The 57,671-nt window shown below is 36.5% G+C and carries 47 protein-coding genes and 3 riboswitches (2 of these 50 cut by a window edge); of the genes, 21 read left to right on the forward strand and 26 right to left on the reverse strand.

Annotated elements, in window-relative coordinates; translation table 11 throughout:
* Positions 1–631, reverse strand: partial view of a hypothetical protein gene (locus UMR38_06900; GenBank protein MEC9485588.1) — the beginning only. It extends 1,913 nt beyond the left edge of the window; only the first 631 of its 2,544 coding nucleotides appear in the window; it begins with the start codon at positions 629–631; the stop codon falls past the left edge of the window.
* A 155-nt stretch (positions 632–786) separates the two neighbouring features.
* Between UMR38_06900 and UMR38_06905 the strand changes: the two genes are divergently transcribed.
* The 21 genes from UMR38_06905 to tpiA all read left to right on the forward strand — a co-directional run bounded on the left by UMR38_06905 (position 787) and on the right by tpiA (position 25,288).
* Complete coding sequence (locus tag UMR38_06905) at positions 787–1,575, forward strand: MBL fold metallo-hydrolase (GenBank protein ID MEC9485589.1); 789 nt, start codon at positions 787–789, stop codon at positions 1,573–1,575.
* 13 nt (positions 1,576–1,588) lie between these two features.
* A complete protein-coding gene (locus UMR38_06910; protein MEC9485590.1) occupies positions 1,589–2,470 on the forward strand; it encodes a phosphotransferase in 882 nt (293 codons plus the stop codon).
* Positions 2,471–2,629: 159 nt separating this feature from the next.
* Positions 2,630–6,172, forward strand: coding sequence for a pyruvate:ferredoxin (flavodoxin) oxidoreductase (nifJ, locus tag UMR38_06915; GenBank protein MEC9485591.1), 3,543 nt, complete (start codon positions 2,630–2,632; stop codon positions 6,170–6,172).
* A gap of 60 nt (positions 6,173–6,232) precedes the next feature.
* Positions 6,233–7,168 carry a hypothetical protein gene (locus UMR38_06920; GenBank protein MEC9485592.1) on the forward strand — a complete coding sequence of 312 codons (936 nt, stop codon included), beginning with the start codon at positions 6,233–6,235 and terminating at the stop codon, positions 7,166–7,168.
* A gap of 75 nt (positions 7,169–7,243) precedes the next feature.
* On the forward strand, positions 7,244–7,717 hold the full coding sequence (locus UMR38_06925; GenBank protein MEC9485593.1) for an MgtC/SapB family protein: 474 nt from the start codon (positions 7,244–7,246) through the stop codon (positions 7,715–7,717).
* 19 nt (positions 7,718–7,736) lie between these two features.
* Positions 7,737–8,354 carry a GDSL-type esterase/lipase family protein gene (locus tag UMR38_06930; GenBank protein MEC9485594.1) on the forward strand — a complete coding sequence of 206 codons (618 nt, stop codon included), beginning with the start codon at positions 7,737–7,739 and terminating at the stop codon, positions 8,352–8,354.
* Positions 8,355–8,472: 118 nt separating this feature from the next.
* Entirely contained in the window at positions 8,473–9,306 is an 834-nt protein-coding gene (gene sufC / locus UMR38_06935) for a Fe-S cluster assembly ATPase SufC (GenBank protein ID MEC9485595.1), read from the forward strand.
* A complete protein-coding gene (locus tag UMR38_06940; protein ID MEC9485596.1) occupies positions 9,306–10,400 on the forward strand; it encodes a SufD family Fe-S cluster assembly protein in 1,095 nt (364 codons plus the stop codon). The genes sufC and UMR38_06940 overlap by 1 nt, the downstream gene beginning before the upstream one ends.
* Positions 10,401–10,409: 9 nt before the next feature.
* Entirely contained in the window at positions 10,410–11,621 is a 1,212-nt protein-coding gene (locus UMR38_06945) for a cysteine desulfurase (GenBank protein ID MEC9485597.1), read from the forward strand.
* Between the two features lie 10 nt (positions 11,622–11,631).
* Positions 11,632–12,063: an SUF system NifU family Fe-S cluster assembly protein gene (locus tag UMR38_06950; GenBank protein ID MEC9485598.1), complete on the forward strand. Its 432-nt coding sequence runs from the start codon at positions 11,632–11,634 to the stop codon at positions 12,061–12,063.
* 6 nt (positions 12,064–12,069) lie between these two features.
* Positions 12,070–13,482 (forward strand): Fe-S cluster assembly protein SufB, encoded by a 1,413-nt coding sequence (sufB, locus tag UMR38_06955; protein MEC9485599.1) that lies wholly within the window; start codon positions 12,070–12,072, stop codon positions 13,480–13,482.
* A gap of 79 nt (positions 13,483–13,561) precedes the next feature.
* On the forward strand, positions 13,562–15,415 hold the full coding sequence (locus tag UMR38_06960) for a glycoside hydrolase family 3 protein (GenBank protein ID MEC9485600.1): 1,854 nt from the start codon (positions 13,562–13,564) through the stop codon (positions 15,413–15,415).
* Entirely contained in the window at positions 15,416–17,611 is a 2,196-nt protein-coding gene (locus UMR38_06965; protein MEC9485601.1) for a glycoside hydrolase family 3 C-terminal domain-containing protein, read from the forward strand.
* Entirely contained in the window at positions 17,604–18,599 is a 996-nt protein-coding gene (locus UMR38_06970) for an aldo/keto reductase (protein ID MEC9485602.1), read from the forward strand. The genes UMR38_06965 and UMR38_06970 overlap by 8 nt, the downstream gene beginning before the upstream one ends.
* 126 nt (positions 18,600–18,725) lie before the next feature.
* Positions 18,726–20,678: a transketolase gene (gene tkt / locus UMR38_06975; protein ID MEC9485603.1), complete on the forward strand. Its 1,953-nt coding sequence runs from the start codon at positions 18,726–18,728 to the stop codon at positions 20,676–20,678.
* Positions 20,679–20,758: 80 nt separating this feature from the next.
* Positions 20,759–21,322: a helix-turn-helix domain-containing protein gene (locus tag UMR38_06980; GenBank protein MEC9485604.1), complete on the forward strand. Its 564-nt coding sequence runs from the start codon at positions 20,759–20,761 to the stop codon at positions 21,320–21,322.
* A gap of 105 nt (positions 21,323–21,427) precedes the next feature.
* Complete coding sequence (gene ugpC, locus UMR38_06985) at positions 21,428–22,528, forward strand: sn-glycerol-3-phosphate ABC transporter ATP-binding protein UgpC (GenBank protein ID MEC9485605.1); 1,101 nt, start codon at positions 21,428–21,430, stop codon at positions 22,526–22,528.
* 60 nt (positions 22,529–22,588) lie between these two features.
* Complete coding sequence (locus UMR38_06990; protein MEC9485606.1) at positions 22,589–22,987, forward strand: competence protein ComK; 399 nt, start codon at positions 22,589–22,591, stop codon at positions 22,985–22,987.
* Positions 22,988–23,078: 91 nt separating this feature from the next.
* Entirely contained in the window at positions 23,079–24,269 is a 1,191-nt protein-coding gene (locus UMR38_06995) for a phosphoglycerate kinase (protein ID MEC9485607.1), read from the forward strand.
* A gap of 10 nt (positions 24,270–24,279) precedes the next feature.
* Positions 24,280–24,519 (forward strand): HPr family phosphocarrier protein, encoded by a 240-nt coding sequence (locus UMR38_07000; protein MEC9485608.1) that lies wholly within the window; start codon positions 24,280–24,282, stop codon positions 24,517–24,519.
* 10 nt (positions 24,520–24,529) lie between these two features.
* Positions 24,530–25,288, forward strand: coding sequence for a triose-phosphate isomerase (tpiA, locus tag UMR38_07005; GenBank protein MEC9485609.1), 759 nt, complete (start codon positions 24,530–24,532; stop codon positions 25,286–25,288).
* A 40-nt stretch (positions 25,289–25,328) separates the two neighbouring features.
* Here the strand turns inward: tpiA and UMR38_07010 are convergent, their stop codons facing one another.
* The 25 genes from UMR38_07010 to galE all read right to left on the reverse strand — a co-directional run.
* Positions 25,329–26,240 carry a GGDEF domain-containing protein gene (locus UMR38_07010; GenBank protein ID MEC9485610.1) on the reverse strand — a complete coding sequence of 304 codons (912 nt, stop codon included), beginning with the start codon at positions 26,238–26,240 and terminating at the stop codon, positions 25,329–25,331.
* Positions 26,241–26,398: 158 nt separating this feature from the next.
* On the reverse strand, positions 26,399–27,931 hold the full coding sequence (guaA, locus tag UMR38_07015) for a glutamine-hydrolyzing GMP synthase (protein MEC9485611.1): 1,533 nt from the start codon (positions 27,929–27,931) through the stop codon (positions 26,399–26,401).
* Positions 27,924–29,186: a phosphoribosylamine--glycine ligase gene (gene purD, locus UMR38_07020; GenBank protein MEC9485612.1), complete on the reverse strand. Its 1,263-nt coding sequence runs from the start codon at positions 29,184–29,186 to the stop codon at positions 27,924–27,926. Before purD ends, guaA begins: the two co-directional genes overlap by 8 nt.
* A gap of 3 nt (positions 29,187–29,189) precedes the next feature.
* On the reverse strand, positions 29,190–30,722 hold the full coding sequence (gene purH / locus UMR38_07025; GenBank protein MEC9485613.1) for a bifunctional phosphoribosylaminoimidazolecarboxamide formyltransferase/IMP cyclohydrolase: 1,533 nt from the start codon (positions 30,720–30,722) through the stop codon (positions 29,190–29,192).
* The gene (gene purN / locus UMR38_07030; GenBank protein ID MEC9485614.1) at positions 30,719–31,291 is read right to left on the reverse strand and encodes a phosphoribosylglycinamide formyltransferase; all 573 of its coding nucleotides are present in this window, start codon (positions 31,289–31,291) and stop codon (positions 30,719–30,721) included. The genes purH and purN overlap by 4 nt, the downstream gene beginning before the upstream one ends.
* On the reverse strand, positions 31,288–32,280 hold the full coding sequence (purM, locus tag UMR38_07035) for a phosphoribosylformylglycinamidine cyclo-ligase (protein MEC9485615.1): 993 nt from the start codon (positions 32,278–32,280) through the stop codon (positions 31,288–31,290). The genes purN and purM overlap by 4 nt, the downstream gene beginning before the upstream one ends.
* A gap of 8 nt (positions 32,281–32,288) precedes the next feature.
* Positions 32,289–33,704: an amidophosphoribosyltransferase gene (gene purF, locus UMR38_07040; protein ID MEC9485616.1), complete on the reverse strand. Its 1,416-nt coding sequence runs from the start codon at positions 33,702–33,704 to the stop codon at positions 32,289–32,291.
* A gap of 4 nt (positions 33,705–33,708) precedes the next feature.
* Positions 33,709–34,410, reverse strand: a complete 702-nt coding sequence (gene purC / locus UMR38_07045; protein MEC9485617.1) for a phosphoribosylaminoimidazolesuccinocarboxamide synthase — start codon at positions 34,408–34,410, stop codon at positions 33,709–33,711.
* Positions 34,403–38,116, reverse strand: coding sequence for a phosphoribosylformylglycinamidine synthase (locus UMR38_07050; GenBank protein MEC9485618.1), 3,714 nt, complete (start codon positions 38,114–38,116; stop codon positions 34,403–34,405). The genes purC and UMR38_07050 overlap by 8 nt, the downstream gene beginning before the upstream one ends.
* Positions 38,113–39,177 carry a 5-(carboxyamino)imidazole ribonucleotide synthase gene (locus UMR38_07055; GenBank protein ID MEC9485619.1) on the reverse strand — a complete coding sequence of 355 codons (1,065 nt, stop codon included), beginning with the start codon at positions 39,175–39,177 and terminating at the stop codon, positions 38,113–38,115. Before UMR38_07055 ends, UMR38_07050 begins: the two co-directional genes overlap by 4 nt.
* Complete coding sequence (purE, locus tag UMR38_07060; GenBank protein MEC9485620.1) at positions 39,177–39,656, reverse strand: 5-(carboxyamino)imidazole ribonucleotide mutase; 480 nt, start codon at positions 39,654–39,656, stop codon at positions 39,177–39,179. The genes UMR38_07055 and purE overlap by 1 nt, the downstream gene beginning before the upstream one ends.
* Positions 39,657–39,715: 59 nt before the next feature.
* A riboswitch (purine riboswitch) is annotated at positions 39,716–39,813 on the reverse strand.
* Positions 39,800–41,269 carry an IMP dehydrogenase gene (guaB, locus tag UMR38_07065; protein MEC9485621.1) on the reverse strand — a complete coding sequence of 490 codons (1,470 nt, stop codon included), beginning with the start codon at positions 41,267–41,269 and terminating at the stop codon, positions 39,800–39,802. Its footprint overlaps the riboswitch before it by 14 nt.
* 65 nt (positions 41,270–41,334) lie before the next feature.
* Positions 41,335–41,433: riboswitch (purine riboswitch) on the reverse strand.
* 90 nt (positions 41,434–41,523) lie between these two features.
* The gene (locus UMR38_07070; protein MEC9485622.1) at positions 41,524–42,585 is read right to left on the reverse strand and encodes a diguanylate cyclase; all 1,062 of its coding nucleotides are present in this window, start codon (positions 42,583–42,585) and stop codon (positions 41,524–41,526) included.
* Between the two features lie 287 nt (positions 42,586–42,872).
* Positions 42,873–43,310, reverse strand: coding sequence for a DNA starvation/stationary phase protection protein (locus UMR38_07075; GenBank protein MEC9485623.1), 438 nt, complete (start codon positions 43,308–43,310; stop codon positions 42,873–42,875).
* Between the two features lie 193 nt (positions 43,311–43,503).
* Complete coding sequence (locus UMR38_07080) at positions 43,504–44,160, reverse strand: HAD family hydrolase (protein ID MEC9485624.1); 657 nt, start codon at positions 44,158–44,160, stop codon at positions 43,504–43,506.
* The gene (gene ribE, locus UMR38_07085; GenBank protein MEC9485625.1) at positions 44,153–44,626 is read right to left on the reverse strand and encodes a 6,7-dimethyl-8-ribityllumazine synthase; all 474 of its coding nucleotides are present in this window, start codon (positions 44,624–44,626) and stop codon (positions 44,153–44,155) included. The genes UMR38_07080 and ribE overlap by 8 nt, the downstream gene beginning before the upstream one ends.
* Positions 44,623–45,846, reverse strand: a complete 1,224-nt coding sequence (locus UMR38_07090; GenBank protein MEC9485626.1) for a bifunctional 3,4-dihydroxy-2-butanone-4-phosphate synthase/GTP cyclohydrolase II — start codon at positions 45,844–45,846, stop codon at positions 44,623–44,625. Before UMR38_07090 ends, ribE begins: the two co-directional genes overlap by 4 nt.
* Entirely contained in the window at positions 45,836–46,474 is a 639-nt protein-coding gene (locus tag UMR38_07095; GenBank protein MEC9485627.1) for a riboflavin synthase, read from the reverse strand. Before UMR38_07095 ends, UMR38_07090 begins: the two co-directional genes overlap by 11 nt.
* Before the next feature lie 12 nt (positions 46,475–46,486).
* Positions 46,487–47,572: a bifunctional diaminohydroxyphosphoribosylaminopyrimidine deaminase/5-amino-6-(5-phosphoribosylamino)uracil reductase RibD gene (gene ribD / locus UMR38_07100; GenBank protein MEC9485628.1), complete on the reverse strand. Its 1,086-nt coding sequence runs from the start codon at positions 47,570–47,572 to the stop codon at positions 46,487–46,489.
* 78 nt (positions 47,573–47,650) lie between these two features.
* Positions 47,651–47,762: riboswitch (FMN riboswitch) on the reverse strand.
* 633 nt (positions 47,763–48,395) lie between these two features.
* Entirely contained in the window at positions 48,396–50,729 is a 2,334-nt protein-coding gene (locus tag UMR38_07105) for a glycoside hydrolase family 2 TIM barrel-domain containing protein (protein ID MEC9485629.1), read from the reverse strand.
* Positions 50,707–52,128 (reverse strand): glycoside-pentoside-hexuronide (GPH):cation symporter, encoded by a 1,422-nt coding sequence (locus UMR38_07110; GenBank protein ID MEC9485630.1) that lies wholly within the window; start codon positions 52,126–52,128, stop codon positions 50,707–50,709. The genes UMR38_07105 and UMR38_07110 overlap by 23 nt, the downstream gene beginning before the upstream one ends.
* Positions 52,121–54,427: an alpha-galactosidase gene (locus UMR38_07115; GenBank protein ID MEC9485631.1), complete on the reverse strand. Its 2,307-nt coding sequence runs from the start codon at positions 54,425–54,427 to the stop codon at positions 52,121–52,123. Before UMR38_07115 ends, UMR38_07110 begins: the two co-directional genes overlap by 8 nt.
* Positions 54,420–55,448, reverse strand: coding sequence for a hypothetical protein (locus UMR38_07120; protein ID MEC9485632.1), 1,029 nt, complete (start codon positions 55,446–55,448; stop codon positions 54,420–54,422). The genes UMR38_07115 and UMR38_07120 overlap by 8 nt, the downstream gene beginning before the upstream one ends.
* Complete coding sequence (locus tag UMR38_07125; protein ID MEC9485633.1) at positions 55,441–56,928, reverse strand: UDP-glucose--hexose-1-phosphate uridylyltransferase; 1,488 nt, start codon at positions 56,926–56,928, stop codon at positions 55,441–55,443. Before UMR38_07125 ends, UMR38_07120 begins: the two co-directional genes overlap by 8 nt.
* Positions 56,921–57,671, reverse strand: the 3' portion of a protein-coding gene (gene galE / locus UMR38_07130) for a UDP-glucose 4-epimerase GalE (GenBank protein ID MEC9485634.1). The gene runs 242 nt beyond the window's last position; only the last 751 of its 993 coding nucleotides appear in the window; the start codon falls outside the window, past its right edge — the gene reads right to left on this strand; the stop codon is at positions 56,921–56,923. Before galE ends, UMR38_07125 begins: the two co-directional genes overlap by 8 nt.

Here is a 57,671-nt window from a genome sequence, read left to right on the forward strand (position 1 = left end):
CCTCAGTTGAACTTGTAAAACGAATATCTAATACACAAACGTCTCCACGGTTGTTTGATTCATAGTATTCTTGTAATACGTCATCATTGATATATAAATTAGATGTTGGCGTGGTTTCAGCATCTTCAGCAGGCGCTTCATTATTTAAAATAAACTGTCTAGCGACTTTACGTCTTGCTGCATTTAATTGAACATACGCTTTTAAATCGTCAGGATCATCCGGATTGAACCCTTGTAAAATAAGGTTTTGTTCAAATGCTGTTTGAAGTTCTTCTTCACGGTCCGGATCATTTTGGATTTCGGTAATGGCATCAGGATCAGTGGTATTATATTTAGCATATAACAATTCTTGATCAATTTCTGCTTGTGTTAATCCAGCGATTGTATCTTCTAATATAAGTTCATCAATGTATTGATAGAGGTAGTTTAACCCATCTGCAATCTTCATTAAGTCCCACACTTCTTGATTTGTAAATGAGAATTGATCTAATTCTAGATATACCTCATCACCCGTTGTGATATTTGGTACTGTCTCATTTTCTTTGATTGTACTACATCCAAATGCAAGTCCTAAGGTTACAAGGAAAAACCCTAAAATGATGGATGCTTTAATCATAATTCCTTTATTCATAAATGTATCACTCCTTAAATAATTACGCAATATATATAATACCATTAATAGGCGACAAAAACAATGATAAATTTAGAAAGATATTTGACATCGCCCATGGTTGTCTATATTATAAGGATAGATTTAGACAGCGAGAAACGATATGGAGTGATCAGATGAAATTAACTGTTTTAGCAAGTGGATCAAAAGGGAATGCGACCTACTTAGAAACCGCATCAGCTAAATTATTAATCGATGTAGGGATTAGTCATCGCCAAATCAAAAAACGGATGGCTGATCAAGGACTTATCATTGATGAACTTGATGCTATTTTAATTACCCACGAACACACTGATCACATTAAGGGACTTACCGTGACATTAAAGCGTCATCCAATTCCAGTATATGTGACTGAGAAAACCTATCAACACATGTATTTTAAAACAAAAGATAACATAGATGCACGTTTGATGCAGTTTATTACAACCTATGAGACATTTATCATCAAAGGGGTATCGATTACACCATTTCGCGTCAGTCATGATGCAGAAGATACCGTTGGATACGTATTTGAAGAAGCGGGTAAAAAACTTGTTTATGCGACTGATATTGGCTACTTACCAAAAGCCGATTTACCGTTATTAAAAAATGCAGATGCATATATCTTTGAATCCAACTACGATGTGACACTCCTTTTTACCAGCAATCGCCCGTTCTATCTTAAACAACGCATTGACTCCGTAAAAGGGCACATGTCTAATACCGATAGTGCATATAATATGACACAACTTATTGGCAGTAACACGAGACATATTATTTTAGCCCACCCATCACGTGAATGTAATACCAAAGAACTTGCTTTAAAAACCTATACAGAAGTCTTTACCGACTATGGCATAGATATGACACGCTATAATGTCGTCGTCGCACATCAAGATATTCCTACAGATATAATCGAATTATAGATGGAGTTTTTATATGACTGACCAGAAAAAAGCTAAAGAATTATGTGCGATGGTATTCAATCAACCTACGCGCAATATCAAGGTCATGAAACGTCTCCCGCAAGGACGTAGTAATGCTCTTTTTGTCATGAAAGTAAATGACAAACTTGTCACCGCCCGTATTCCTGGTAAAGCAAGTGAACGTTTTATTGATTATCGACTAGAAGAAAGCGCATTAAAACAAGCAGAAGCATCTTCATTGACACCCAAAACACTGTATTATGACACCCTAACGGGATTAAAGGTATCCACCTATATACCAGGCGAAACACTCAATAGTAGCAACATAGATTCTCACATTCATAAGGTTGCGGACGCACTTCATAAATTGCACCATCATACACCTAAATCAACTAAATCATATGACCCTTTTCTATATATTAAGACATTACTAATGGAGCTTAAACTATCTAGCGAAACTAACACATGGGTCAGTGAATATATGACAAAACTAAAAAAAGCCTATACAGTGCCATCCAAGTTAACGCTCATTCATGGTGATTTAAATCCAAGTAACTTGCTTTTCGATGAGCATGATAAAGTATGGTTACTAGATTTTGAATATGCCAAAGTGTACGATCCCTTATATGATATGGCATCATTCGCAAGTGTATCAATGGCTTCAGCTAAGTCATTATTACACCATTATCTAGACAAAGAACCATCGACTAAAGAGTTCGCTAAATTAACCTATTATAGAGCATTACAAACATTTACATGGTATGTTATCGCTAGGGTGAAACACGACAAAAACGTCGGGCTTAACTATACAATAGATTTTAAAAAAATAGCCGAATTCTTTAAAGATGAAACAATGGATTTATGGCAGGAATATATAAAATTTATAAAAGGTTAACCATAACCTTTTTTGTTTATAATCGTTCTAAATGTAAGTGTTTTCTTTGGCAAAAAAAAGCCATTTGTGCTGTTGTAAAAAAAGACAAAATAAGATATAATTTAAACTGTATGACTTATCGTTTAATTTCATGAAAATTTATATATTGGAGGTTATTTCATGGCTAAAGAAAAAGTTTTCCAATCGATGGACGGAAATCAAGCTGCTGCTCATGTTGCATATGCATTTACTGAAGTAGCAGGAATTTATCCAATCACACCGTCATCACCAATGGCGGAACACATCGATTTATGGGCATCACAAGGGCATAAGAACTTGTTTGATATGCCTGTAAAAGTAATTGAGATGCAATCAGAAGGTGGAGCTGCTGGTACCGTACATGGTAGTTTACAATCTGGTGCACTCACAACCACATTTACTGCATCACAGGGGTTATTGTTAAAATTACCTAATATGTATAAGATCGCTGGAGAGTTATTACCTGGTGTTATCCATGTCGCAGCGAGAAGTTTAGCTGTACAAGCATTATCAATCTTTGGGGATCATCAAGATGTTATGGCAACACGTCAAAGTGGTTTTGCAATGTTAGCGAGTGGTTCGGTTCAAGAAGTAATGGACTTAGCTGGTGTAGCGCATTTAGCTGCTATTGAATCTAGTATTCCATTCTTGCACTTCTTTGATGGATTTAGAACATCACACGAAGTCAATAAAATCGAAGTAATGGATTATGAAGACTTACGCCCATTACTCAATCGCGATGCTGTAAAAGCATTTAGAAAACGTGCCTTAAATTCTTCGAACCCAGTAACACGTGGTTCGGCACAAAATGATGACGTGTACATGCAAGCACGTGAAATCCAAGACAAATACTACGAAAAAGTACCTGATATTGCAGCGAAGTATTTAGAAGAAGTGAGCAAAATTACTGGACGCAATTATGCACCATTCGTTTATTACGGTGCTGACGATGCAACTGATGTTATTGTTGCTATGGGTAGTGTCACAGAAGCAATTGAAGAAACAGTGGACTATTTAAATAAAAAAGGTCGTAAAGTCGGACTTTTAACAGTACATTTATATCGTCCATTTAGTGAAAAATACTTCTTTGATGCCTTACCTGAAACCGTTGAACGTGTTTCTGTATTAGACAGAACTAAAGAAAGCGGTAGTGTTGGAGAGCCATTATACTTAGATGTTAAATCTATTTTCTATGGTAAAGAAGATGCCCCACTTGTCTTAGGTGGACGCTACGGTCTATCATCTAAAGATACAACACCTGGTCAAATTGTTGCGGTCTTTGATAATATGACAGGAAACAAAAAAGATCGTTTCACAATTGGTATAAAAGACGATGTCAACAATACATCATTAGATTATGACTATGTCGATACACAAAGTGAAGATGTTACGGAGTTATTATTCTTCGGTTTCGGTAGTGATGGTACTGTAGGTGCGTCTAAAAATACAATCAAGATTATTGGAGAGAATACGGATTTATATGCACAAGCATATTCATCTTATGACTCGAAAAAATCTGGTGGTGTGACAAGAATGCATTTACGTTTCGCAAAAGATCCAATCCGTTCAACATACTTAGTAAATACACCACACTTTGTATCTTGTTCAAAAGATTCATATCTATATACGTATGATATGATTGAAGGATTACGTGACGGTGGCACATTCTTACTTAATACTGTGACAAATAAAAACGATATTGAGTCATTGTTGCCAAATAAAGTGAAAAAACAATTAGCTGAGAAAAACGCTAAATTATATATCATTAATGCTGTTAAGTTAGCTGAACAAGCTAAACTTGGTATCCGCATTAATACCATTATGCAAAGTGCATTCTTTGCCTTAAATGAACAAATTATGCCATATGAAGAAGCAAAAGAATTAATGAAAAAATATGCGAAGAAAACATATGGTCGTAAAGGTCAAGAAATCGTTGAGAAAAACTATAAAGCAATCGAACTTGGAAAAGAAGGATTAATTGAAGTACCCGTTGATCCAGCTTGGAAAGACCTTAAGGTTAAAGAAGCAGAAGTGCAACAAGACTTACCAGACTTCGTTAAAAACATTGCTGAGCCGGTTAACCGTATCAAAGGATATGATTTACCGGTTAGTACATTTGAAGGATATGAAGATGGAAGTATGGCACCTGGTTCAACAGCGTATGAAAAACGCGGTATTGCAAACTACGTACCTGAATGGATAGAAGATAACTGTATCCAATGTAACCAATGTGCCTTTGCTTGTCCACATGCTGTTATTCGTCCATTCTTATTAACAGATGAAGAATTAGAGAATGCACCTGAAGGTATTAAAACAATTGATGCTCGTGGTAAAGGTATTAGTGGACTTCATTATAAGATTCAAATCTCGACATTAGATTGTACAGGTTGCGGTGTGTGTGTTGAAGCATGTCCTGCAAAAACGAAAGCCTTAGCTATGAGTCCAATCGGGGATGAAATTGAAAAAGGCGAAGTTCAAAACGCTGAATACTTATTCAATGAAGTAACGTACAAAGATGAACTAGTTGACAAAACACAAAACTCTAAAAACTCACAATTTGCAAAACCATTATTCGAATTTAGTGGTGCGTGTGCCGGTTGTGGAGAAACGCCATATGTTAAATTAGTGACACAATTATTCGGTGAACGTTTACAAATCGCCAATGCAACAGGATGTTCAAGTATTTATGGAGCATCATTCCCTGCGACACCATTTACAACATTAGATAATGGACGCGGACCAGCATGGGCAAACAGTTTATTCGAAGATAATGCAGAGTTTGGTTTCGGTATGTTACATGGTAACCAAACATTACGTTCTCGTGTACACAACATATTTGCTGAAAATAAAGAAAAAGCTCCAAAAGAAGCTGCAGAGTTAATGGAAAAATGGTTAGAAAATGAAGATGATGCGGATGTATCATTAGAAGTCTACAACAAATTATTACCATTATTAGATGATGTAAACGATGATTATGCAGAAGATATTAAAGAGTTATCTAACTACATCGTGAAACAATCTAACTGGGTTATTGGTGGAGACGGATGGGCTTATGACATCGGATACGGTGGATTAGACCATGTGATCGCTAACCAAGAAGATATTAACATCTTAGTCCTTGATACACAGGTATACTCAAATACTGGTGGACAATCATCGAAAGCAGCACCTAGTGGGTCAATTGCGAAATTTACAGCAGCAGGTAAAAACGGTAAACGTAAAGACTTAGCAGCAATGGCAATGAGCTATGGACATGTATATGTCGCTCAAGTTAGCCATGGTGCTAGCCAGCAACAAGTCTTAAAAGCATTCCGTGAAGCTGAAAGCTATAAAGGACCAAGTATCATTATCGCGTACTCACCATGTATCGCACATAAAATCAAAGGTGGACTTACCAATTCACAAAACCAAGCAGCCTTGGCAACTGAATGTGGATACTGGCCAACCTTCAGATACGATCCTCGCTTAGAACCACAAGGTAAAAACCCATTCCAATTAGATTCTAAAGCACCAAAATGGGAGAAATATGAAGAGTTCTTAATGAATGAATCACGTTATGCGCAATTGTTTGATATTAACAAAGATCAAGCACAAGCATTACTTGACGCGAACTTAAATGACGCAAAACGTACATACAAAATGTATAAACGTTATGAAGCGATGGACTACAGTTTAGAAGAATAACATGGTATAATAGGTGATACTTCGGTATCACCTATTTTTATATACTTGGGGGGAATCACTATGCAATATTTTATTTCGATTATCTTACCAATTGGTCTGTTATTACTGGCATTTGTTTCAATGTATCATTATCAAAAACATATCTTTAATAACTTTATTCAAGAGACGGCTAAGTCATACGCTTTTTCAACAGTCGTCATCGCATTAGCAAAAACGCTACTTGCGGTGATTCTATTGGTCTTTATTCACAATGCCTTTCAAGATAATCACTATCTTGAATTATTGCTGTTTTTATTGGTGTTTTTAGTCTTTTCAATATTTCAAAGTGCGCATTCATTGGGTGGCTTTTTAACACGTAACAAGTTGTTTTATTATCAAACACGGTCGTTAGTCATCAATGAGACAAAGCGGTTTAACCAATTATTCAGTTGGTTTACTGAACAGTATCAAGCCCACTCAAAAACAATTATTAAACTTGCTGTTGTAGTTGCGTTTGTCTTGGTATTCTTACCAAACTTTTCTATTCTTGTCACAACAAACTTACTCTTCTTGTTTTTGATTACGGCTTTAATTATTGTGAGTTTAGCCTTTAATCAACTTATATATTTTGGTATTATAGCGCTTTTAATTTTTCAACTTCAACCAGAACGATTAACGTTTGAAACAATGGATTTATTATTGATGTCGCTCGCATTTATTGTTTTATTTATCGGACTTTCAATTGACCATAGACTCCAACAAAAAATGTTTTTCTTGATTACGATGATGCCTGTAAAGCGGTTTAATTTTAAACTAGGGTATGAACACATCGTGAGTGATAAGCATGCAATTATTTATAAAAATATAATCAATCATTATTATTATGTGTATTACCGTAAGATTGGACTTGTTGTTGTGTATCATAGTGAAGTCGATGTAAAAATGTCTAAGATCGTGCAACATAAAATGATGCGATATGGAAAAAAATACATTTATCACACCGCAGATCTTACGTAAACACGCCGAAAAAACGCTTGCATTATTAAAAAGAAGTGATATAATATAATGTTAACTTAGGAAAGAGGGTTAAGTATGGACATTGATATTGATTTTTTGAATATCTTACAAAGCTTAGGATTGACATTATTTTTTGTTGGCCTCATTGGATATGAACGACAACGCAAGCATAAAATCGCTGGAATGACCACGCATTTAATGGTCGCATTTGGTGCGACGGCCTTATCGATTATCCAAGAATATATGGTCGCTGATAGCTTACAATATATTCGTGAAAACCCAGAGTTTGCTCAAAATATTGTGATTCAGCGTCAACGTTTAATTGCACAAGTTGTGGCTGGGGTTGGATTTTTAGGAACAGGGGCCATTATCAAAACAAACGGCTATATCACAGGGTTAACCACCGCTTCAACGCTTTGGATTAGTGCCATTATCGGTATGACATTTGGCCTTGGATATAATTTATTAGGGATAACGACATCACTCTTTGCATTGATGACGCTATATATTATCAAACGTGTTACACGGGAAAAATTAGACATAAACTAACATAATAAAGGGGGATATTATGACAGACAAAACATTAAAAAAATATCATAAGCAACGTGCCTATGATATCTCACACAGAGAGTTTGATAAAGGACAAGTCGTGTTATTAGGTGATTGTATTATTGAGCATTTACCCATGAAAAAATATTTAAATGGGAAACCATTTTACAATAATGGGATTGAAGGAGACACGACAGAATTACTCGAAGAGACACTGTATAAAAGAGCAATTAAGTATAAACCAAGCAAATGCTTCATCTCTATTGGATCAAATGACATTGGCAATAATGTCGGGACTGTGAAAATGATTTATGAGAATATAGTTCGGATTGTAAAAACCTTAAAAAGACGCAGTAACAAAACAAAGATTTATATAGTAAGTGTCATCCCTGTCAATAATTCTAGTACATCAAAATGTGTCTCTGAAAAAGCACAAGATAGAGATAATTTTGACATTAAGATGTTAAACTATTATTTACGGAATTATGCACGCAAACACAAAATCGGCTATGTTGATATTGCGAACCATTTAAAAAATGATTATGAACAGCTTAATTTAGAATACACGATTGATGGCTTCCATCTCAATGAGTTTGGCTATGACATCTATAAAAAATGTATTGAACAATACGTTTAATAAGAACGAGGTAGAACCTATGGTTTTGCCTTTTTTTACGCAAAAAATTATATCATATTATTTGGATAATTAGTGAGAAAACTATATAATGAATAGTGGATTTAAGGAGGTATAACAAATGGCAAAACTTGAAATAAAAAATCTACATGCAGAAGTAGAAGGTAACAAAATTTTAAGAGGTGTAAACCTAACGATTAATGGTGGCGAAACCCACGCTATCATGGGGCCAAACGGTACTGGGAAGTCAACCTTGGCAAGCGTCGTTATGGGACACCCAAAATATACAGTAACAGAAGGTGAAATTCTGCTTGACGGTGACAATGTCTTAGATATGGCAGTTGATGAACGGTCCAGAGCAGGATTATTTTTAGGTATGCAGGCACCTGCAGAAGTACCTGGTGTCACCAATAGTGATTTCATTAAAACAGCGATGAACGCACGATTAGAAGAAGAAAAAAAGGTGAAACTTTTCTCATTTATTAAGCAATATGACAAGGCTGTTCAAGATTTAAAAATGAACGAAGATTTACCACATCGTTACTTAAACGAAGGATTTAGTGGAGGCGAGAAAAAACGGAATGAAATATTACAAATGAAAATGCTCAAACCTAAATTCGCTATTCTAGATGAAATTGATTCTGGATTAGATGTGGACGCCTTAAAAATTGTTGGTGAAAATGTCACAGCGATGAAATCAGATGACCTTGGTCTTTTACTTATTACACACTATCAACGACTACTAGATTACATCAGCGCAGACCGCGTGCATGTTGTGATGAAAGGTAAACTTGTGAAAAGTGGCGGTATGGATATTATTGAACGCATCGACCAAGAAGGGTATGATTGGATTAAACAAGAAGTGGGTATCGAAGATGAACGTGTCATGCCTAAAGAAGATGAAGAACGTACAGTCTTAGGGACATGTGCAACGAAAGAAGCATTAGATCTCTAATGATTCATTATACGAAAAATCCCTTAATTGATGAAACCATACCCGAGAATATCCAACCATTAATTGATGAGGATATTAAACAGTTTATTATTATCAAAGATGGTCATATCATCGGAAAGAGTGTCGAACAAATTGCCGGTGTGTATGTCGAAAGCTTTGATGAAGCTTTATCACAAAAAAAGACATTATTAGAACAACTTGAAGAGGCACATCATAATCCAACAGATGCTTATCAATATGTTAAAGATAATGCAACGAGTGGGGTTGTTGTTCATGTAACGAAAAACACTGTAGTCAAAGACCCATTACACGTGTTTATTGTTCAAGAAGAACATGATCTTGTACATAATTCAATCGTTATTTGTGATGATAATAGTCAGCTCGATTATATTGAGTATTTTACGAATAATGTGCCAGGAAGCAACAACATTATAACGCAATCATTTGTCGGCGAAAATGCAAAACTTAATTATACAACAGTTAATCAGTTTGATCAAAAAAGTGTTTTAAATATTATTCGTAATGGACGTGTTAAACGCTATGGTGAATTGGTATTTAACAACGCCGAAGTTAGTGATGCATTAAGTGAGATAACGACCAATGTTCAATTGGTGGAACCATATGCCAAGAGTTATGTAAAAACAGTAGCCATTACTAACCAACACCAAGAAGCACGCTTTGAACAACTCGTTGAACATCTAGCACCACACACAGAAGGCTATATTGAAAACTATGGTGTTAGTAGTGATACCTCAGCACTTGTATTTGAAGGTATCGGTAAAATTCATAAACAGATGAAACAAAGCGTTGCAAGACAACAAAATAGAGGGATTGTACTAAGTCGTAAAGCACGTCTTGATGCTAATCCATTATTATTAATTGATGAGTATGACGTTGTGGCATCTCATGGTGCTGCAATCGGTAAAATAGATGAAGAACAACTGTATTACTTAATGAGTCGTGGACTCAGTAAACGTAACGCAGAACGCTTAATTATCAACGGTTTCTTAAGTCCTATACTAGATGCCTTAGATAGTGATGCGTTAAAATCTGTCTTCGTATCGAGCGTAGAAAGAAAAACACAAGATTTATAGGAGGCACATATGGATCCTTTAACAATCAGAAATGATTTCCCTGTATTAACCGCAGACGATAGTTTTGTCTACTTAGATAGTGCCGCAAGCAGTCTAACCCCAAGTTCAGTTATTGATACCTTAAATAACTATTATCAACAATATGGTGTCAATGTCCATCGTGGTGTCTATCATTTAAGCTATGTTGCGACAGAAAAATACAATGAAGCACGTCAAAAAATTGCCGATTTCATCCACAGTGATGTGAATGAAATTGTCTTTACAAGAGGTGCATCGTCTGCCTTAAATTTAGTTGCCTTAAGTTATGGCTATCATGCCTTATCTGAGGGGGATGAAATCATCGTGTCAGAATTAGAACATCATAGTTCTGTCTTACCTTGGCAACAGGTGGCTAAAAATATTGGGGCTAAATTGGTCTATGTCCCCCTCACAGAGGATGGCCGGATCACCGTTGAAGGATTTAAAAGCGTGTTATCTGATAAAACAAAAGTAGTTGCTTTAACATATGTCTCAAATGTTATGGGATATATAACTCCTTTAAAAGAGATAACGAAACTAGCCCATGAAAAAGGCGCAATCGTGAGTGTTGATGCTGCGCAAGCGGCGCCGCACATCTTGATTGATGTGACCGCACTTGATTGTGACTTTCTATCATTTAGTGGTCACAAGATGCTAGGTCCGACAGGGATTGGTGTTTTGTTTGGAAAATACCAATTACTAGAACATATGACACCACTCGAATATGGTGGCGATATGATTGATTATGTTGAAAAACATGATGCAACGTATAAAAATCCACCGTATAAATTCGAGACAGGAACGCCGCCAATCGCAGAAGCTATTGGCCTTGGAAAGGCGATTGATTATTTACGTAATATTGGCTTTGACGAGATTCATGACCATGAGCGACGTTTAGCTCAATATACAATTGACAAAATGCAAGCTATTGAGGGAGTTACAGTCTACAATCCAACAACGGATACAGGTGTTGTTACCTTTAACATCGATGGGGTTCATCCTCATGATGCCGTTACATTCTTTGATGGTGATAACATTGCTATGCGCGCCGGACATCATTGTGCGCAGTTAGTTATACAATGGTTAGACGTTGTGGCAACGTTACGCATAAGTTTTTACATATACAATACCCAAGCTGATAGTGATAAATTTATTGCTTCCTTAACAGAAGCCGTTAAATTTTTCAAGTCAGTTGGATTTTAGGAGGGTACCGATGAAAAACATGCAATCATTATATCGACAAGTTATTATGGACCATTATAAAAACCCTCGTCATAAAGGGTTATTAGATGATCCACGTTATCATACAATACATATTAAAAATCCATCATGCGGTGATGACATTACCGTACAAAGCCATATTGAAGATGGCATAGTCAAAGATGTTCGTCATGATGGTAGTGGCTGCAGCATTTGCTGTTCAAGTGCCAGTGTTATGAGTGAAACATTAATTGGAAAATCTGTTGATGACGCACTCAATATTTCATCAAATTATACAAAAATGTTATCCAATCAATCGTATGATGAATCAGTTGACTTAGAAGAGGCTGTTGTTTATGAAGGAGTCAAACAATTTCCTGCCCGGGTCAAATGTGCGTCAATTGCTTGGAAAGCATTCAACGGAACAACTAAAGAAAGTGAGTGATCCTACATGAATGATCATACCAAAAAAGAAATTGAAAGTATTGTAGGGGATTATAAATATGGATTTAAAACAGAGACAAAAAGTGTTTTAGATACGGGTAAAGGATTAACAGAAGAAATTGTTCGAGAAATCTCTCGTATTAAAGAAGAACCTGAATGGATGACTGAGTTTCGTGTTAAAAGTTTCCATAAATTCTTAGAGTTAAAAAACCCGACATGGGGACCAGACTTAAGTGGCATTAACTTTGAAGATATTACCTATTACATTAAACCAAGTGAACGTAGCGAAGCCAGTTGGGATGATGTGCCTGAAGAAATCAAAGATACCTTTGATAAGCTCGGTATTCCAGAAGCCGAACAAAAATACTTAGCGGGGGTATCAACCCAGTTTGAAAGTGAAGTTGTTTACCACTCAACATTACAAGAATTAGAAGACCAAGGGGTTATCTTCACCGATACCGATACGGCATTAAGAGAGTATCCTGAATTACTTAAAGAATACTTTGGACAAGTTGTGCCCTACGATGATAATAAATATGCGGCGTTAAACTCTGCGGTATGGAGTGGTGGTAGTTTCATCTATGTTCCTAAAGGGGTTCATGTTGAAAAACCATTACAATCATACTTCCGGATTAATAGCGAATTAATGGGACAGTTTGAACGGACCTTAATCATTGTTGATGAAGGAGCGAGTGTAAACTACGTTGAAGGGTGTACAGCCCCTGTCTATACGAAAAGCAGTTTACATGCTGCGATTGTTGAAATCTTTGTTAAAAAAGGCGGAAACTGTCGTTACAGCACTGTTCAAAACTGGGCAAACAATATCATTAACTTAGTTACCAAACGTTCGCTTGTTGAAGAAGATGCCCACATGGAATGGATTGATGGTAATATTGGTAGTCAAGTAAATATGAAATACCCATCATGCATCTTAAAAGGTGATCGTTCGAAAGGGACCACCATTTCTATTGCCTTCGCAGGAAAAGGGATGAATCAAGATACCGGTGCTAAAATGATTCACATAGGAAAAGATACAACCAGTAAAATCATTTCTAAATCCATTTCTGGCAAAGGTGGACGCGTTAATTACCGTGGGATGATTCATCATACCACAAACGCGACTGGTGCGAAAAGTAATGTCGAATGTGATACGATCATTTTAGATGATCAAAGTGTTAGTGATACCTTACCATATAACATCGTAAAAAATAATCAAGCACAGGTTCAACATGAAGCCACAGTATCAAAAGTCAGTGAAGAACAACTCTTTTACCTTATGAGTCGCGGTTTAACTGAAGAACAAGCGACAGAAATGATTATTATGGGATTCATTGAGCCCTTTGCGAAAGAATTACCAATGGAATATGCTGTTGAATTAAACCAATTAATTAAGCTTGAAATGGAAGGTTCAATCGGATAATAAATTATAAGCAAATCTTTTGATTTGCTTTTTTTTATGCTATAATTAAACTGTTACGAAAACGCTTTAGGAGGCAGTTATGAAACGACTATTATTCCCGATAATGACACTTATTGTATTACTCGCAAGTTGCCAACCAGTAGAAGATACAGATCCAATTGATTCACTGTGTGATGGTAGTGATTGCGCAACCTATTTAGAGATTAACACATTAGATGATATAGAACCTTTTTTAAACAGTTTAACGATTGAAGAAAAAGTAGGACAAATGATTCAAGCAGAACGTGGCTATATTACACCTGAACAAGTGAAACAATATAATATTGGAAGTGTGTTGAGTGGTGGAGGATCATTCCCAACGGCTTATAATAATGATTTGGATACGTGGTTTAATATGGTGAAAGCATATCAAAATGCGGCCATCCAATCGAGTAGTGAGATTCCTATATTATATGGAATAGATGCCGTCCATGGCAACAATAATGTGTATGGAGCTACATTATTCCCACACAATATTAATTTAGGCATGGCAAACAATCGAGACTTAATGTATGAGATTGGTAAAGCCACTGCCCGTGAAATGAAGGCAGTCGGTATTCATTGGAATTTTAGTCCTGTAGTAAGTGTTGTTGAAAATATTAGCTGGGGACGCACCTATGAAGGGTTTAGTGAAGATGATGTCATACACAATAACTTAGTCAGTGCGTATATTGAAGGATTACAAAGTGAAAATGTCATCGCAACAGCTAAACATTTTATTGGCGATGGCGGGACGACAGATGGCATTGATCAAGGGAACACTGAAAAATCAGAGGCTTACATTCGAGAACATTATTTGGCACCCTATGAACACGCAATTAATGCCGGTGTTGATAGTATCATGATTACCTTTAGTTCGATCAACGGTCAAAAAGTCAGTGGTAGTCAGTATTGGATCACCGATGTTTTAAAAGATGAACTGGGATTTGAGGGAATTGTACTCTCTGACTGGAACGCTGTTCATCAACTTGAAGGTGATTTTTATTGGCAACTTATTAAAGCTGTGAATGCCGGTATGGATATGTTAATGGAACCGACTGATTGGCTGACTGCTTATGAGAATATTCTATTAGCTGTCGAAAATGGTGCGATATCAGAAAAACGTATAAACGATGCGGTTAGACGTATTTTAACGGTTAAATTTAATAAGGGATTATTTGAAGAGCCATTAGAACGGTATGATACTAGTATTGTGTATTCAGAAACACATCAAGCGATTGCCAAACAAGCAGCCATTGAATCATTTGTGTTACTTGAAAATGATGGGAGTTTACCATTAACCGGTAATGAACAAATTTATTTAACTGGTCCTGCTCACAATAATGTTGGTCTACTAAATGGTGGTTGGACACGACATTGGCAAGGGACATCAGATGCCAATATCGGCGTAGGGGTATCAATTGAAGACGGCCTTGAAGAATTATTATCGTCACATTCAGGAAGACTTGTGGATACGATCGATGAGGCAGACACGGTCATTGTAGTATTTGCCGAATTACCATACACTGAAGGTGTTGGCGATACAAATACACCAACTTTATTTGGTGGATTGGCTCATCCAGGGAATCAAGCTGCCTATCAAACAGCGGTATCCGCTAAAGCAGATGGGAAAACAGTCATTGGTGTGTTAAGTAGCGGAAGACCGTTAATTATAACCGATGAACTATCAACCTTTGATGCCTTTTTCGCGATCTTCTTACCAGGAAGTGAAGGGGGATCAGCTGTTGCTGATATCTTATTAGGAAACGCCAATTTTACAGGAAAATTATCCTATACTTGGCCAGAGACACTGGCTGATATTGGGAATATTCATACTTTAGACAATTATGAACAATTAAATTATTTATATCCGTTTGGATATGGATTGATTTATCAGGAGGAGGAAAATAAATAAATGACCTTAAAAGAAAAAGTTAAATTAACCAGTGGACAGAATAACTGGGAATTTTTAAAAAGTGATCAAGTAGATGGCAAATCGATACGCGTTGCCGACGGACCACATGGCGTCCGTGTAAACAATGCGGACTTCACAGGAAGTGATCTTGGTGAAGAAGATAAGATGGCAAAGGCCACTTTGTTTCCAAGTGCCTCAGCAATGGCATCAACGTGGCATCCTGAATTGCTTCAAAAAGTCGGCAAAACGATAGGAAAAGAATGCCGTTATTATGGAATTGATGTCTTATTAGGACCAGGAATTAACTTAAAAAGAAGTCCTCTTGGCGGAAGAAATTTTGAGTATTATAGTGAAGATCCCTATTTAACATCACAAATGGCAAGTGCATTTGTCAACGGGGTTCAATCAGAACATGTTGGTGCCTGTATCAAACACTTTGCCTTAAATGAGCAAGAGACAATGCGTCGCTTTGTAAACAGTGACATCGATGAACGAACATTCCATGAACTATATTTATACCCCTTTATGAAAGTCATTAAAGCTGCGCATCCATGGATGGTTATGAGCAGTTATAATAAGATTAATGGCGATTATGCCTCAGAATCAACCCACTTACTAATTGATATACTCCGTGATCAATGGCAATATGATGGCGCAGTCGTATCTGATTGGGGTGCTGTACAAAACAAAGTAAAATCAATTAAAAACGGTATGAATATTGAAATGCCCGGCCCATCATCATTTGATGAAGAGGTTTTTCATGCCTTAGAAAATGGAGACCTAACAGAAGAAGCCATTGATCAAAGCCTTGCGCCGTTATTTTCATTACAAGAAAAATCATCCTTAAAAGAACCCCTTGACGCAGTGGATTTCGATGCTCACCATGAAGTTGCTCAAGCGGTTGCGAAAGAAGCCATCGTACTCCTTGAAAATGACGGCACATTGCCGCTTAAGGATACCACTATTCAATTAGGCGTGATCGGCGAATTTGCCGATAAGCCACGTGTTAATGGAGGCGGAAGCGCAACGGTCAGACCGTATCACCAAGAAACGCCATTAACTGCTCTTAAAAATACATTTTCGAACGTCCGGTATGCCAAGGGATATGATGACTTATCGACAAATGAAACGTTAATCAAGGACGTTAAAGAGGTTGTACGTAAGAGTGATGTTATACTCTATTTCACAGGCACTACCTCAACAATTGAAACTGAAGGAAAAGATCGAGATAATCTTAATTTACCAGAGGGACACCTCGCTGTATTTGAACAGTTAGTTCATCATGATAAACCTGTGATTGTGATTCTTAGTAATGGCAGTGCCTTAGACTTAAGACATGTTGCGAATGAAAGTCAAGCACTCTTAGAAACTTGGTTTTTAGGAAGTGCCGCAGGGCAACCGATTGTAGATGTATTAACGGGTAAAACAAACCCCAGTGGTAAACTTCAAGAGACTTTTCCATTAGAAGTGGAACACACACCGCATTATGGTGTATTTCCGCAATTAGAAACTGTTGATTACAGCAAAGATCTTATCATGAATGGATACAGGTATTATGATACGCATCATTATGATGTACTTTACCCATTCGGCTATGGACTCAGTTATAGTACATTTACGTATCATAATATTAAATTAAGCCACGATGTACTGTTTGAAAAAACGTCATTGACAGTATCTTTAGATATTAAGAATACTAGTGAATATGACGGATATAATACTGTGCAAATTTATATTAGTGATCAAAGTAGCGAGATTGTCAAACCAGTTCACCAATTAAAAGCATTTAAAAAAGGCTTTATCAAAGCCAATGATACATTAACGGTCACCATTACAGTGCCTTATGATGCCTTTGAATCCTACAGTGTAAAAGCGCATCAGTTTGTTGTGTATCAAGGCGAGTATATGGTTAAAATCGCCCAATCAAGTAAAGATATTCTAGCCAGTTACCCTGTCACAGTGGAAAGTAATCACCACTTTGCACCGAAAATGGACATCCATTATCCATTTCATTTCTTTAAAGTTTACTACCCTAAATGGGCAAACCATATAGAATCAGTCTTTAGACCACTTCATTGGTATGAACAAGAAGAACCATTATTACGTATCATTAAACGGTATCAACGTCATAATGATATTGATGATAACACAATTAATGCACTCATTAAATCAATTAAGGAGGATTTAGATGTATAAACCAAATGAAAAACGTTATGACAATATGATCTATAATCGCGTTGGGAAAAGCGGTTTAAAATTACCACAACTATCGCTTGGTTTTTGGCAAAACTTTGGACATGAAAAACCGTTTGAAGAGGTAAAAGAAATTGTTTTAAAAGCCTTTGATGCAGGGATCACACACTTTGATTTAGCCAATAATTATGGACGTCCAGGTGGGAGCGCAGAAAGTAATTTAGGCAAAATTTTAGCTAATGAATTAGCACCTTATCGCGATGAACTCATTATTTCAACTAAAGCGGGATATGGCATGTGGGAAGGACCCTATGGTGATTGGGGAAGTCGAAAATATTTAATGGCTTCTATTGACCAATCATTAAAACGCTTAAACCTTGATTATGTTGATATCTTTTATCATCATCGTCCTGACTATGATACACCATTAGAAGAAACAATGAAGGCCTTGGCAGATATTGTTTCTCAAGGAAAAGCACTTTATGTAGGAATCAGTAATTATCCTGCAGAGCGCGCCCGTCGCGCTGCCGAAATATTGCGTAGTTATGGTGTAAAATTATTGATTACACAACCACACTTTAGTATGCTAGATCGTTGGATTCAAACAGAAGGACTTGTTGATGCGATGATTGATGAAGGCGTTGGCATCATCCCGTTTAGTATCTTATCCCAAGGTTTATTGACAGATAAGTATATTGAAAAGATTCCAAAGGACTCGCGTGTTGCTAACCCGGATATCTGGTTTCTTACTAAAGATAATATTACCGATGAACTTCGTGATAAGCTTATTGCTTTGAAAAAAATTGCTGATAAACGCGGACAATCACTTGCTGAAATGACCATTGCTTGGACATGTGTACAACAGGGTATTTCATCAGTGTTAATCGGTGTGAGTAAACTCAGTCAATTAGAAAGTAATTTAAAAGCAATAGAAAACGTGAACTTTACCGAAGAAGAACTAGCACAAATCGAGCAAATCTTATCAAAATAGGGTAAATATACCCTATTTTTTATGTTAAATATAGGAAATATTATCAACGCAGTTTCATAATATTTTCATTTGTAGTATAATAAAGAGGTAAGCGACAAGTATTAAGATAAAACAAAGGAGCGTTTTATGGAAAAATCTATTAATGCAATTCGTTTTTTAGGTTTAGATCAAATTAACAAAGCAAACAGTGGTCATCCAGGGATAGTTCTTGGTGCTGCACCGATGATGTATACCCTATTTACAAAGCATCTTCGTGTTACACCAAGTGAAACAGACTGGATTAACCGCGACCGTTTTGTATTATCCGCAGGTCATGGTAGTGCAATGTTATATGCGACATTACATCTTTGTGGATTCGATGTTACCATTGATGACTTAAAAGACTTTCGTCAAATTAATTCAAAAACACCAGGCCATCCTGAATACAAACATACCGATGGTGTTGAAGCGACAACCGGTCCTTTAGGACAAGGGATTGGAAACGCGACAGGTATGGCTATAGCAGAAGCGTATTTAGCAGCTAAATTTAATAAAGAAAAACACCAAATTATTGACCATTTTACCTATACATTATGTGGTGATGGTGACTTGCAAGAAGGTGTGGCTCAAGAAGCCATGAGTTTAGCAGGTCATTTAGGACTTGGTAAACTTATCGTTCTGTACGATTCAAATGATGTGCAGTTAGATGGCCCTACCACAGAAGCAATCACAGAAGATATAAAAGGTAAATATGAAGCGATGAATTGGCATTATTCAAGAGTTGAAGATGGCAATGATGTTGAAGCATTAAATGAGGCAATTAATACTGCAAAAGAGGTTACTGATAAACCATCAATCATTGAAGTTAAAACAGTGATTGGGTTTGGAAGCTCTAAAGCAGGTAAAAGTGATGCCCATGGTAAACCATTAGGAGAAGAAGAAACCAATAAAATGCGTCAAGCGTTTGATTATGAGACCAAGCCATTTGAGGTTTCAGCAGAAGTATTTGAAGACTTTAGAGAAAATTCTCGCAAACGCGGATACATGGACTATTCTGAATGGGAAACGCGACTTGAAGAATATGAAACAGAATATCCCGAACTAGGAGAAGAACTCAGAGCATTTATGAACGATGAGATTACCATTAATGTGAATGATTTACTAGCTCCACAACCGATCGGAACTAAAGAAGCAACCCGAGTAAGTAGTGGACGCACCGTTGATGCGATTAGTAAAAATCTCTTTACCTTTATTGGGGGAAGTGCTGATTTAAGTTCATCGACAAAAGTTAGTGGCTTAAATGGGAACTTCTCAATGGCAACACCACAGGGACGTAACATTAACTTTGGTGTTCGTGAACACGCAATGGCTGCCATTGTAAATGGATTAACGTTACATGACTTACGTGGATTCACTGGCGGATTCTTTGTCTTTTCTGACTACATGAAACCATCATTACGCTTAGCTGCAATTATGGGTATTCCAAGCTTATTTGTGTTTACACACGATAGTGTTGCGGTTGGTGAAGATGGACCAACCCATGAACCGATTGAACAGTTATCGATGTTACGGACTATGCCAAACTTTAAAGTCTATCGCCCGATGGATGCCAATGAAACACAATTTGCCTATCAATGTGCCTTAGACAGTACCGATCATCCTAGTGCGATTGTCTTAACACGCCAAGATGTTGAAGTAAAAACAGAAACATCATTTGAAGACTTTAAAAAAGGTGCTTATGTCGTGAAAGACTATGAAAATTATGAAGGTATTTTAATCGCAACAGGTAGTGAAGTTAACTTAGCCTTAGATGTCCAAGCTGCATTGGCAGAAGACGATGTATATGTACGCGTTGTTTCCATGCCTTGTATGGAAACCTTTAAAGAACAATCAGATGAGTATAAAGAAAGTATCTTACCAAAAGAGAAAACAAAGCGTCTAGCCATTGAACTTGGAGCGCCGGATCTATGGTATCAGTTCGCCTCACATGTCAAAGGAATTGATCGCTTTGGTGTGAGTGGCGATGGTGCAGAAGCCTTAAAATACTTTGGTTTTGATGTCGATACAGTAAAAGAACTTTATTTAAATATTAAAGACTAAATAGAAACGGAGAGCAATCTCCGTTTTTGTTTGGAAAAGATTATCTTTATGTTACAATAGAGTGAAATGAGGTGACAGATATGCAGCGGCGTTTAATGGTTTATCAAAAAGATATAACAGATGAGTTAATTCAAATCTTTGAAGCGAATGCGTTAGTCGATTTATCGTATAAAGATGACGATATTATTATTGTGACAGATGAAGAATATTATCATAATGAACCAACCAATTATGAAGATATTTATGAACTATTAGCAAATGATTTTAATGGAGAAGTAACGATGTATATCGAACCGTACTCAAAAGAAGAGTTTCCTTTTATCAATCGTATGCGTGAGTTTATTAAAACACTCCCGCATCGACTATATTATTTTGAAGATATCATTCCCTATGTCGTATTACAAAATAACGTAGAATTTAAACATCAAATTAAAGCATATATTGAATCGCAAGTAAAATCAGAAGTCATTGAGACCGTTATAGCCTTTATTGAGAATAATATGAATTCAAGTCAAAGCGCTGATAAATTATTTATGCACCGCAATACATTAAATTATCGTGTCGATAATTTTGTTGAAAAAGTGCATATCGATGTAAAACATTTTAAAGGGGCAAATGCAGTCTATATGTTATACCATTATTAATAATACAATATCGTGTTAGTTTGTGCAGTTTGCACATTAACAACGATGTTGTTTTTTACTATAATAAGTATAGTGTATTAACTATATTTTAAAGGAGAGATACTCATGGCAGAGTTAGTATTTAAAAATTTAGATAAAGTCTATGATAATCAAGTCCAAGCGGTATTTGATTTTTCACTTAAAGTAAAAGACAAAGAATTTATCGTATTCGTTGGACCGTCAGGTTGTGGGAAATCAACCACATTAAGAATGGTCGCAGGATTAGAAGAAATTACAGCTGGAGAATTATACATCGATGATGTATTAGTCAATGATGTCGCACCAAAAGATCGTAATATTGCAATGGTATTCCAATCATATGCATTATATCCACATATGACAGTTTATGATAATATGGCATTCGGATTAAAATTACGTAAAATGCCGAAAATGGAAATTGAAAAACGTGTTAAAAACGCAGCTGATATCTTAGGATTAGTACCTTATTTAGACCGTAAACCGAAAGCTTTATCAGGTGGACAACGTCAACGTGTTGCCCTAGGTCGTGCGATTGTCCGTAATGCAAAAGTATTCTTAATGGATGAACCACTATCTAACTTGGATGCAAAATTACGTGTCCAAATGCGTTCTGAAATTATTAAATTACATGAGCGGATTGGAACGACAACCATTTACGTTACCCATGATCAGATTGAAGCAATGACAATGGCGAGCCGTATTGTTGTCATGAAAGACGGATATATTCAACAAGTTGGGAAACCAAAAGAAATTTATGACAACCCAGCAAACATCTTTGTTGGTGGATTTATTGGAACACCACCTATGAACTTCTTAGATGGTAAATTAACGAAAGATGGATACTTTGTTGGTGAAGGTATTAAAGTTAAAGTGCCGGAAGCTAAAATAAAAATATTACAAGATAATAACAAAATCAATGAAGCCGTTGTCTTAGGTGTTCGTCCAGAACATATCCATGATGAAAAAGTGGTTAAAAAAACTTATGAAGATGCGTTAGTTGAAATGAAAGTCGATGTTGCTGAATTATTAGGGGCAGAAACAAATATTTATGCACAAATCGGTCCAACAACGATTGTTGCGAAAGTAAACGCAAGAACCGATATTAAAATTGGTGATGAGATTGAACTTGCCTTCGATATGAATAAAGTCCATTTCTTCGATCCAGAATCAGAATTACGTTTAAAATAACAAATACTAAAAACACCTCAATCGAGGTGTTTTTTTATAAAATAGAGAGGGATTATAACAATGAACTATATTAAACGAACAAGTACTGGCATAGTTCTGATAAATAATCAGAGTCAAACACCGATTAATAAAGGATTGACACAGTATTTAAACGAAAGTTGTATCAAACACCTATCAACTTTAAAAGGTCGACAAAAAGCTGCTAAAGTCCTCTTAGATAAAACAGCTAATCTTCCGATTTATGTTAATGAGACGTGTTTGCTCTTTCCTAATCAGTCATTGCGACGGATTGATACCGTATTAATTAACTATTTTTCAATATATGATATAATAAGGATTGATGGTAGGACAAAAATCGTTTTTAACGATTTACAAACACTTTTTTTACCTCAAACAGAAACGCAACTTAAAAACCAGTTTCGTGCTTGTAAGAAACTTTTAGAACACACTATTGTTTAAAGAAAGTGTTTACATTATCGTTTATAAATAGATTTATTCTAAAAAATTTTGTATAATGAACTTGAAGAATAAAGAAAAGGAGTTTTGAATAATGGCAAAGAAAATTGTAAGAGATTTAGAGGTTGAAGGTAAAACCGTATTAATGCGTGTTGACTTTAATGTTCCAATGCAAGACGGTAAGATCACAGATGATAACCGTATTGTACAAGCATTACCTACAATCAAAGACGTTATGAACCGTGGGGGAAAACTTGTCTTATTTTCACATCTAGGACGTATTAAAAAAGAAACTGACAAGCTAGGAAAAAGCTTACAACCAGTTGCAAAGAAATTAAGTGAATACTTAGAACATCCAGTACAATTTATTCCAGAAACACGTGGAGAAGCATTAGAAAATGCAATTGAAGGGTTACAAAATGGCGATGTATTAATGTTTGAAAATACCCGTTTTGAAGATCTTGATGGTAAGAAAGAATCAGGGAATGATCCTGAACTAGGAAAATACTGGGCGTCACTTGGCGATGTATTTGTAAATGATGCATTTGGAACTGCTCACCGTGAGCATGCATCAAATGTTGGTGTTGCCAAATACACAGATGAAGTAGCTGCTGGGTATTTATTAGAAAAAGAGATTAAATTTATTGGTGATGCAGTTGATAACCCAGAACGCCCATTAATTGCAATCTTAGGTGGGGCAAAAGTTGGCGATAAAATTGGAGTTATTAAAAATTTACTGAATAAAGCAGATAAAATTTTAATTGTTGGTGGAATGAGTTATAATTTCTTAAAAGCACAAGGTTACGAAATCGGAACCAGTATTTGTGAAGAAGATAAAATTGACTTAGCCAAACAATTGTTAGAAGACGCTGATGGTAAAATTGAATTACCAGTCGATTTAAAGGTCACCAAAGAGTTTAGCAATGATGCCAAAACAAGAGTCGCATCATACGATGATATTAAACCAGATGAAATGGGACTTGATATTGGACCAAAAACAATTGATAAATATACAGAATTACTAAAAGATGCAAAAACCGTTGTATGGAACGGACCTGCTGGTGTATTTGAGTTTCCAAACTTTGCTGTTGGAACAAAAGGCATTTGCCAAGCACTTGCAGACATTGATGCAACAACAATCATTGGTGGTGGAGACAGTGCTGCCGCAGTCATTAGCTTTGGATATGCTGATGATGTTACACATATCTCAACAGGTGGGGGCGCATCATTGAATTACTTAGAAGGAAAGACTCTACCAGGTATCGCCGTAGTGGATGATAAGTAAGGAGCGTAATATGGAAATTAAAATTAATAGTACCGAAGGATTACATGCATTACTAGCGTCTCGCATTGTACAATTAGCGAGCAAATATGATGCTGATATTCGCATTGAATACGAAGATACAACTATTGATGCAAGAAGTATTTTAGGTCTTGTATCGCTTGCTGTTCCAAAAGGTGAAAACATTCGTGTAATCGCAACTGGAACAGAGGCAGAAGTTGCCTTAAACGAACTAAAAAAAATATTGAGTTAGGATGACAAAAATGAGAAAACCAATTATTGCTGGAAACTGGAAAATGAACAAAACGCGCGATGATGCTTTACAATTCATATATAGCGTCAACATGAAATTGCCTGAGCGTGAATTAGTGGATAGTGTTGTTTGTGCGCAAGCCCCAATACTCCGTGACTTAGTTAAGCGTCAAGGTGATGAATTACGTATTGGTGCACAAACTATGCATGAGTTAGACAGTGGGGCCTTTACGGGTGAGATTAGTGCGCCATTACTAACCAATATTGGTGTTAAATATGTCATCATCGGACACAGTGAACGACGCGCTTATTATAATGAAACAGATGAAAAAGTAAACAAAAAATTACATCAAGCCTTTCGTCATAATATCACACCAATCTTATGTGTGGGTGAAAGTCTAGAAACCCGTGAAGACGGAACTACAGATGCATTTGTTAAAAACCAAGTTGACATTGCTTTAAAAGGATTAGGTAGTGAACAAGTTAAAGAATTAGTCATTGCATACGAACCTATCTGGGCAATTGGCACAGGTAAAACAGCGACGGCTGAACAAGCAAATGATACGATTAAAGGTATCCGTCAAGTTGTCAAAGACTTATTTGATAAAGACACAGCAAACGCTATTCGTATTCAATACGGAGGAAGCGTTAAACCAGCGAATGTTGATGAACTGTTATCAATGAGTGATATCGATGGCGCCCTAGTAGGTGGCGCTAGTCTAGATCCAGAGAGTTTCTTAACATTAGTTAAAGCAGCTATTAAAAAGTAATGAACCATAAAAAAATCATATCAAGCGGATATGATTTTTTTTATGCTTCAATTTCAAATAAATATGTATTTTTGCCTTGTTCTTTCGCTTCATACATTAAGTTATCAGCTTTTTTAATTACATCTTTGCGATTAGTTGCTTTAACAACACCAATTGACACACTAGTTTGCACTTTATTATCCTCAGGAATTAATGCATGCGTGCGTTCAATAATATCCTCTGCGATTGTTTTTACCGTTTTAGAATCTTCAAAGAATAATCCAACAAACTCATCACCGCCTATACGATAAAATAAATTATATCCTGATTCATGGGATTTCAATATACCCGCAAAGGCTTTTAAATATCGATCTCCTTCAGGATGGCCATATGTGTCATTGACCTCTTTGAAATCATCTAAATCAATATAAATCACATGAAAATCGTCGTTTTTATAGCGCAATCCATAATGGTAATCCAAAGTGTATTTATTAAAAATTCCTGTTAGTGAATCATAATGGGTCTTATGAAACACATCTTCCTCTTGCGCTAAGAACCGCGTAATATTAGTCATGAAAATGGCATAAATATTATCAGCGTCAGTCGGTACAACTTCTAACCGTATCCAATGACGCTCATGATTGTACCGTACTGGAATGGTTTCGTTGGGTAATGCTTCAAAGTTAAAAATAGCTTGATGAAAATCATCAAAATATTCTTGTTTACCTCTCACTTCTGCAAAACTAGTGTTTTTATCAAAGTGATCAAATATTGTTTTAAATGAAAGCGTTGGGCCACGATTGAACCCAAGTTTTGATAAGTCACCAAACACCACGTTAATGACTGAGTCATCGCCTTTAAATTCAAAGTATCCAACCACTTGATAATGGCGTGCAAAAACAATATCTTCTAAGATATCAAGATGATAGTTTGACTGTAAATGTGCTTTTTGCTTGTCATAGTATTTTTGCATAATATTAACCTCATCATATAAAATTGATTTAATTATATCATATAAAAAATAACTATGAAAGCGTTATTCTTACATTACTGGTTATTTGTTTAAATAATTATTATATTAAATTACATTATAAAGGTAATGAGTGTTAAGGATATGTGTAAAAAGCTACATCATTCCCACTCAATAGTGCCAGGAGGTTTAGAGGTTATATCATAAACAACGCGATTAATACCAGACACTTCATTTATTATTCGAGATGATACATTGCCCAAAAATGTATAGGGTAATTCAGAAAAAGTAGCCGTCATAAAATCAAGTGTATCTGCACTTCTTAAAGCACAAACATATTCATAAGTACGTTTATCTCCCATCACACCGACACTCTTAACTGGTAATAAGACAACAAAACTTTGTGAGACTTGATCATAAAAGTTGTGTTTGTGTAGTTCATCAATAAAAATCGCATCAGCTTCTTTTAATATATTAACTTTTTCTTCTGTAATCTCACCTAAAATACGAATCCCTAATCCTGGACCTGGGAATGGATGACGCATAATCATATGCTTAGGAATTCCTAGCTTTAATCCTACTTTTCTAACCTCATCTTTAAATAATGCACGTAAAGGTTCTAACAAGGTGAAATCGAGTTTTTCAGGTAATCCGCCAACATTATGATGTGATTTAATCGTTTGGCTAGGGCCAGCAACACTCTGACTTTCAATGACATCAGGGTAAATGGTACCTTGAGCTAGAAACTTAGCGTTCTTGTGTGCTTTTTTAAAGGATTCAAAAATTTGAATGAAGGTATTCCCAATAATCTTACGTTTTCTTTCTGGATCAGTAACACTTGCTAAGGCATCTAAAAACTGATCTTTGGCATCGATTCTTACGACATTAATATTAAAGTGTTCTTTATACAAGGCCATTACTTGATTGCCCTCATCCTTGCGTAATAAGCCAGTATCAACAAAAACACAGGTTAAGTTCTTACCAATTGCTTGGTGAATTAACATTGCCGCAACACTGGAATCTACGCCACCACTAAGGGCTAAAATAACATCGTCATCATTGACTGTTTTTTGTATCGATAAAATCATATCTTCGATATAGTTTTCTAAACTCCACTCAGCCTGTGCTTCACATATATTAAACACGAAGTTCTTAATCATTTGTTTACCATAATCACTGTGGGTAACTTCAGGATGGAATTGTACGGTATAGATCGCTCTTTTACGATGTTTAGCGATCGCAAAAGCACTGTCTGTCCGTCCTAATAATTCAAAGCTATCAGCGAGTTCTTCGACATGGTCGCCATGACTCATCCAAACAGTCGAAGAGCGTGGTACATCTTTTGTAAATAAATCCTCTTTTTCAATAATTAGTTCGCTTTTTCCATACTCTCTTTTAGCGGTTGATGTGATTACACCACCAAATGCTTTTTGGGTTAACTGCATCCCATAACAAATACCGAGAATAGGAATGCCCAAGTTAAAAATATGGGGATCAACACTCGGGGCATCTTCTTCATAGACACTATTTGGCCCTCCCGATAAAATGATGCCTTTAATAGACAAATCTTTTTCAATTTCTGAGAGATCACTATCGAATGGCATAATCTCAGAATATACGCCTAACTCTCGAACCCGTCTAGCAATTAATTGATTATACTGTGATCCATAATCTAATACAATAATTTTATTCATTTGAATACCCTCTTTGCGATTTTTGTCCGATGTCACTACGATACATTAGTGTATCACAGGATATCTTTTTAATTTCTGAGTAAGTGAATTGTTGTGTTTCTTTGAATGTTTGTTTATGTCCAACCACACACAGCACACGCCCACCAGCCGTTACTAATGTATTACCTTTATTCTTTGTTCCCATATGAAAATAAGGTGTCTTTAACTGATTTAATCCGTGAATAGCTTGGTTTTTTGAATACTTCTTAGGATATCCTTTAGAGGCAAGAACAACCCCTAAATGGTAGCCAGAATGCCATTCAGCATTAGGTTTTAAACCATCAAAAAGATTGACAATAATCGATAATAAATCACTTTTTAATTTTAAGCACAGTACCTCAGCCTCAGGATCACCAAAACGGGCATTGAATTCAATCACTTTAGGACCCGACTCAGTCTGAATTAATCCACCATATAAAAACCCAGTGAACGGATGCCCTTCTTTAACCATCGCTGTTACGATTGGTTGCATAATCTCAGTAAAAGCTTTTTGAATGGTTTGATCAGTAATGCTATCGACAGGACATACCATACCCATACCCCCTGTATTTGGACCTATACCATTATCTAATAAAGGCTTATGGTCTTGACAAATAGGCATCGGAATAATGATATCATGATGCACAAAACACATAAATGAAAACTCATCACCTGTTAAAAATGTTTCAATAATGACCGATTCATCACCATATTGATGATCAACTAACAAGCTTTTAAGTATCTCTTTTGCCTCACTTAAGTCCGCTGTGACAGTCACACCTTTACCACCAGCTAGTCCATTATATTTTATCACATAAGGACTAGAAAGTTGTTCTAAATAGTCACAAGCTTTATCATAGTCTGTAAATGTATTATAATCTGCAGTTGGTATATGGTACTTTGTCATGATGTTTTTAGCAAAAACTTTAGAAGATTCTAACTGAGCAGCTTGTTTGGTTGGACCGAAAACCCGTACGTTCGTATCCGCGAACAAATCGGTGATACCATCGACTAAATATATTTCACTACCAGGAATAATAAGATCAATCTTTTTCGATAAGACAAACCTTTTTAATGCATGATGATTTTTAGGATCAATATCATAACACAAAGCTACTTCATTTATTCCTGGATTTCCAGGAATAGCATAGAGTTGAGATAGAAGAGGTGACTCTGATATCTTTTGACATAATGCATGTTCACGCCCGCCTGAGCCTAGAATTAAGACATTCATCATAATCTAATGCTTAAAGTGACGGTGTTGTGTAAAGACCATTGTAATCCCAAGCTCATTACATGCTTTAATGGAATCTTTATCACGGATAGATCCGCCAGGTTGAATGATGTTTGTCACACCATATTGATTGGCTAGTTTAACCACATCATCAAATGGGAAAAACGCATCAGAGGCAAGTGTTAACCCCTCGTGATAATCGTGATCCTTAGCCCATTTAAGCGCTATTTCTGCGGCCCCAACACGGTTCATTTGGCCTGCGCCAATACCAACAGTTTTGGTACCTTTTGTGACCACAATCGCGTTTGATTTTACATGTTTTACGACACGCCAAGCAAACAACATATCTTCGATGTCTTGATTAGTTGGCTGTGTCTTTGTCACACATGTTAAATTGTCCTTAGTGACACATAAATGATCAGTTTCCTGAACCAATACCCCGCCATTAATTTGCGTTAACATGAAACGATCTGAGTTATCTGTCGATGTATCTAGTTGTAATAAGCGTAAGTTCTTTTTCTTTTTTAGAATCGTTAACGCGTCATCTGTAAACTCTGGCGCGATGACAATCTCTAAAAAAATCTTAGATAGAGCACTTGCGATTGATTCTGTGACGGAACCATTTAAAGCAACAATACCGCCAAAAATACTGATAGGATCACTCGCAATCGCATCTAAACATGCTTGGTGTAGTTGCTTATGACTAGCGACACCACACGGATTCATGTGTTTCAATCCAACAACAGTCGGAGCACGATGTTCTTTTAATATATTTAATGCGGCGTTTGCATCTTGAATATTATTATAAGATAATTCTTTTCCATGAAGTTGTTGAGCATTAAATAAACTATACGGAGTGTTGGTTGTTTGATATAAAGCAGCCTGTTGGTGTGGGTTTTCTCCATAACGTAGCACGCTATTATATGTCATACCAATCGTTTGTTTCTCTTTGAAAAGAGGTGTGTCATTACGTAAATACTCAGCAATCACACTATCATAATAAGCGGTATGACGAAAGACTTTAGCACCTAATTGACGTTTTGTCTTTAGCTGAATGTCATTGTGATCATTTAACTCAGTTAAAATGGTATCATAATCTAATGGATCACAAATTACAACGACATCTTTCATATTTTTAGCAGCGCTTCGTAACATTGAGGGACCACCAATATCAATTTGTTCTATTGCATCATCAAAAGCAATATCAGCTTGTTGGATAGTTGCTTCAAAAGGATATAAATTCACACAGACCAAATCAATCGGTAGAATGTTATGATCGTTTAATGTTTTCATATGGCGAGGTATATCACGACGGGCTAATAAGCCACCATGGATTACTGGATGTAATGTTTTTACGCGTCCATCTAACATTTCAGGGAAATGGGTAATTTCTTCAACTGGTGTCGTTGGAATATCATGTTCTTGTAAAACGCTTAACGTTCCTCCAGTTGAAATAATCTCATAATTATGTTGTATTAATCCTTTCGCAAAAGTGGCAATATCGGTTTTATCACTAACACTTAATAATGCTCGTTTCATAATCTCTCCTCCAATAACTGTTGAATGGTTTTAGGGTATAGTTTATGTTCAATCTGATGAATCTCATGTTCAATTTTTTTTCGATGATAAGGGGGTGTTATAGCTAACGCTTCTTGAGCAATAATGCGACCTGTATCCATGCCAGCATCGACATAATGAACGGTTACACCTGTCACTCTCACATTTGCTTTAATCGCTTGACCAATAGCATCTAATCCTTTAAATGCGGGTAATAACGAGGGATGAATATTAATGATTCTATTGGGATAGGCATGTAATAAAGTGGGTCCAATTAAGCGCATGTACCCAGCAAGGACAATTAACGTAATATCGATTGCTTTTAATCGTCTTAAAATCATCTGTTCATATGCTTTTTTAGAGGCATATGAGCGAGGATCAAACACACAGGTTTCAATCTTGTATCGATTGGCCTTTTCTATGACAAACGCCTCTTGATTATCACACACTAACAAGGCTACTTCAGCATCGATATTCCCTCTTAATGATTGTATAACAATTTCTTCAAAATTGCTACCGGTTCCACTAGCAAATATAACTATTTTTTTCATCGGATAGTAACCCCAGGTGTATGTGTGACATGTCCTATGACACGCGCATCTTCATCGCGCAATATGTCTAGACATGGAGTTTCATCAGAAGGATCTATTATAAGAATCATCCCAATCCCCATATTAAAGACATGATACATCTCATCTTTATCTACATTACTAATGTCTTGTAAGTAATTATATATCGGTAGATTTGGTAACTTCTCTGAATCAATTATGACACCCAAATCATCTGGTAAAGCTCTAGGAATATTCTCATAAAAGCCTCCACCAGTAATATGGGCTATACTGTGGATATTGATATGTTCAACAAGTGATAAGACTGGGTTAACATAGAGTTTGGTTGGGGTTAATAATATCTCTTTAAGGGTCTTACCTTGTTGACCTATTTGTTTTGACAAGGCGATATTGTTATCTTTAAATAAGATTTTCCTAACCAAACTATACCCATTTGAATGAATCCCAGAGGATGGTAACCCAATGATCATATCCCCAGCTTTTACATGGTTTTTATCAATCATGTTATCCTTATCAACGATCCCTACCATAAAGCCCGCAATATCATAATCATCTTGTTGATACATGTCTGGCATTTCAGCAGTTTCGCCCCCAATTAAAATTGCGTTCGATAATTGACACCCTTTCACAATGCCTTTTATGACCTCTTCCACAACGAATGGTTTTAGATAAGAGGTCGCAAAATAATCTAAGAAAAATAACGGTCTCGCGCCTTTTGTAATGATATCATTGGCGCACATGGCTACTAAATCAATACCGATGGTATCGTGTTTATTTAATTGCTTTGCGATGGCAAGTTTTGTCCCAATACCATCGGTTCCTGAGACTAAAATGGGGTGTGTCATCTTAAACTGTGATAGATCAAATAATCCCCCAAAATCGCCAATGTTATGGGTATGTTTTTGGATGCGTTTAATCGTGTCATAACCTTTATTTAACGATACGCCAGCGGCTTCATATTGTTTTGACATAATGCCTCCTAGAATTTATCATTTGTATTTGCTTTTGTAATATCTTGATAGGTATAGGTCGGGTAGTTCCCGGTAAAACATGAGGTGCATAATTTAGTGCGTTTTGTCGCGTTTAAAATACCCTTAATACTGATAAACGCTAACGAGTCGGCGTTGATTTCTTCTTTGAGTTCTTGTACAGAATATTTTGCACTGATGAGCTCGTCATAAGTAGAAGTATCCACGCCATAAAAACATGGGTGTGTAATCGGTGGTGCGGCAATACGCATGTGAATTTCTTTCGCACCGGCATCTCTTAATAACTGAATAATTTTTTTAGAGGTGGTACCTCTTACAATGGAATCATCAACTAATATAATCCGCTGATCTTTTATTAAAGATGGAACAGGGGACAATTTCATTTTAACCCCTTTTTCACGCATGTGTTGTGATGGTTTAATAAAGGTACGCCCTACATAACGGTTTTTGATTAATCCCATTTCAATTGGAAGGTTGGTTGCTTCAGCATACCCTAAAGCCGCAGATGTAGAACTGTCTGGGACATACAGTATCATATCCGCATCAACCGGACTTTCCTTCGCTAAAATTCTGCCAGCTTCCTTACGTGACATATGAACGTTGACACCCTCAATATCGCTATCAGGACGAGAGAAGTAGATATATTCCATTGCGCACATATTTTGATAACTTTTCTTGGCATAAAAATCAGAAATCATCTTTCCTTTTTGATTAATGATTAAGACTTCTCCTGGTTTAATGTCGCGAATATAAGTTGCGCCAACAAGTTCAAAGGCACATGTTTCAGAACTTACCACATAGCCGCCATTTAATTTAGCTAACGATAGTGGGCGTAAACTATTTTTATCGCGCATAATATATAATTTGCTTTTTGACAACGCTAAAAAGGCGAAGGCTCCTTCAATTTGATTAAGAGCTTGTTTAATCGCCTCAAGGCGATTTGTTTGTGAATCTTTCTTGATTAAGTGGGCAAATACTTCTGTATCAGATGTTGATTGAAAAATAGAGCCATTAATTTCTAAATGTCGCCTGAGTTCGTTAGAGTTCACTAAATTCCCATTATGACATAACCCAAAATCCCCTGTATGATGTCTGAATAAAAATGGTTGAATATTAGCGACATCACTCCCTCCGGCTGTTGAATAGCGAACATGTCCAATAGCCGTATTTCCTTTTAACGATTTCAAGTTTTCTTCATTAAATACCTCACTGACAAGACCTTGTCCTTTTAACGAATAGAATTGATCACAATCGGTTGATATGATCCCAGCCCCTTCTTGACCACGGTGCTGCAAAGCATGGAGACCATAATACATAACTTCATTTGCATTAGGAACATTAATGACACCAAATACACCACATTCTTCATTCATTTTATCATTAAATAAATAGGTTATCTCATCCATATCATCACATCGTTATCCGATTTAAAATTTCAACGTAAGCTTCTTCAATACTGCCCAAATCACGACGAAAGCGGTCCTTATCGAGTTTTTCTTGTGTCTCTGAGTCCCATAGCCTACAGGTGTCAGGGCTAATTTCATCGGCAAGAACAATGGTACCATCAACCGTTTTACCAAATTCTATTTTAAAATCAACAAGCGTAATCTTTTCTTGATGAAATAATTCTGTTAAATAGTGATTAATGTCTTTTGTTAAATCATACATCGTCTTCAGCTCTTCATAGGAACATAAATTCAAGGCAACAGCGTGATGATCATTGATTAAAGGATCGCCTAATGCATCATTCTTATAACAGATTTCATAAATCGTGTTCGGTGGTATCGTGCCTTCTTTGATATGAAGACGCTTAGCCATAGACCCAGCCACAACGTTTCTTACAATAAATTCTAAAGGAAAGATGTTTACGTTATGACAACGTTGATCCCGTGCGTTGATCCTCTCAATAAAATGTGTCGGAATCCCTTTTTGTTTGAGATAGGTGAAAATAATCGCAGATATTTTATTATTTAAGATGCCTTTGTTTTCAATCTCAGCTTTCTTAACCCCATTAAATGCCGTCGCATCATCCTTATAGTGAATAATGACCTCATTTGCATTATCAGATGCATAGATTTGTTTGGCTTTACCTTCATAGAGTAGCTTATTCATTGTGACCTCCTTGTAAAAAGTACTGTATCCCATTTCTAAAGATATTTTGATCTAAGTTGCCAGTGATATTTTTAAACAATCCTGGCGCATACCGTTCTGAATGTCCCATTTTACCGAGGATTAAACCATTTAAAGAGATAATCCCTTCAATCGCATAATCAGACCCATTTGGATTAAACTTAGGATGACAAGATGGTTGATTTGTGTAATCAACATATTGAAATGCAATTTGTCCGTGTTCTTTTAACTCACGATAGAGTGATTCGTTGATTGTAAAGTTCCCTTCTGTATGACTTACTGGTATCGTATGAATATCACCTAAACTAAAGCTAGATAACCAAGGTGATTTGATTGAAGAGACTTGGGTATTGACAAATCGTGAGACATGTCTATTGATCGTATTTTTATGGAGGGTTGGACTTTGACTTGTTAGTGGTTGAATGTGCCCGTAGGGTAATAATCCTGATTTTACCAAGGCTTGGAATCCATTACAGATACCCAGGATTAAATGCTTTTTATCTAAAAAGGAATGTATCGCTTCTTTAACCTCTTTATGACGCAATACATTAGCAATGAACTTACCACTACCATCGGGTTCATCACCACTACTAAAACCACCACTAAACATCAGAATATGTGATTTATTAATCCACTTGACGAGTTCTTTAATGGAGTGTTTAATTTGTGTCTCATTTTGATTATTGAAGACAAGTGTTTTCACAAACACATGCTTATGTTTAAACGCAGCCATGGTATCATATTCACAATTGGTACCGGGGAAGACAGGCTGTAACACAGTTACCCGACTAACTTTCTTAGGGTAGGTTTGGGCTTCATATGTCATGTCTATAGCATCACTTTCTAATTGAAATCCATGTTGGGCATATAATGGATAAATATCTTTATATCGCGCACGGTTCATTTGTATCGCATCATCAATTGACAAACGTATCCCGTTGATATGTAGTACAGGATCAGAGGTTGTTTGACCCAAGTAATGGATGTGAGCACCTTCTAGACGGACCTTACTTTCGACTAATATTGCGCCATATTTCTTTTGAAAAAGGGGTAACACAGTCGCGACAGTCACACCTATTTTGTTACCGAAACTTGACTTTGCTAAACTTTCCGCGATACCGCCTGTCGTGATTGCGCGGGCACTGACAATCTGCTTTGTTGTAATATGATGATAAATCATGTCAAATTGGGTCTTTAGGGTTGTTAAATTTGGAAGATACGCATCGCTATAATCATAATCAAATAGATACAAATAATGATCGCTTTGTTTAAATTCTGGGGATATAATGTGATCACTGTTTTCGTGCGTAACCGCAAATGACACGAGGGTTGGTGGTACATGTAAGTCTTGATAGGTACCACTCATCGAATCTTTTCCACCAACGGCTGCTAAGTGAAATCCTTTTAATATGTGGTAAGCACCAAGCAATGCGGTAAAAGGTTTAGCCCATTTGTCTGGATCTTTTTCTAAGCGTTCAAAATACTCTTGAAAGGTAAATCGGATAGATTGATGATTCCCACCACACGCGACAATTTTAGCCATCGATTCAATGACCGCATAGGCACTGCCAACATAAGGACTCTTCTCAGAAACAAATGGATCAAACCCATAGGCCATTAATGATACCGTGTCAGTGATACCTTGCTTAACAGGTATTTTATGTACACTCGCTTGTGTTTTAGTTAATTGGTATTTCCCACCATAAGGGGCGAGAACAGTTGTTCGTCCAATCGACGCATCAAACATATCTGATAAGCCTTGCATTGATGCGATTGAAGGAGCCTTTAACATGTGATGAAATTGCGACTCGAGAGTGTCTCCTTCAAATCGTTGATTAAGTGGATTGTGATGAAGGGATTGATTCACCGACACACGTTGGGTTTGTCGCACGCCAGCCGTTTCTAAAAACGACCGTTTAATCCGACAAATCACGTTGTTTTGCCACGTCATTGTTAAATAGTGATCATCTGTGACATCTGCCACTTTGGTGACTTCAATATTCTCTTGTTTACAATAATATTTAAAGGATCTAACATCTTCTTTAGAGACAACGACAGCCATCCTTTCTTGAGATTCACTAATCGCAAGTTCGGTACCGTTAATCCCGTCATACTTCGTTTTTAATTTATCTAAATTGATCTGTACGCCATCACATAATTCACCAATTGCGACACTCACGCCACCAGCGCCAAAATCATTGGCTTTTTTGATCATTTTAGAGACGTTTGGATGACGGAAGAGGCGTTGAATCTTACGCTCTTCTGGAGCATTGCCTTTTTGGACTTCAGAGGCAGACACATCAATCGATTCAGGTGTATGCCGTTTCGATGACCCAGTTGCTCCACCTATGCCATCACGTCCTGTTTTGCCACCAAGTACAAGAATGACATCACCTGGTATAGGGGTTTGTCTAACTAAATCCATTTTTTTAACTGCGCCTATAACCGCACCAATCTCCATCCGCTTTGCTTTATATCCGGGATGAAATAAGGCTTTAACATAAGTCGTTGGTAAGCCAATTTGATTACCGTATGAGGCGTAACCTCGTGCGGCTTCTTTTGAGATTACTTTTTGTGGTAACTTACCATCTAATGTTTTATTCACAGGTTCAGTGATATCAGCTGCGCCAGTAATACGCATTGCTGAATAGACATAACTACGCCCACTTAATGGATCTCTAATCGCTCCGCCAATACATGTTGAGGCTCCACCAAAAGGTTCAATCTCTGTGGGATGATTGTGTGTCTCGTTTTTAAACATCAATAACCAAGGTTCTTTTTTACCATCGACAGTTATCTCGATTTCAATGCTTGCCGCATTGACTTCTTCAGATAGTTCTAAATCATCTAAATGACCGAGATGTCTTTCAAGTCTTGCATTAATGGTTGCTAAATCCATTAATGTGAGTGGTGTTGTTCGATGAGTTATATTACGGGTATGAAGATAATCTTCAAACGTTGATTTAATCATCTGTGATAGATTATTTTCAGAAAATGTGATATTTTCTAAGGCTGTTTCAAACGTTGTATGACGACAATGATCTGACCAATAGGTATCTAAGATTTTAATTTCAGTTTCAGTAGGATCTCGGTCTTCCGCTATAAAATAATCCTGAATGAAGAGTAAGTCATCAAGTGACATCGCTAAATTAAGTGTCTCATGCATATGTTTGAGGGCACTTTGATTGCGATTAATAAACCCTTTATGTACTCCAATAGGTTTAGGAGAAGGCGGTGGGGATAATGTTAAAACTGACAGATTTTTTTCTTGAGATTCGACAGGATTAATTAAATACTGTTTTAATTTTTTGAGTTCTTTCTGTGTCAATACTTCATTGAAACAAATCACAAACCCACTTGTCACCGTTGCTTTCGTAGAAGGGTCTAAGAGTTGTAAACATTGCATCGCAGAGTCAGCCCGTTGATTGAATTGTCCCGGGAGTGACTCGATTGCGATATGATGTAATGTTTCTGGTAATGTCTCATAGATATTATCACGATTTGGTTCGCTAAAAACAGTTGTTAAACTGTGAGTAAGTAGGTATTGATCTATATCAAAAAGGTCATATATGATAAAATACCTTAATGACGGTAATGTGATCATAAGGGTATCTTTAATGTCTTGTTTCAGTGTCTCTGTTTCTATTTGTAAAGATGGGTTCCGTTCTATAAAGAGTCGCTTTTTCATGACATCGCCTCAATAAGTGTTGTGATCTCTGTAATTAGTTTATGTGAATTGTTATGAACAAAGGTAACATGCCCCATTTTGCGTTTAGGACGGGCATCGGTTTTATGATACATGTGAATATGGCCAAAAGGAATGTCTTTTATGTACTTTAGATAATCTAAATCTTCACCAAGGATATTTAACATGAGTGTTGGGGATGTTTGAGTAGGCATTTTGACTTTCTCACCTGTCATCGCTAAGATATGATTATCAAATTGAGATACCGTTGTACCTTCTATTGAGAAATGGCCTGAGTTATGAGGTCTTGGCGCAAATTCATTAAAGATTACCATATTATCTTTAACAAAGAATTCAACTGCAAGCGTACCAACATAATCCAGGGTATCTACTAGTGATTTGGTATAGGATTTGGCTTGTTTCACAACCGTTATTGGCAATGGCTCTGTGACATCAGATAGCCATAAAATCCCCTCTTTATGGGTATTTCTAGGTAGGGGTTGAAAAGCACATTCGCCTGATAAATCTCTTGTGACAATACAACTGATTTCATAATCAAAGTCAATATATTCTTCAACGATTATCTCTTGACTTATGTCAATAGATGTTTGATTTAGATCATCATGCGTTTGAACAATATATTGTCCTTTTCCATCATATCCTCCTGTGGTTGTCTTTAAAATAACAGGTGGTACAATGCTTTTAATATCTGTCAACATATGAAATTGCGGTGTTGGAATATTCAATGATTGGGCAAACTCTTTTTCTGTAAAACGATGTTTAGAGACAGTTAAGGCTTGTGCTTTTTGGGGAAACATAAAGGCGTATTCTTCAACTAAATCTATATCCACATTTTCAAACTCATAGGTCATGACATCGACTTTATTGACGAGTTCATCAAAAGCTGTTTTATCATCATAAGACGCACAAATCATCTCATCAGCTACGTGTCGTAATGGACAGTCAGAATGTGGATCTAATCCAACAACATAATGGTTGTTTTTATGAGCGGCTTCAGCCATCATCATCCCTAACTGGCCACCACCTATAATTCCGATTTTCATTAAATCACAAGCTTTCTATTATCAAGGACGTACTGTGTTTGCTTTTTGCGATATGTCTCAAGTTTTAAAGCGATATCCTGATCGGTTAAAGCGAGTATGCTTGCGGCATATAATCCGGCATTTTTGGCGCCATTAATCGCCATTGTACCTACTGGAACACCTGGGGGCATCTGAACAATTGAAAGCATTGAATCTAACCCATTTAATTTAGACGTTTTAATTGGAACACCAACGACAGGAAGTGGTGTTAAAGAGGCAATCATACCTGGTAAATGCGCAGCCCCACCTGCTCCTGCGATAATGATTTGACGACCTAAGTCTTTTGCATTTGACGCAAACTCATATAAATGCTTTGGCGTACGATGAGCACTTACCACATCGCGTGCATATTCAATCCCTAAACTTTCAAGAATCAAACACGCCTCTTTCATAATTGGCCAATCAGATGTAGATCCCATGACAATACTTACACGTTTCATTTTTTCCTCCTATTTCATATAAAAATGAGATTTTTCACAAAGAAAAATCTCATTGGTTATCAATGATATTTTCTTTGCGTAGTCCTAGATTTACGGTCTAGGGTAGAGACTTGTTTCCTTATTAAACGATTATACGCAAATGATTATTTAGTATAGTTAGGTGCTTCTTGGGTGATGTTTACATCATGAGGATGTGATTCAACTAATCCCGCACCTGTAATTTTAACAAACTGTCCCTTTTTAATGAGTGTTGGTATGTCTTTTGTTCCACAGTATCCCATACCAGATCGTAAGCCGCCACATAGTTGGTAAATTGTGTCAGCTAATTCTCCTTTATAAGGAACGCGTCCTTCAATACCTTCAGGCACTAATTTTTTCGCTTCACCTGTTCCTTTTTGGAAATATCGATCACTCGACCCACGCTTCATAGCCGCTAGAGACCCCATACCGACATACGTTTTAAAACGGCGGCCATTAAAGACAACTTCTTCACCAGGGGATTCTTTTGTGCCAGCGAGTAATGATCCAAGCATGACAGTGTTTGCGCCTGCGGCTAATGCTTTGACAATATCCCCACTAAATTTGATACCACCATCCGCAATAACACAGATATCAGTATCTTTTAAATAGTGATACACATTGTTAATGGCCGTAATTTGTGGAACACCAACTCCAGCAATTACGCGTGTTGTACAAATTGATCCTGGACCAACCCCCACTTTAATTGCGTTTGCGCCTGATTCAACCAGTGTTTTTGCAGCATCCTTGGTAACAACATTACCAGCAATAATATCAAGTTCTGGGAACATTTTACGTACTGCTTTAACGGTTTCTATGACACCTTCTGAATGACCATGAGCACTATCGACTGTAATGATATCAACCCCAGCTTCAACCAATGCTTTTACACGATCTAATGTATCTACACCGACACCAACGGCTGCGCCACAACGTAAGCGCCCACTATCATCCTTTGATGCATTTGGGTAGTTCACAACATTATCAATATCTTTTATTGTGATTAACCCTTTTAAGATATCATGATTATCGACAATAGGGAGTTTTTCAATCCGGTTATCAAGTAAAATCTGTTTGGCTTGATCTAAACTCGTACCGACAGGCGCTGTGATTAAGTTCTCTTTGGTCATGATTTTTGTGACTAACGTATCATCAAGTGTTCGGTATCGTAAATCTCTATTGGTAATAATACCTTGCAGCGTATCATTTTCACTGACAACAGGAAGACCTGATATTTTATACTTAGACATTAACTCTTCAGCATCAAACAGTGTGCTTTTATTGTTAAGTGTAATCGGGTTTAAAATCATACCACTTTGTGATCGCTTTACATAATCAACTTGTTTGGCTTGATCAGAAATTGGCATATTTTTATGGATGAATCCAATACCTCCTTGACGGGCTAACGCAATAGCAAGTCTTGCTTCTGTGACAGTGTCCATCGCTGCCGATAGAATCGGGATGTTTAATGAAATATTTTTCGTTAGTTGCGTCTTTAATGAGACTTGATTAGGTGTTACTGATGATGCTTGTGGGATTAACAAAACATCATCAAATGTTAATCCTTCTTGAATTAATTTACCATGTAAATCCATGTGATCTCCTCCAATTAAAAATGGGTTTCTCCGTATGATAGGACATACAAAGAAACCCATAACATTGTTATAGATCAATTGTACGTAGTCCTAAATTTACGGTCTAGGGTAGAAACTGTTTTCCATATTAAAACGATTATACGTATTTGATAATTTATTCTAACAAATTAATCATTTAATAACAACCACCTAATGGTAAAATATAACGGTTTTCTAATGTAAGTGTTTTCAAATAAAAAAAACAAAAAGAGGGATTACCTTTTTGAGTTCACAATGTTTAAAAACTCCTCTATAAGCATTGGACCAAATTGTGTACCTTTATAATCTATGAGTTCTTGAATAGCATTCTCTTTACTCATTGCGTTACGGTATATGCGGTCATTAGTCATCGCATCCCATGCATCCACAATACTTAAAATACGTGAAAGAAGTGGAATTTCTTCGTCTTTTAACCCTTTAGGATATCCATTGCCATCCCACCATTCATGGTGTGTTAAAATGTAGTATGAAATACCCTCTAAGGCTTCAACATTGCTCGCAATTTTATATCCAATAGATGGGTGTTGCTTCATTCGCTTATATTCTGACTCATTTAACCGACTTGGTTTTTTTAGAATTTTGTCTTCAATCCCAATCTTCCCAACATCGTGCAAAATGGCAAATAATTTAAGATCATTTAACTCATTATGCGATAATCCTATTCTTTGACCGAGTTGAACACATAAGTCTGCTATCCGATTCGCATGTTGTTCTGTTTCGTCACTGCGTTCGAACAAGGCTGTTTTAAGAGATTTAACAATGGAACTGCTTGCGCTTTCTTGGAGGATTAATTTATTGTTAAGCATTCGATCTTCCGCAATTGATAATGCTTCGTGGATGTTGGTTGTTTCCTCCGTACTAGCATAGCCTATAGCGACTGTGAGTGGAAGGTCAAAAATACGTTCTTTAATAATTTTTGTTTTAATTTCCTGAACATAGTTTACAAGGCGATCTTCATTATACCCATTGATAAAGAGACAAAATTCATCGCCACCAATACGAGCAATAAAAGCATCATCTTCAACAATATCTCTTAACATATTTGCATAGTTAATTAATGTATTATCCCCTTCATAAGATGAATACATTTCATTAATGAGTTTCAAACCATTTATGTCACTTAATATGATAGAGACCGTTTCCCCTGTCATAGAAAGTTCCTTCACTTTCTCATTATAACTACTTCGATTATGAACATTTGTCAAGGTATCATATTCGCGCAACTGTTTAATATTCAGTTGGGCATTATTAATTTTTTGAACCTCTTTATGAACCACATAGTATATAATCAGTGTAGAAGCAAAAACAAAAAATAACCCTTTAAGTGTTGAAAAGGACTGATATAATTTAACATTCGTGTTCAGATATAAAAGGGTAAGGTCTGTGACAAAAATCCAGATTGCGCTAAAAATTAAATAAATTATGGCAACCCGAAAGCAGACCCTAGATGATTATGTTTCATCATATCACCTCTCAAGATAATTTTATCACTAATAAGTGTAAGATTAAAGATATATGTTTAAATAAAAAAAAGGATATCCATTGGGACATCCTTAAAGAGTATTTATTTTAAAGCTGATTCAATGAACCAAATTTCTTTATCATAAGCAGCCACATGGTCTTCCATTAAAGCGACTGTGACAAAATCATCATTATTATCTGCTTCTTTACGAATGTTAAGCGCTGATGTTTTTAAGTATTCTAACTCTTCTTTAGCCACTTTCAATGCTTCATCAACTTTTATATTATCATTACTTAGCTCATTCACTTTACTAAGTTCTAAGTATTCTTTAGTTGATGCGAGTGGAAATTCACCCAACATTTTGACACGTTCAGCAACTTCATCAAATTTTAAGAAGAAGTCATCATATAATTTTTCTAAATATACATGGACTTGTTCAAAGTTTTGTCCAACAACATTCCAGTGCAAGTTATGGAATTTAACATTTTCAACTGATAAATCAGCAACATATTGATTCATTAATGTAATTTGAGTATTCATTTTAATTAAATCTCCCTTTCTGTATTTAATATAATATTGAAATGATTACAATTATATTATAGTCATAATTAACGCGTTTTGCAATTGTAACGCGTGTCTTTTTTTAATCGATTTAACCACCATTTCGAAGCTTATAATGAGTGATCATAAAAGAAGAAGTGTCCCTCAAAAAAAGGTAGAGAATTCTCTACCTTTATTCAAATATAGTCAGTAACGCTTTAATATTGTCTATGTGGTAAGTTGCCGGTTCTAATTCCTCTTTTGATCCGAAGCCATAGGTGCACGCGACTGTCGTAATGTTTGTTTTGATTCCGGCATTAATATCGTGATATCGATCACCAATTATTGCATAGTCAGCCGGATAGTTTTGTTTAATCACTTTTATGATGTCTTCCTTAGGTGCGTAATCATATTCCTCTGTACAGATTAAGGTATCGAAGTATTTACTTAAGTCAAATGTCTTATCATGGGTGGCTTTATATTGCATCTTACAATTAGATAAAAAGATAAGATGATACCCTCGTGCTTTTAATTTACGTAATACCTCGAGCGCATGATCATATAAAACTGCATGTTTTTTATCTAAAAGTTCTTGCATTGTTTGTGTAATAATTTGTGAGGCCTCTTGTTTTGCTTGAGAGCTATATTCAAGTGGAAAGTTTGCCCACATTTCTTTAGGCGATTGTCCTAAGAATTGTTTAATCTCTGCTTGAGACCACGTCTTTTCTTGGCCACCATATGCATTTAATAAATATGCGTAAGCTTTTCGAAAAGCTGGCTCATAAATATGAATACTATTATGAAGCGTCCCATCATAGTCGAGGATTAGTGTCTGATAGTGTTTAGGCATCCTTGTCGATATCACGGATGAGGTTAGCCATTTCAATCGCTGTCACAGCAGCGTCAAAGCCTTTGTTTCCTGATTTTGTGCCTGCGCGTTCAATGGCTTGTTCGATAGTATCAGTCGTTAATACGCCAAAGACAACAGGCATTTCTGAGTCTAGGCTAACTGAGGCAATTCCTTTGGTGACTTCCGCAGAGACATAGTCAAAATGTGGGGTTGCCCCACGAATGACTGCGCCAAGACAGATAATGGCATCATACTGTTGTTTATTTGCTAGTTTTTTCGCAATTAATGGCATTTCAAATGCGCCTGGTACCCAAGTGACACCGATATCATCTTCCTTAGCACCGTGGCGAATTAATGCATCTTTTGCGCCTTCTAATAATTTACTGCCAATAAACTCATTAAATCGTCCAACAACGATTTGTACCTTTAAATCTTTTGCGACTAATTTTCCTTGATAATTGTTCATTTTGTTTCCTCCTTAAATTTTAATAAGTGTCCCATTCTATCTTTTTTCGTTTTTAAATATTGATGACTGCGTTCATTATGATTGGTTTGAATTGGCACACGTTCAACAACTTCTAAGCCATAGCCAGATAGACCATGTATCTTTTTGGGGTTGTTGGTCATTAACCGCATTTTACCAACGCCAAGGTCTTTTAATATTTGTGCACCAATACCATAATCTCTAGCATCCTCTGGTAATCCTAAAGCAAGATTGGCATCAACAGTATCTAAGCCTTTATCTTGTAAGGCGTAAGCTTTAATCTTATTAATTAGACCAATACCGCGTCCTTCTTGACGCATGTAAAGTAAGACACCTTTACCCTCTTTATTGATGTTATCTAATGCGGCATCTAATTGATCACCACAATCACAGCGTTGCGATGAAAAGGCATCGCCTGTTAAACATTCTGAATGAACACGCACAAGTGTGGGTTCATCAGCCGTAATATCTCCTTTAACAAGAGCAACGTGATGTTCTTTATTTAAGGTGTTTTCATATCCAACCATTCTAAATTCCCCATGATCAGTTGGTAAGTCAGCTTCTGCAGAGCGCTCAATAAGTTGTTTTTGTTCGCTTCTATGTGCAATTAAATCCTCAATGGTGATCAGTTTTAATTGATGTTTCTTACAAAACGGTATTAAATCATCAACGCGGGCCATAGTCCCATCTTCATTCATAATTTCACAAATGACACCTGCCGGGGTTAATCCAGCTAAAGACGCCAAATCAACAGCCGCTTCAGTGTGCCCAGCACGTTTAAGAACGCCACCATTTTCTGCGATTAAAGGAAAGATATGTCCTGGTTTTTTAAATTCCTTACCGTTCGCTTTTTGACTCACTGCTTTTTGAATCGTTAATGATCTTTCATGAGCTGAGATACCTGTGGTTGTATCAATGTGATCAATTGATTCCGTGAAAGCTGTTTGAAACTCTTCGGTGTTGCGTTTACTCATCAATGAAATATCAATTTGTTTTGCCTGATCTTTTTTAAGCGGTAAACAAATTAACCCTCTTCCATGTTTTGCCATAAAATTGATGACTTCTGGTGTCGCGTGTTCAGCTGCGACAACTAAGTCGCCTTCATTTTCTCTGTTTTCATCATCGACAACAACCACCATTTTCCCGTGCTTAATGTCTTCGATAGCTTCTTCAATTGTGTTAAATTGTGGATTAGTAGCCATATTTTCTTAATACCTCCTGTGTTATGCCTTTTGATGTAGAAGCAGTGTTCATAAATTTTTCAATATATTTACCAACAATATCATTTTCTATATTAACCGTATCGCCTATTGTTTTATCGTGTAAGGTTGTTTCATTTTTCGTATGGGGAATTAATGAAACAGTAAAGGATGTAGGTGTCACATCAATTACAGTCAAACTAATACCATCTATTGCCACACTCCCCTTTGACACAATATAACGACTAAGTGATTCTGCAACACTGATTGTATATTTTGTGGCAATACCAACTTGTTGTTTCTGTTTAATTTTCCCGATACCATCAACATGGCCACTGACAATATGACCTCCCATTCGTGTAGATGGGGTAAGCGCACGCTCGAGATTTACTTTGGAGCCAACAGCGATATGTTTTATCGCCGTTTTCTCTAGTGTTTCATACATGACATCAACATCAAAGCTTTCTTGTTTAAGGTCAGTGACGGTCAAACAGACTCCGTTAGTAGCGATACTATCTCCTAACTGAGTCCCGTCGATAACTTTGTTAGCGGATACCGTTAAACTCACACTTTTTGGACGTTTTTTAATATATTTAATCGTACCTATTTCTTCAATGATTCCTGTGAACATTTGTGGCCTCCTTTATAATTGATAAATCATATACATATCTTCACCATATTGATCAACACGGACAAGTCGCATGTTAATAACGTCCGACATGTGGGCTATACCATTCCCACCAATAGGGGTTAATGCCTTATTACCCCCAATAAGTTTAGGGGCAATATATAATTGATATTCATCTATAATACCCGCTTCTAAACATGCGGCATTTAAGGTGCTTCCGCCTTCGAGTAAAATCCGTTTGATACCTTCATTTTTAAGCAAAATCATTAAGTGTTTTAAATCGACATGATTATCTTTTGTGTCACACAACAATGGAATTGCGCCAGTCTGTTTTAATTCTGCTAATTTTTCTTTAGAAAGTTGTTTATCAACAGCGATAAATGTTATGATATCATGCGCTGTTTGAATGATATTAGAATCACGTGGAATCTTGCCAGCACTATCAATGATGATTCTTGCCGGTTGAGATGATCTTGGCTTATCGAGTCTAACGGTTAATCTTGGGTTATCAGCAATAACCGTATTAACACCGACCATGACAGCGGATACTCGGTTACGTGTGTAATGAACTTGTTTACGTGACTCAGCATTCGTAATCCACTTTGAATGATGATTATATGTCGCAATTTTGCCATCTGCGGTCATTGCTGTTTTCAATATGACATAAGGCTTTGGTGCCTCAATATATTGTAAAAACGCCTTATTCAAATCACGGAAGAGGGTATCATCTGATTCGACTAAAACATCAACACCCGCGTCTTTCAAAAGTTGAATCCCATTACCAGCGACCAATGGATTAGGATCTTTCATACCAATCACAACTTTACTTATGCCAGCTTGAACAAGAGCATTTGCACAAGGTGGTGTTTTACCAAAATGTGAACAAGGCTCTAATGTTACATAAGCAGTCGCACCTGATACATCAGATGTGGCATTTTTAAGCGCATCAATCTCCGCATGATCCTCCCCATACTTATGGTGGTATCCTTCGCCAATAATGACACCATCTTTCACAATTACTGCGCCAACTAAGGGATTTGGATACACATGCGGATACCCTTTTTTAGCAAGGTCAAGAGCGCGTTTCATAAATTTGTCCATGATATAACAACCTCCAATAAAAAATGCCCTGAGAATAGACTCAGGGCATAATAGTGTCATAATAAAAGTAGTGCATATGACAAACTTCTTCCATCCAGACTTTACTGTCGGTGTAGGAATTGCGCCTACTCAGCTTTCGCTCGCGGACTATACCGCCGGTCGGGAATTACACCCTGCCCTGAAGTTCAATTTATACTACCACAAATAATATATTTTGTAAACTAAATTAGGTTTTATTTTGTCTATGATACTGTCGAAAAAGCACACTTAAGAGCATAGTTTAGTCTATTAATCCATGTGGCTATTTGTCATATTATCTAGTCATTATAAAGTTTTTAATTAGCTTGGCATCTAATCTGTAAGGGTTATAAAGTATACTATCGACAGAAATATAGTATGGTAAAAGACTATAAACTCAAACAGAAGAAGGTGCGATGATTTTTGGACAATTAATTGTCCAGCTGAAAAAATAATGTATGTTCTAATGTCTATATCAAACAAGACGCCAGCAGCAATAACAGGGCCGTTTTTTCCAACTGATGATTCCTGATATTGTTAGACGTATTACGAGTCGAAATCTATGACTCTTTAAGGAAATGTTTAGCCGAAAATGAGATGCAACTAAACGGCTTTCTAAGAGAGTGACTAGTAGCCTTTCTAGGGTCCGCATACATTATTTATTTAATTATTTGGTTAGCCCAAATGGTGTTCAACCGTTGTACAAAATGGTGTTACAGCCTCCAACAACGCTCTCAATTAATGTATCCCTTATAGGGTGTTTGTAGAAAAAAGTGGGGATTGTTAATAGTTGTTATTAAATGGTTTATAAAACGGTGATTTCAAGACGTTCGTCAGGGAACTCCTGAGTTGATATAATAGCTTTAGCTAAACCTTTTTTGCCTGTTGTTTTGACATGGAAACTGGTCACACCACCACGAAGTGGTCGTGTCTTTGGACCGATACATTCTAATGGACCATCAATAGTTAGTGTTACAGGTAAGGCAGAATAGAACAATCTATTGTCATTGTGATCTTTGTGCATAACAGTCATTTTAGTAACTTCATAGGTATCTGTTTCAGCTATCTCATTATCGTCTATTGTGACACTAAGATGATTAGAGTACGATGGTCCTACTTGTTTTGTCATCACTAAAGCACCATTTTTATATCCTTCGAAACGATAGGTTAATGAAGCTAGTCCCCATTTACCGACGTAATGTTCATACAATTTAGCAGCTTCATCAATCGATAATTTATTTTTAAACAGTACCCAAGCCATTTTAAGTTTCAATCGAAGTGGTAAGTTCATACCGTGTTTCATGATATGTAACAATATCGCTTTAATGGTGTCAGCATCTTTTTTTGAATAGGGTTCATTATCATGAATTAGATTCCCAATAAAATCGTCAATAATAATTGGGGGATGATCTAAATGTGTATACTCCTTTGATGGCTTAAAGGTTTTTATATAGTCTTCGTTAATGTAAAACTTGACTTCATCTAAATTGGTTAAGACAATAACCTCTTTAATTTCACTTGCTTCAAAATCACCAATTTGTAAATTAGATGCTATTTCTAAAATCGGTTCATGATCGTTTTGCGAAGCGTAGACATGTGCTGCATACTTTGTATTTCTAAACATATCTAGAACACCATGATAACAAATTTTATCGCCGCTTCCAAAGTCTTTATGCGTATTATAGTCAAACATACACCAACCAATAGCACCCGAAATTTTCGGATCTCTATAGGCATATTCCAATACATTTAAATGGCGTTTAACTTGGTTGATCCGGTGTATTTCATCATCAAATGGTTTTGTTGGATACATATGCCCGTTATATTCTGTCACGAGATATGGCGCAGTTTGTTTTGCGACTTTTTTAGGGGCTTCAAGACCGATATTATCGCCTCTATGAACAAAATCATTGTAAGTGTACACATCTTCAAAAAGTGTTGATCCTTTGAAGTTTCTAACCCCACCTGTTGGACGTGTTGGATCCAACTCATGCGCGATATGATTGGTTGCTTGATAGAATGAATCATCGTCAGGTGATTCATTAATACGAACCCCCCATAATATAATTGATGGGTGATTACGATCTCGAATGATCATCTCACGAACATTTTCTTTCGCAACCTCTTTCCATAAGTCATCACCGATGTGTTGCCACCCCGGCAACTCAGTTACAACCAATAATCCTATATCATCACACCGGTCTAAGAAGTGACGACTTGGTGGATAGTGAGAGCTTCTTACAACTGTACATCCTAAGTCATATTTTAAGATATCGGCATCGCGTTTTTGTGCACTTGAAGGCATCGCATATCCAACATATGGATAGGACTGATGGCGATTTAATCCACGCAACTTTAAGCGCTCACCATTCAAGTAAAACCCATCCACTTTAAAGGCGATATCGCGTTTGGCAAATCGTGTCTGATACAATAATACTTCACCACTATATATCTCAAGTGTATACATATTAGGAGTGTCAATATCCCATGTGTTTAGGTGACACGTTTCAACAATTTGTGTTGTCTCTTGATCCAAGCGTTGATCAAAACTTTTAATTAATGTGTCATCTTGTTTGATGGCGATTTTTGCTTCAATAAGATTCCCTTTTGTAAAGATACTGTGTATATCAATGTGGAGTAAATCTCGTTCAACATGAACAAACACATCTTCAATATGATTCGCTTCTTTTTCGAGCAAGGTCACTTCACGGTAGATGCCACCATATGTTAAATAATCAACAACAAATCCAAATGGTGGGACATCGGTACGTTCCGTTGAATCGACTTTAACAAACAATCGATTTTCCCCATTTTTTAAATGATCTGTAACATGGATTTTAAATGGCGTATAGCCTCCTTTATGCGAGCCTACTTCTATCCCGTTTAGATAGACAGTCGCAACGGTCATGACACCCTCAAAATGTAGATAGTACTGTTTATCAGTTTGTTTCTCTACCGTTAAGAATTGCTCATAACTACTAACAAATTGGTAACTACGCTCATCAAAATAGTGATATGGTAACTCTTTATTCGTATGCGGCAAGCGGATTTCTTCTGGACTAACGAGGGGCGTGTCAATAAAAGATGGGTCAAAATGATCAAGATAGTGCCAATTGTTATTGAGTGGTATCCGTTTCATCTTTTGCCTCTTTTCTTAATTTTAATTCTTTCACAATTAATGCGTATTTCGCTTCATCTAATATATGTGTTTTGTTAAAGACAAATTGCCCGATTAATAGTCCAAATAATGGTAAAATGAACATTATTAAACTCATTCCAAGTAACGTTGTACTAGATTGTTCAAAACGGGTAATCACGCCATTGATTTGTCTTGATGGAACAAAATTAATTATGGCAAGACCAATCCCGATGACCCCACTTGATAATCCCATTGCCATTTTCACAACGAAGGTTTGGACACTAAACGCAATAGATTCACTTCGTTTATGTGTTTTCCATTCTCCATACTCTACAGTATCACTCAATATAACAGTTTGAATAACCATAAATATCCCTTGTCCTAAAAAGACAATTCCCGCAAAGACAAAGAGGAGTACGACATGTGATTTAAATAAAAAGGCATTGAAGAATAATAGTATGAATCCAACAAATTGAATCAATATCGCAAGATTAAATATTTTTTTCCGATTGAAATAATTTCTAAGTTGATAAAAGACAATGGTTCCGAGCATTTGAAGGATGCCTCCAACAGCCATAAAGATAATAAAGTAATCACTATTTCCCACCGCATAGGTGATGTAATAAATCGCCATACCACTAGTAATGTATAGGGTGAAGTTAATCGTTAATACAACAACCATTACTACTAACAACTGGTCATTTTTCTTTAATAGTTCAAACATTTTTTTAAGTGATCGTTTTTCTTTATCGGCAGGTTGAATGTTTTCTTTTACATTTGTAACGGTGATGATTTCTGTAATGACAAAAATAACGGCAACGATAATTGCAAAAATAAGTAATCCTCTAATCTCAGCTTCAGGCGTATCTCCACCGGCTAATAGATGGGCGAAGGTAATATATCCCCCAGCAACAATAAAATACCCAATACTGGTAAACAATCGAGTTAATACCGTAACATCCTCACGTTCTTTTTGATCATAACTAAGCGCAGGTATCATTGACCAGAAGGGAATGTCCATCAATGTATAGGTCATACCCCAAAGCGTATAGAATGTTGTGACATAAACAAGTTGTATGATTGAGTTCGTTTGAAAGCCAGGATTTAAAAATAACATAACCAAGATAAAGGCATTTAATACTGTTCCAATTAAAATCCAGGGTCTAAATTTCCCCCATCTTGATTCTGTCTTATCCACAATGGTTCCCATGATGGGATCATTGATGGCATCCCAAATACGGACAACCATAATCATTACACCTAAAAACGCACTACTGATTCCAAGTAAATCATTAAAATAAAACATCATATATGTGCTCGTTGCGAACATCATATCTTTCCCTAGCCCACCAAGGGCATAAGCAAACTTCGTTTTTTTGGTTAGCTTCTTACTAGTCATTGTCTATCTCCTTAATTTTTTTTAGTATAAATAGTTGTGAATTATAGTCAGGTAAGGGCATAACCTGATCATTATATCCTGTTGATGTAAACTCATGCGGTAAAATTAATCCGTGGTGTTTTAGGGTTGTTGACTGTCTAGTGACATTGAATGTATTTGCTTTAAATAAGTATCTATTCGCAATGGTATTATAAAGCCATGAATGTACTTTTAAAGATATTGGTAATGCTTCATTCACTAAACTGCCGAAGGCACGAATATTAAAGAATTGTTCCCTAGTTTCTACAGTATATGACCCTTTGGTAAGAAGCGGTATTTTAATCCGCTCAATCCGAGGATTCGGTGTCATATGATGTTGGTAGACCATTACAATGGCTTGATCAAATGTATCATTATAAACAGCCCAAACATGGTATTTTGGGTGGGGAATGATTTGAAAATAGCCGTACTGAAATAGTGTACGATACGTTTTATAAAAAAGAATTTGTTTGGCAATAACTTTTTCATCAAAAGGAGTAAGTTTGGTCACATCAAGTTCATAGCCTAATACCCCAAATGCTGCCACATTAAACCGTGTTTCAAGTGGGGTCTTGCGAAACATTTGGTGACTCACTTCTGAAGCGACATGGTTACTCATGTTTGATAAAGGATAAAATAAACTAGCGCCTTCTTGAATGAGTAATCGTTCATCTGGATCAGTATTATCGCTTGTCCATGTTTGTGGCATATAGTACATCATCCCTAAGTCAGCACGATTTCCACCACTTGCACATGATTCAAACAAAACATCCTGATGCCGTGTTGTTAGTGTTTCGATTATACGATATAAGCCCATTGTATATAGATAGTGATGGGCATAAGGATTATCACCTGGGGTATAACTATCGGTTAAATTACGATTATGATCCCATTTAATATAGGTTATATTATAGGTTTTTAATAACTCACTCACTGTCTCAATGATAAAATCTTGAACAGCTTGTTGAGCTAAATCAAGAACTAGTTGGTTTCTGCCAATGCTTGGAACTGTATCAGGCAGTTGAATTGCCCATTCTGGATGTGCTATATAGAGTTCACTATTAATTGATATCATTTCTGGTTCAATCCATAAACCAAACTCAAGTCCAATCGCATTGATTTTTGTAATGAGTTTTCCTAAGCCTTTTTTAAGTTTCTTCGGATGTGTCTGCCAATCGCCTAGAGACGATGTATCATCATCCCTATGTCCGAACCACCCGTCATCTAGACATAGCAGTTCCATCCCAAGTTTTTTTGCTTTTTTGGCGATGGCTATTAACTTCTTTTCATTAAAATCAAAATAGGTTGCTTCCCAGTTATTAATGATAATTGGGCGTGCTTTTTGATGTTGTTTTGGAATGACATACGCATTAATAAACTGATGAAATTGATTCGCTAAATGGGTTTCATCTTTAACTGAATAACTCAGAATAACTTCTGGTGTAATAAAGGTACTGTCTTTGGACAAAGTATATCGAAAATCAAAGTGATTAATTCCTAATGTCACCCTTAACAAGTCGTGAGGTGTCACTTCGAATGTCGCTTCAAAGTTACCGCTATACATTAAAATCATACCCGTTATGCCAACATCATCTTGCAACATAAACGCTGGATTATGATCGGCACTAGAGACGCCTTTTTTACTGTCTATTACAAGTGTCCCTTTTGTCAGTTGATAAGTATTTTTGTGTTTTTCTCTAATCCATGCGCCATCTAGTTTTGTTAAGACTTGCTTGTTATATAAGAGATCAAGATTGATACTACTTGCCCGATCAAGTACAACATCATCACTCGAGCAGTTACGTATCTCAGCGTGTCTTGTTATGATATTTTCACGCGTAAACACAGAATAATATAGCGCCAACTCAAGATCTAAAATATCGTCATATAAAATAACTTTTAACGTTTCTTCTTTACGTGATAACGGCATATTTTTTACGGTATAGTTCGTTATGATGTGGTGGCTTTTATACGTAAAATCTGTCGTTCTAATTCCATCTTTCCCTTCAATATGAAGCATCGGCAAGCGATAGTCTCCTTTGCCGTATGTCGATGCTTCTAGTTTGACATGATTTAACATATATCCTCTTGTGTCGGCACGGTATGATGTTGCACTACCTAATTCAAACGCGTAGCGTTCTAAATAGGCATCTATATTATCTAGAACATCGAGATGTTCACCATAATATAAGTGTTCTAAATGATTGTGTTCATTGACACAAAAGAGGTAACTCGTCGTTTCGGTTGAAAGGTGAAAGACTTTATCTGATATCTTAATCATATGATTGTGTCACATCAAATCTGTAATGGGTAGTGTAATGATAGTGCTCGCCACCACTTAAAATACCATCTTCACAACCCGGTATATGAATGCCATTTGGTGGTAACTGTGTTTCAAAACAAATGCCCATATGTAATACACGATCAGTCATATGTTTAAACGTATATCCTTGGTTATGATTGTCAGTATAAACCACAACACTTGGATAGTCAGTTGTAATCATTAATGACCGTTTTGAAGTAGGATCATATAGATTTATCTCTTTTTTATCACCAAACAGTAATGGATTATCTATTCCCTTTTCTGGTTTTGCTAATATTTCTTTTGTCATATGGTTACCAATTAACGAGGGGTGGTTAAAGTCCAAATGTGTCCCTGTTACTGGTTTAATTGTGACGGGTATGAAATCATCATCTAATGCCAAATAGCGATCGGCTGTCATGTGAAGCACTTGATGTAAAACCGATTCTTTCATGTTTCCACGTAAGTTAAAATACAAATGACTCGTTAAGTTTATCAGTGTCTCAGCGGTCGTATCTGCCTCAAAGTCAATTGTGAATGATGACCCTTTGATCGTGTATGTTATCTTAAACGTTTGCACACCAGGATAAAAACTTTCTTGGTCACTTGATGTCTTGAAAGTAATACGTGTCTCACTGTTTTCTTCAGTGACTTCAACATCGAAATTAATGTTCATAATACCGTATCTACCACCGTGTAAATGCGCATTTCCATTGTTTAAGTTTAAAGTGATTTCTTCTCCTCCAAATGTATACGGGCCTTCCGGTAAACGTCCTGCTGTTGGACCAATAATTTGATTAAGAAAGAGTTTATTATGATCATACTGTGACAACGAATCAAACTGCATAACGACACTTTCAAACTTGCCTGAATGATCTTTGGTTTGAATATCTAAAATCGTTGCGCCAAGTGACATACACTTAAATTTCATATCGGGTGTTTCAACATTAATTATAGTAACGTCATGATGATGTATTTTTTCTGTTGTTTGTTTAAGCATTTAAAAACCCCCTAATCATTTTATCAAATGCTCGTTGTCCTTGATCATCTTGTTTAAAGACACCTGCATCTTCTAAACAATACATGAATTCTTTGGCTGTTTCTTGATAGACAAATGCTTTTATATTGCTTGTCGGTTTGTTATCTTGTAGTGTCTTAAACCAATCGTGATGATGTTCTAGACCCTTAGGCAATGGGGTACTATTTGTGAGCGCCTCAATAATGGCGTAGAGTTCAGTCTTTAATCTAGCTGGCAAGACGGCTAACCCCATGACTTCAATTAGCCCAATATTTTCTTTTTTAATGTGATGGTGTACCTGGTGGGGATGAAAAATACCCAGTGGATACGCATCACTTGTTAGGTTGTTTCGTAATGTCATATCTAATACATATGTACCATTTTGATATCTTGCGATTGGTGTAATGGCATTGTGAGGCGCATCAGTATGACTATAGATGCCAACAGATTCATCGCTGTAATTTTCCCAATAGTGATATAGTTTTATCGCAACTTTTTCAAGTTTTTCTCTGTTTTTAGACGATAATCTAATGACCGATAGAGGCCAATAGAGTTTTTCTAGTGTCACGTCGTCTAATTGTACAGATGTTAACACATCTGCAGATTCAATGGGAAAGGTATGTCGTCCCCCTTGATAATGTTCATGGGACAAGATACTGCCTCCAACAATTGGTAATCCCGCATTACTGCCCAAGAAGTAGTGGTTAAATCGTTCGACAAAGTCAAACAACCGTTTAAATGTTTTTTTACTGACTTTCATTGGTGTATGATCTTTGTGTAAGACGATACAATGTTCATTATAGTAAACATAGGGTGAATACTGTAAATAGAAGGGTTCGTTGTTCAAATCAATGGGGATCACACGGTGAGATGTTCGACCCACATTGGTAGTATACCCACTATATCCTACATTTTCTTTACATAGTAAACACTGAATATGGCCTTTACTAGATTGTTTCTTTTGTTTAATGATGTCTTTTGGATCCTTTTCGGGCTTACTTAGGTTGATGGTCATATCAAAGGTGCCATACTTTGTCTTTGATTGCCATGTGATATTCTTTTCTATGCGGTCTGTCTTAATATAATTACTTTGTTTTGATAGTTCATAGTAGAAGTCAGTTGCTGCTACTACGTTAACGTGCTCTTTAGCGAAAAACTGTTGATTTAACTCTGATGGACGAGGCAATATCACATCCATACATTTAGCTTCAAATATATCTTCTTGTGAAACGGAATCGTATGCCAATAAGTGGTTTGCTTTAGCATATGCGATTAGTGGTTTAATTAACTCAGTTGGTCGATTTGTTTTATAGGCATTATCAATCTCGCAATCTATAAATACATCAAGTTGACACAAATCAGCAAGTCTGTTTAATGCATAGGGGATATCATCTTCTGTTAATAGTTGATTATACTTGCCATAATAAACAAGGGATTTAATTGCGCTATGTATATTAGTCATTGTGATACCCATTTGGATGAGACTCGTGAAACTGCCAAGCTGCTTTTATAATATCTTTTACATGGGTATATTTTGGTGCCCACTTTAATATGTCTTTAGCTTTTTGACTAGATGCGATTAATCTTGCGGGGTCTCCTTCTCTACGACCTTTTACAGATGCCTTGATTTCTAGATTTGTAACATCTCTAGCCGCTTCAATCATTTCCTTAACACTGTATCCATCGCCACTACCTAAGTTAAAATACGTACTGTTATTGGTTTTTTTGACATAGTCAATTGCCAAAATATGCGCATCAATTAAATCCTCGACATGGATGTAATCACGAATACAGCTGCCATCAGGTGTATCGTAATCATCCCCAAAGATATAAATTTCTTCACGTTGCCCAAGTGGTACTTGTAAAATCAGGGGAATTAGATGGGTTTCAGGGTTATGTGCTTCTCCAATACTTCCATCGTGATATGCCCCTGCAACATTGAAATACCGTAATGCAATATGTTTAATACCATATGCTTTTTCAGCCCAGTGCATCATATGTTCCATTGCAAGTTTTGTTTGTCCGTAAGGATTCGTTGGTAACTCTTCCATATCTTCTGTAATTGGCATTGTTGTTTGTTCACCATACACTGCAGCTGTTGAACTAAAGATAATGTAGGTAACGTTTGCTTGATGCATTGCTTCTAACAAACAACTAGTGCCATAAACATTGTTATTATAATACTTGAGCGGATTCTTCATACTC

Source organism: Candidatus Izemoplasma sp. (assembly GCA_036172455.1).
Lineage (GTDB): Bacteria > Bacillota_I > Bacilli_A > Izemoplasmatales > Izemoplasmataceae > JAIPGF01.

What these genes read in the sequence shown, in the direction of transcription:
- UMR38_06905 (MEC9485589.1), top strand. Translation starts at nt 787, where the DNA reads ATGAAATTAACTGTTTTAGCAAGTGGATCAAAAGGGAATGCGACCTAC.
- UMR38_06910 (MEC9485590.1), top strand. Translation starts at nt 1,589, where the DNA reads ATGACTGACCAGAAAAAAGCTAAAGAATTATGTGCGATGGTATTCAAT.
- nifJ (MEC9485591.1), top strand. Translation starts at nt 2,630, where the DNA reads ATGGCTAAAGAAAAAGTTTTCCAATCGATGGACGGAAATCAAGCTGCT.
- UMR38_06920 (MEC9485592.1), top strand. Translation starts at nt 6,233, where the DNA reads ATGCAATATTTTATTTCGATTATCTTACCAATTGGTCTGTTATTACTG.
- UMR38_06925 (MEC9485593.1), top strand. Translation starts at nt 7,244, where the DNA reads ATGGACATTGATATTGATTTTTTGAATATCTTACAAAGCTTAGGATTG.
- UMR38_06930 (MEC9485594.1), top strand. Translation starts at nt 7,737, where the DNA reads ATGACAGACAAAACATTAAAAAAATATCATAAGCAACGTGCCTATGAT.
- sufC (MEC9485595.1), top strand. Translation starts at nt 8,473, where the DNA reads ATGGCAAAACTTGAAATAAAAAATCTACATGCAGAAGTAGAAGGTAAC.
- UMR38_06940 (MEC9485596.1), top strand. Translation starts at nt 9,306, where the DNA reads ATGATTCATTATACGAAAAATCCCTTAATTGATGAAACCATACCCGAG.
- UMR38_06945 (MEC9485597.1), top strand. Translation starts at nt 10,410, where the DNA reads ATGGATCCTTTAACAATCAGAAATGATTTCCCTGTATTAACCGCAGAC.
- UMR38_06950 (MEC9485598.1), top strand. Translation starts at nt 11,632, where the DNA reads ATGAAAAACATGCAATCATTATATCGACAAGTTATTATGGACCATTAT.
- sufB (MEC9485599.1), top strand. Translation starts at nt 12,070, where the DNA reads ATGAATGATCATACCAAAAAAGAAATTGAAAGTATTGTAGGGGATTAT.
- UMR38_06960 (MEC9485600.1), top strand. Translation starts at nt 13,562, where the DNA reads ATGAAACGACTATTATTCCCGATAATGACACTTATTGTATTACTCGCA.
- UMR38_06965 (MEC9485601.1), top strand. Translation starts at nt 15,416, where the DNA reads ATGACCTTAAAAGAAAAAGTTAAATTAACCAGTGGACAGAATAACTGG.
- UMR38_06970 (MEC9485602.1), top strand. Translation starts at nt 17,604, where the DNA reads ATGTATAAACCAAATGAAAAACGTTATGACAATATGATCTATAATCGC.
- tkt (MEC9485603.1), top strand. Translation starts at nt 18,726, where the DNA reads ATGGAAAAATCTATTAATGCAATTCGTTTTTTAGGTTTAGATCAAATT.
- UMR38_06980 (MEC9485604.1), top strand. Translation starts at nt 20,759, where the DNA reads ATGCAGCGGCGTTTAATGGTTTATCAAAAAGATATAACAGATGAGTTA.
- ugpC (MEC9485605.1), top strand. Translation starts at nt 21,428, where the DNA reads ATGGCAGAGTTAGTATTTAAAAATTTAGATAAAGTCTATGATAATCAA.
- UMR38_06990 (MEC9485606.1), top strand. Translation starts at nt 22,589, where the DNA reads ATGAACTATATTAAACGAACAAGTACTGGCATAGTTCTGATAAATAAT.
- UMR38_06995 (MEC9485607.1), top strand. Translation starts at nt 23,079, where the DNA reads ATGGCAAAGAAAATTGTAAGAGATTTAGAGGTTGAAGGTAAAACCGTA.
- UMR38_07000 (MEC9485608.1), top strand. Translation starts at nt 24,280, where the DNA reads ATGGAAATTAAAATTAATAGTACCGAAGGATTACATGCATTACTAGCG.
- tpiA (MEC9485609.1), top strand. Translation starts at nt 24,530, where the DNA reads ATGAGAAAACCAATTATTGCTGGAAACTGGAAAATGAACAAAACGCGC.
- UMR38_07010 (MEC9485610.1), bottom strand. Translation starts at nt 26,240, where the DNA reads ATGCAAAAATACTATGACAAGCAAAAAGCACATTTACAGTCAAACTAT.
- guaA (MEC9485611.1), bottom strand. Translation starts at nt 27,931, where the DNA reads ATGAATAAAATTATTGTATTAGATTATGGATCACAGTATAATCAATTA.
- purD (MEC9485612.1), bottom strand. Translation starts at nt 29,186, where the DNA reads ATGATGAATGTCTTAATTCTAGGCTCAGGCGGGCGTGAACATGCATTA.
- purH (MEC9485613.1), bottom strand. Translation starts at nt 30,722, where the DNA reads ATGAAACGAGCATTATTAAGTGTTAGTGATAAAACCGATATTGCCACT.
- purN (MEC9485614.1), bottom strand. Translation starts at nt 31,291, where the DNA reads ATGAAAAAAATAGTTATATTTGCTAGTGGAACCGGTAGCAATTTTGAA.
- purM (MEC9485615.1), bottom strand. Translation starts at nt 32,280, where the DNA reads ATGTCAAAACAATATGAAGCCGCTGGCGTATCGTTAAATAAAGGTTAT.
- purF (MEC9485616.1), bottom strand. Translation starts at nt 33,704, where the DNA reads ATGGATGAGATAACCTATTTATTTAATGATAAAATGAATGAAGAATGT.
- purC (MEC9485617.1), bottom strand. Translation starts at nt 34,410, where the DNA reads ATGAATAAGCTACTCTATGAAGGTAAAGCCAAACAAATCTATGCATCT.
- UMR38_07050 (MEC9485618.1), bottom strand. Translation starts at nt 38,116, where the DNA reads ATGAAAAAGCGACTCTTTATAGAACGGAACCCATCTTTACAAATAGAA.
- UMR38_07055 (MEC9485619.1), bottom strand. Translation starts at nt 39,177, where the DNA reads ATGAAAATCGGAATTATAGGTGGTGGCCAGTTAGGGATGATGATGGCT.
- purE (MEC9485620.1), bottom strand. Translation starts at nt 39,656, where the DNA reads ATGAAACGTGTAAGTATTGTCATGGGATCTACATCTGATTGGCCAATT.
- guaB (MEC9485621.1), bottom strand. Translation starts at nt 41,269, where the DNA reads ATGGATTTACATGGTAAATTAATTCAAGAAGGATTAACATTTGATGAT.
- UMR38_07075 (MEC9485623.1), bottom strand. Translation starts at nt 43,310, where the DNA reads ATGAATACTCAAATTACATTAATGAATCAATATGTTGCTGATTTATCA.
- UMR38_07080 (MEC9485624.1), bottom strand. Translation starts at nt 44,160, where the DNA reads ATGCCTAAACACTATCAGACACTAATCCTCGACTATGATGGGACGCTT.
- ribE (MEC9485625.1), bottom strand. Translation starts at nt 44,626, where the DNA reads ATGAACAATTATCAAGGAAAATTAGTCGCAAAAGATTTAAAGGTACAA.
- UMR38_07090 (MEC9485626.1), bottom strand. Translation starts at nt 45,846, where the DNA reads ATGGCTACTAATCCACAATTTAACACAATTGAAGAAGCTATCGAAGAC.
- UMR38_07095 (MEC9485627.1), bottom strand. Translation starts at nt 46,474, where the DNA reads ATGTTCACAGGAATCATTGAAGAAATAGGTACGATTAAATATATTAAA.
- ribD (MEC9485628.1), bottom strand. Translation starts at nt 47,572, where the DNA reads ATGGACAAATTTATGAAACGCGCTCTTGACCTTGCTAAAAAAGGGTAT.
- UMR38_07105 (MEC9485629.1), bottom strand. Translation starts at nt 50,729, where the DNA reads ATGAAACGGATACCACTCAATAACAATTGGCACTATCTTGATCATTTT.
- UMR38_07110 (MEC9485630.1), bottom strand. Translation starts at nt 52,128, where the DNA reads ATGACTAGTAAGAAGCTAACCAAAAAAACGAAGTTTGCTTATGCCCTT.
- UMR38_07115 (MEC9485631.1), bottom strand. Translation starts at nt 54,427, where the DNA reads ATGATTAAGATATCAGATAAAGTCTTTCACCTTTCAACCGAAACGACG.
- UMR38_07120 (MEC9485632.1), bottom strand. Translation starts at nt 55,448, where the DNA reads ATGCTTAAACAAACAACAGAAAAAATACATCATCATGACGTTACTATA.
- UMR38_07125 (MEC9485633.1), bottom strand. Translation starts at nt 56,928, where the DNA reads ATGACTAATATACATAGCGCAATTAAATCCCTTGTTTATTATGGCAAG.